General features: G+C 35.3%; 43 protein-coding genes and 1 riboswitch (1 of these 44 running past the window's edge). Of the genes, 26 read left to right on the forward strand and 17 right to left on the reverse strand.

Features of this window, described 5'->3' with window-relative positions; all coding sequences use genetic code 11:
• Positions 1-338: transposase (locus ACFFU9_RS02170; RefSeq protein ID WP_379859724.1), on the forward strand; the 338-nt coding region annotated here is incomplete at its 5' end.
• Positions 339-380: 42 nt separating this feature from the next.
• Here the strand turns inward: ACFFU9_RS02170 and ACFFU9_RS02175 are convergent.
• Positions 381-1,103 (reverse strand): tetratricopeptide repeat protein, encoded by a 723-nt coding sequence (locus ACFFU9_RS02175; protein WP_379859725.1) that lies wholly within the window; start codon positions 1,101-1,103, stop codon positions 381-383.
• Positions 1,104-1,184: 81 nt separating this feature from the next.
• Between ACFFU9_RS02175 and ACFFU9_RS02180 the strand changes: the two genes are divergently transcribed.
• Complete coding sequence (locus tag ACFFU9_RS02180; protein WP_379859726.1) at positions 1,185-1,319, forward strand: 30S ribosomal protein THX; 135 nt, start codon at positions 1,185-1,187, stop codon at positions 1,317-1,319.
• Positions 1,320-1,404: 85 nt separating this feature from the next.
• On the opposite strand, the gene yaaA is transcribed toward ACFFU9_RS02180, so the two are convergent.
• The 8 genes from yaaA to ACFFU9_RS02220 form a co-directional block, all read right to left on the reverse strand.
• Positions 1,405-2,163, reverse strand: coding sequence for a peroxide stress protein YaaA (gene yaaA / locus ACFFU9_RS02185; protein WP_379859727.1), 759 nt, complete (start codon positions 2,161-2,163; stop codon positions 1,405-1,407).
• Between the two features lie 183 nt (positions 2,164-2,346).
• The gene (locus ACFFU9_RS02190; RefSeq protein WP_379859728.1) at positions 2,347-2,892 is read right to left on the reverse strand and encodes an acyl-CoA thioesterase; all 546 of its coding nucleotides are present in this window, start codon (positions 2,890-2,892) and stop codon (positions 2,347-2,349) included.
• Positions 2,893-2,900: 8 nt separating this feature from the next.
• Positions 2,901-3,605: a DUF3307 domain-containing protein gene (locus tag ACFFU9_RS02195; protein WP_379859729.1), complete on the reverse strand. Its 705-nt coding sequence runs from the start codon at positions 3,603-3,605 to the stop codon at positions 2,901-2,903.
• Positions 3,602-4,228 carry a transcriptional regulator gene (locus ACFFU9_RS02200; protein ID WP_379859730.1) on the reverse strand — a complete coding sequence of 209 codons (627 nt, stop codon included), beginning with the start codon at positions 4,226-4,228 and terminating at the stop codon, positions 3,602-3,604. The genes ACFFU9_RS02195 and ACFFU9_RS02200 overlap by 4 nt, the downstream gene beginning before the upstream one ends.
• 88 nt (positions 4,229-4,316) lie before the next feature.
• On the reverse strand, positions 4,317-5,699 hold the full coding sequence (locus ACFFU9_RS02205) for a DNA recombination protein RmuC (RefSeq protein WP_379859731.1): 1,383 nt from the start codon (positions 5,697-5,699) through the stop codon (positions 4,317-4,319).
• Positions 5,700-5,895: 196 nt separating this feature from the next.
• Complete coding sequence (locus ACFFU9_RS02210; RefSeq protein WP_379859732.1) at positions 5,896-6,690, reverse strand: ABC transporter ATP-binding protein; 795 nt, start codon at positions 6,688-6,690, stop codon at positions 5,896-5,898.
• Between the two features lie 24 nt (positions 6,691-6,714).
• The gene (locus ACFFU9_RS02215; protein WP_379859733.1) at positions 6,715-7,743 is read right to left on the reverse strand and encodes a FecCD family ABC transporter permease; all 1,029 of its coding nucleotides are present in this window, start codon (positions 7,741-7,743) and stop codon (positions 6,715-6,717) included.
• A gap of 1 nt (position 7,744) precedes the next feature.
• Complete coding sequence (locus tag ACFFU9_RS02220; RefSeq protein WP_379859734.1) at positions 7,745-8,887, reverse strand: ABC transporter substrate-binding protein; 1,143 nt, start codon at positions 8,885-8,887, stop codon at positions 7,745-7,747.
• 408 nt (positions 8,888-9,295) lie between these two features.
• Positions 9,296-9,562: riboswitch (cobalamin riboswitch) on the forward strand.
• Positions 9,563-9,787: 225 nt separating this feature from the next.
• Between ACFFU9_RS02220 and ACFFU9_RS02225 the strand changes: the two genes are divergently transcribed.
• The 8 genes from ACFFU9_RS02225 to dnaX all read left to right on the forward strand — a co-directional run bounded on the left by ACFFU9_RS02225 (position 9,788) and on the right by dnaX (position 18,451).
• Positions 9,788-10,849, forward strand: coding sequence for a YncE family protein (locus ACFFU9_RS02225; protein WP_379859735.1), 1,062 nt, complete (start codon positions 9,788-9,790; stop codon positions 10,847-10,849).
• Between the two features lie 359 nt (positions 10,850-11,208).
• Positions 11,209-12,123 carry a geranylgeranylglycerol-phosphate geranylgeranyltransferase gene (locus ACFFU9_RS02230; RefSeq protein WP_379859736.1) on the forward strand — a complete coding sequence of 305 codons (915 nt, stop codon included), beginning with the start codon at positions 11,209-11,211 and terminating at the stop codon, positions 12,121-12,123.
• 58 nt (positions 12,124-12,181) lie between these two features.
• Positions 12,182-12,775, forward strand: a complete 594-nt coding sequence (locus ACFFU9_RS02235; RefSeq protein ID WP_379859737.1) for a Maf family nucleotide pyrophosphatase — start codon at positions 12,182-12,184, stop codon at positions 12,773-12,775.
• Between the two features lie 17 nt (positions 12,776-12,792).
• A complete protein-coding gene (locus ACFFU9_RS02240) occupies positions 12,793-13,752 on the forward strand; it encodes a septum formation inhibitor Maf (protein ID WP_379859738.1) in 960 nt (319 codons plus the stop codon).
• A gap of 49 nt (positions 13,753-13,801) precedes the next feature.
• Complete coding sequence (locus ACFFU9_RS02245) at positions 13,802-14,341, forward strand: mechanosensitive ion channel domain-containing protein (RefSeq protein ID WP_379859739.1); 540 nt, start codon at positions 13,802-13,804, stop codon at positions 14,339-14,341.
• Positions 14,342-14,373: 32 nt separating this feature from the next.
• Positions 14,374-15,453, forward strand: coding sequence for a magnesium/cobalt transporter CorA (gene corA / locus ACFFU9_RS02250; protein ID WP_379859740.1), 1,080 nt, complete (start codon positions 14,374-14,376; stop codon positions 15,451-15,453).
• 167 nt (positions 15,454-15,620) lie between these two features.
• Positions 15,621-16,535: a WD40 repeat domain-containing protein gene (locus tag ACFFU9_RS02255; RefSeq protein ID WP_379859741.1), complete on the forward strand. Its 915-nt coding sequence runs from the start codon at positions 15,621-15,623 to the stop codon at positions 16,533-16,535.
• A gap of 185 nt (positions 16,536-16,720) precedes the next feature.
• Positions 16,721-18,451 carry a DNA polymerase III subunit gamma/tau gene (gene dnaX / locus ACFFU9_RS02260; RefSeq protein ID WP_379859742.1) on the forward strand — a complete coding sequence of 577 codons (1,731 nt, stop codon included), beginning with the start codon at positions 16,721-16,723 and terminating at the stop codon, positions 18,449-18,451.
• A 108-nt stretch (positions 18,452-18,559) separates the two neighbouring features.
• Here the strand turns inward: dnaX and ACFFU9_RS02265 are convergent, their stop codons facing one another.
• Positions 18,560-21,481, reverse strand: a complete 2,922-nt coding sequence (locus ACFFU9_RS02265) for an FAD-binding and (Fe-S)-binding domain-containing protein (RefSeq protein WP_379859743.1) — start codon at positions 21,479-21,481, stop codon at positions 18,560-18,562.
• Positions 21,482-21,625: 144 nt separating this feature from the next.
• Between ACFFU9_RS02265 and ACFFU9_RS02270 the strand changes: the two genes are divergently transcribed.
• The 16 genes from ACFFU9_RS02270 (at position 21,626) to ribB (ending at position 38,119) form a co-directional block, all read left to right on the forward strand.
• On the forward strand, positions 21,626-22,117 hold the full coding sequence (locus ACFFU9_RS02270) for a hypothetical protein (RefSeq protein WP_379859744.1): 492 nt from the start codon (positions 21,626-21,628) through the stop codon (positions 22,115-22,117).
• Positions 22,118-22,300: 183 nt separating this feature from the next.
• The gene (locus ACFFU9_RS02275; protein ID WP_379859745.1) at positions 22,301-23,746 is read left to right on the forward strand and encodes a RimK family ATP-grasp domain-containing protein; all 1,446 of its coding nucleotides are present in this window, start codon (positions 22,301-22,303) and stop codon (positions 23,744-23,746) included.
• Between the two features lies 1 nt (position 23,747).
• Positions 23,748-24,974, forward strand: a complete 1,227-nt coding sequence (locus ACFFU9_RS02280) for a glutamate-cysteine ligase family protein (protein WP_379859746.1) — start codon at positions 23,748-23,750, stop codon at positions 24,972-24,974.
• A complete protein-coding gene (locus tag ACFFU9_RS02285) occupies positions 24,971-25,663 on the forward strand; it encodes an N-formylglutamate amidohydrolase (protein ID WP_379859747.1) in 693 nt (230 codons plus the stop codon). Before ACFFU9_RS02280 ends, ACFFU9_RS02285 begins: the two co-directional genes overlap by 4 nt.
• Positions 25,664-25,747: 84 nt before the next feature.
• Entirely contained in the window at positions 25,748-26,566 is an 819-nt protein-coding gene (gene panB, locus ACFFU9_RS02290; RefSeq protein WP_379859748.1) for a 3-methyl-2-oxobutanoate hydroxymethyltransferase, read from the forward strand.
• A 172-nt stretch (positions 26,567-26,738) separates the two neighbouring features.
• Entirely contained in the window at positions 26,739-27,434 is a 696-nt protein-coding gene (locus ACFFU9_RS02295) for an RluA family pseudouridine synthase (protein WP_379859749.1), read from the forward strand.
• Between the two features lie 108 nt (positions 27,435-27,542).
• Positions 27,543-29,027, forward strand: a complete 1,485-nt coding sequence (gene nhaC, locus ACFFU9_RS02300) for a Na+/H+ antiporter NhaC (RefSeq protein ID WP_379859750.1) — start codon at positions 27,543-27,545, stop codon at positions 29,025-29,027.
• Between the two features lie 141 nt (positions 29,028-29,168).
• Complete coding sequence (locus ACFFU9_RS02305) at positions 29,169-29,807, forward strand: peroxiredoxin (protein WP_379859751.1); 639 nt, start codon at positions 29,169-29,171, stop codon at positions 29,805-29,807.
• An 81-nt stretch (positions 29,808-29,888) separates the two neighbouring features.
• Positions 29,889-30,197: a thioredoxin family protein gene (locus ACFFU9_RS02310; protein WP_379859752.1), complete on the forward strand. Its 309-nt coding sequence runs from the start codon at positions 29,889-29,891 to the stop codon at positions 30,195-30,197.
• A gap of 50 nt (positions 30,198-30,247) precedes the next feature.
• The gene (locus ACFFU9_RS02315; RefSeq protein WP_379859753.1) at positions 30,248-30,505 is read left to right on the forward strand and encodes a DUF6952 family protein; all 258 of its coding nucleotides are present in this window, start codon (positions 30,248-30,250) and stop codon (positions 30,503-30,505) included.
• Between the two features lie 357 nt (positions 30,506-30,862).
• Positions 30,863-31,360, forward strand: coding sequence for a thiol peroxidase (gene tpx / locus ACFFU9_RS02320; RefSeq protein ID WP_379859754.1), 498 nt, complete (start codon positions 30,863-30,865; stop codon positions 31,358-31,360).
• A gap of 5 nt (positions 31,361-31,365) precedes the next feature.
• Positions 31,366-31,734 (forward strand): diacylglycerol kinase, encoded by a 369-nt coding sequence (locus ACFFU9_RS02325; RefSeq protein WP_379859755.1) that lies wholly within the window; start codon positions 31,366-31,368, stop codon positions 31,732-31,734.
• Positions 31,735-31,853: 119 nt separating this feature from the next.
• A complete protein-coding gene (locus tag ACFFU9_RS02330; RefSeq protein WP_379859756.1) occupies positions 31,854-34,226 on the forward strand; it encodes an FtsK/SpoIIIE family DNA translocase in 2,373 nt (790 codons plus the stop codon).
• Positions 34,227-34,242: 16 nt separating this feature from the next.
• Positions 34,243-34,881, forward strand: coding sequence for an outer membrane lipoprotein periplasmic chaperone LolA1 (gene lolA1, locus ACFFU9_RS02335; protein WP_379859757.1), 639 nt, complete (start codon positions 34,243-34,245; stop codon positions 34,879-34,881).
• A gap of 97 nt (positions 34,882-34,978) precedes the next feature.
• Positions 34,979-36,943 carry an LptF/LptG family permease gene (locus ACFFU9_RS02340; protein ID WP_379859758.1) on the forward strand — a complete coding sequence of 655 codons (1,965 nt, stop codon included), beginning with the start codon at positions 34,979-34,981 and terminating at the stop codon, positions 36,941-36,943.
• Between the two features lie 15 nt (positions 36,944-36,958).
• Complete coding sequence (gene ribB / locus ACFFU9_RS02345) at positions 36,959-38,119, forward strand: 3,4-dihydroxy-2-butanone-4-phosphate synthase (RefSeq protein ID WP_379859760.1); 1,161 nt, start codon at positions 36,959-36,961, stop codon at positions 38,117-38,119.
• Between the two features lie 115 nt (positions 38,120-38,234).
• On the opposite strand, the gene ACFFU9_RS02350 is transcribed toward ribB, so the two are convergent.
• From ACFFU9_RS02350 to ACFFU9_RS02380, 7 genes are all read right to left on the reverse strand, one after another.
• Positions 38,235-38,624 carry a response regulator gene (locus ACFFU9_RS02350; protein ID WP_379859761.1) on the reverse strand — a complete coding sequence of 130 codons (390 nt, stop codon included), beginning with the start codon at positions 38,622-38,624 and terminating at the stop codon, positions 38,235-38,237.
• A 13-nt stretch (positions 38,625-38,637) separates the two neighbouring features.
• The gene (locus tag ACFFU9_RS02355; protein WP_379859762.1) at positions 38,638-40,710 is read right to left on the reverse strand and encodes a response regulator; all 2,073 of its coding nucleotides are present in this window, start codon (positions 40,708-40,710) and stop codon (positions 38,638-38,640) included.
• A 5-nt stretch (positions 40,711-40,715) separates the two neighbouring features.
• Positions 40,716-41,093, reverse strand: coding sequence for a response regulator (locus tag ACFFU9_RS02360; RefSeq protein ID WP_379859763.1), 378 nt, complete (start codon positions 41,091-41,093; stop codon positions 40,716-40,718).
• Between the two features lie 100 nt (positions 41,094-41,193).
• Positions 41,194-43,707 (reverse strand): sensor histidine kinase, encoded by a 2,514-nt coding sequence (locus tag ACFFU9_RS02365; protein ID WP_379859764.1) that lies wholly within the window; start codon positions 43,705-43,707, stop codon positions 41,194-41,196.
• Between the two features lie 42 nt (positions 43,708-43,749).
• Positions 43,750-46,179, reverse strand: a complete 2,430-nt coding sequence (locus ACFFU9_RS02370; RefSeq protein WP_379859765.1) for a PAS domain S-box protein — start codon at positions 46,177-46,179, stop codon at positions 43,750-43,752.
• A gap of 223 nt (positions 46,180-46,402) precedes the next feature.
• The gene (locus ACFFU9_RS02375) at positions 46,403-47,383 is read right to left on the reverse strand and encodes a PorP/SprF family type IX secretion system membrane protein (protein ID WP_379859766.1); all 981 of its coding nucleotides are present in this window, start codon (positions 47,381-47,383) and stop codon (positions 46,403-46,405) included.
• A 36-nt stretch (positions 47,384-47,419) separates the two neighbouring features.
• Positions 47,420-57,671: the 3' portion of a T9SS type B sorting domain-containing protein gene (locus tag ACFFU9_RS02380; protein ID WP_379859767.1), read on the reverse strand. The gene runs 3,584 nt beyond the window's last position; only the last 10,252 of its 13,836 coding nucleotides appear in the window; its start codon lies beyond the right edge, outside the window — the gene reads right to left on this strand; its stop codon occupies positions 47,420-47,422.

A 57,671-nucleotide genomic window follows, 5' to 3' on the forward strand; every position in this document is an offset into this window, starting at 1 on the left:
CGGCAACACTCGAAAAAGCTAATATAAAAGTGGAAGGCCTATTTCTGAACGCAGATGCAGGGTTTGACTCAAAAGATTTTAGAAACTCTTGTGAGAAAAAGGGTGTCCATGCCAATGTGTGTTTCAACAAGCGCAATGGGAATACCGATAAGAACGAATATTTTGACCAAGAATTATATAAAGAAAGATATGCAATTGAACGGACAAACGCTTGGATGGACAGTTATCGTTCACTACTAAATAGATTTGACACAACCATTGCAAGTTGGTTGGGTTTCAACTATCTATCATTTATGGCAATATTCCTAAAGAAAATAAAAAGCAAAAAGTTTAAATGACTTCAAATAAAACAAGGCATGGAAAAAACAAAAATAAGTATATTAAAACTCCTGCTTGAGCGCTTCCACCTCAGCAATTATAGCACGGTTACGTTTTTTATTTTCTTTGGTCATATATTGCGATTCTATATAAATTTCATCAATAATTTCTTTAGCCTCTTCCTTTTTATCCCTTTTCAATAAAAATTTTGCTAAGATTACACGTTCTTCATAAAAAGAATACCGCTCATCAATTTGTTTTAAGTGCTTTTCTGCCTCGTCCAAATCTCCTAATTTCTCATAAGCCAATCCGCATAAAAACTCTGTTCTTGTTTTTTTAAATTCCGGAAGTGTTTCTATTTTCATAGCATATACAATAAGCTCTTCATAATTTTCAGATTTATAAAGTGCTTCTATAAGCTGTTTGATAACAAAAACATCGTTTTGAATATCATCTTCCAATGCCTTTTTATAATGTACAATAGCTTTTTGATACTCTTTAGCCGCCAAATAGGCATCGGCCAAGTTCACGCGATTTTGGAAGGTTTCAGAAAATTCTAAACGTTTTTCTAAATCCTTAATTTTTTTAGCGGGATGAATTATAGAAACAATATCGTCCTGTAGTTTTTCTGTATTACGTTTACTATATACTTGGGTAATTAAATAAATAGCACATCCTATTGCTGGTATAAATAAAATGATAAAAATCCAATAATATGGGTTTCTGTTTTTAATCAAATGATAAATACAATAGACTTGTAATGCAATGACGATATAATAAAACATACGTTAAATTTATTTTAAATATGCGAATTTACTAAAGAATAGGATAAAGATTTCTTATATTATTCTTAAATTTAATAAACTATGGGAAAAGGTGATAAAAAAACAAAACGAGGAAAAATTAACCGGGGTACTTTTGGCACACGCAGACCTCGAATTAAAAAAAGACGTTCTATTGAAAACAAGATTGCAATCGATAACAAAGCACAACCTAAATAAGATTTAAATTAATCTTACCCTCGTCATTTATTATTCATCATCCCTGTGTTTGTTGTTTTTCAACAAGCATAGGGATGATGCTTTTTTATCTGGTAAACACTAAATCTGTGTCTGTAGACATAGCGTCGCTAAAGCCATATTCTCCATAATTAAAGCCTTTTAAATCGTCAATCGTTTTAGCGTTATGATCTATAATATAACGCGCCATCATGCCACGCGCTTCTTTAGCATAAAATGAAATGATTTTATATTCGCCATTCTTTAAGTCCTTAAAATGAGCTGTTATTACAGGTACTTTTAAGGCTTTTGTATCAATGGCCTTAAAGTATTCGTTACTGGCCAAGTTTAGAAACAGCTCGTCGCTGGCAAGCGATTCATTAAGCGCGTTTGTGATGGTACCTCTCCAAAACTCATACAGATTTTTAGTCTTACCAACTGGCAGTTTTGTTCCCATTTCCAACCGGTAAGCTTGTATTAAATCCAATGGTTTTAAAACCCCATATAAGCCCGACAGAATGCGGACCGTATTTTGTGCGGTTTCGATTTTATCTTGTGGAATGCTATACGCATCTAAGCCCTTATACACCCCCCCATTAAAGGCATACATGGCCTGTCTGGCATTCGCTTTTGTAAATGGTAATACCCAAGAGTGGTTGCGCTCATAATTTAGTTGCCCCAAGGCATCTGACATGTTCATGAGTTTTGACAACTCTTTCGCAGATTTCCCTTTTAGTACACCGTTCAAGGTACTGGAGTTTTTTAAAAACTGAGCTTCAGTAGCTTCATGAGTTGGTAATTTACTTTCAAAATCTAAAGATTTCGCAGGTGATAAAACTAATTTCATAAATGCATTTTTTAAATTTCCACATAACAAAAGAACCCCATAACATAAGATGCTTTTCTTTTACTTCAAAATTACAACTAGTAAATCGTTTTTAAAATCTTAAGCTACAATTATTTGAAATAGGATTATAAATTAAATTGATCATGGTTTTATTGATGGCTCTATTAAAAAGAACCTACTCTTCTATTTTTCAATAAGGCTTATTTTCACATTATGATCCTTCAAGTCATCTAAATGCTCTTCTACTTTAAACTCCGAGGGCTTAAACCTACTTGTTCTGTGTATGGTCTGTTGCAGTCTCGCAACGCTTCTTGCAAACCGACGCACCCCTTGCTCTGTTTCCAATATCAAACCAGGAACAGGTACATTTTTTCCTGTTTCATCTTTAGCGACCATTGTAAAGTATGAAGAATTACAATGTTTTTTCTTTCCGGTCTGGATGTTTTCCGATTCTACACGAACCCCTACCACCATAGACGTTCTTCCTGTAAAATTAATAGATGCTTTAAGCGTTACCAAATCGCCAACATCTATCGGATTTAAAAAATCGACCTTATTTACAGATGCTGTAACACAATAATGCCTAGAATATTTTGAGGCACAAGCAAAAGCTATCTGATCCATCAAGTTCAAAATAAATCCCCCATGGATTTTACCACTAAAATTGGAATGTGATGGCAACATAAGCTGTGTTATGGTTACTTGAGATTCTTTAGCTGATTTAAACATATTATTTTTTAAATTATTGAATTATAAATGATTCCTGTTACGATGGCAATACCAAAACTAATTAATGTGCCTATAAGGATATATTCGGTAAGCTGCCTGTGTTTCGACTCTTTTAAGTCGCCAAACCTAAAAACAGATTTTGCCGTAATTAAAAACCCTACCGCTTCCCAATGCCCCATAATGATAAAAACAAAAACCAATATACGCTCCAAGATGCCTATATATTTCCCTGCATCTTCAAGGGATTCGTTGTTTTTAGTCAGTTCTGAAATATTCCATTTTAAAAAAATGATTTTCATTAGTATGGCTACCGGAATTGTTAAAAACAATAAGCATACCATTAACAACAAGTGCTTCTCTGTAACCAAATTAGCAAAATGAAACGAATGCCCAGAGTATACGACATAACAAATACCAATAACCAATATATGGAGCAGTTGATCTATAAAGAAAAGAGTACGTGTGTTTTTTGGGGTTTGAACCAAAAGCTTTACGGCATCTATTAGAAAATGTGAAACTCCAATAATTATAATAATGGGCCACCGTGTTATATCCCAAAGCAAAATAGCTGTTAATAATATATGAATGAGCACATGACCATACAATGCTACTGAACTCAATTTCCTAGCTTCTTTATCCTTAACCCACTTTTGAGGCTGAAGAAAAAAATCACCTATAATATGCGACAATAAAAGTTTTATCAAAAGAATCATAACAGGCTTATTTTTTGTCTATACAACTGGTCCAACTCTAGTATTTCTTCTAAATGTGCTCGTTTTTGACGCGTGCTTATCGCATTTTGGTTAATACCTATTTTAGCGCCTAACTCACTTTGCAAAGCATTGGGGTTTTCTATAGAGAGTTTAATCATCTCGGCAGAATTAACCGTCCAATGATCCATAAAAACAAGTGCTAGCTTAAAATATAGATTAAGCATTTCATCCAAGGCTTTATTTGTTGTTTTAATACGTAAATTCAATTTTTCTTTTTTTATAGCTTCTAGAGTTTCTCCAGAAAAAACATATGCATCCCCCATAGATTCTGCCACACTATTGGCTCTATATGTTTTAGCTCCAAATCCAATGGCCATACGCACATCTAGTCCTTTAATGGTTCTAATGCACGCTTTTATGTACACAGCAGCTTTAAAACTGTCTTGATACGCTTCCAATTCTATTTGAAAACTATCCCCACGGTAAATGTCCCACTGGGATTTATCGGGCTTTAAAAAAGTTAATGCTTTTTTAAGCACATCGAGCCATACCTCAGGGCTTTCTTGAGATCTAGAGTTTATAATATCGCCTGTTATGACACTTGTTAGCATTGCATTACACATATATCACGCTTTAAAATGATAAACAAATATATCACATATTTAAGTGATAATAAAACATATCATGCTTTTATGTGATAAAAAAACAAAATTAATACCCTTTGGCACGTTTCACAATAGCTTCAGGAAGCGATTTTTTTGCCTTAGCGCCCAATTTTTTTATTTTCTCCACACTTGAAACAAGGTTGCCCTTACCATCAACCAATTTATTCATGGCAGCAGAGTAATCACTTTTTGCGGCATCTATTTTTTTACCTACGCCTGTTAAATCACTTACCAAACCTTCAAATTTATCGTAAAGCGCACCTGCCTGTCTTGCAATTTCTATAGCGTTTTGTTGTTGCTTTTCGTTATTCCACATACTATCTACCGTACGAAGCGTTGCTAACAACGTAGAAGGTGTTACAATAACGATATTTTTTTCAAAAGCTTTATTATAAATACTGTTATCTTCATTTACAACAACAGCAAAAGCAGGCTCGATAGGAATAAACATCAACACAAAATCAGGAGACTCCATATCGTAAAGGTCATGATAGTTTTTTTCCGAAAGTTGATCCACGTGCCTTTTAATAGAATTTACATGCGCTTTTAAAAATCTGGGTCTATCTTCATCCTCCGCATTTATAAAACGCTCATAGTCTGTTAAAGATACCTTACTGTCTATAATCATTTTTTTTCCATCGGGAAGACTAAGAACGACATCGGGCAAAACACGAGAACCATCGCTTCTCGTAAAACCTTGCTGCACGAAATACTCTCTATCTTTCTCTAATCCAGATTTTTCCAACACACGCTCTAAAACCAGTTCGCCCCAATTTCCTTGCATTTTGCTATCTCCTTTTAATGCTCGGGTAAGGTTGGTGGTTTCCTTTGTTATTTGTTGATTAAGGTCTTTTAAGCCCAGCAACTGCTCCTTTAAAGCCGAGTGCATACTAATACTCTCCTTTTGTGTTATATCTACCTTATCTTCAAATGTTTTTATTTTATCTTGTAACGGTATTAAAATGTTTTTAATATTTTCCTTGTTCTGAAGGGTGAATTTTTCAGATTTCTCATCCAATATCTTGGTTGCCAATAATTCAAAATCTTTTCTTAATAGTTCCTGCCGTTCTTCTATTTCGGCATCCCGTTTACGACTAAGGTGTTGTAAGTTTTCATATTCCGTATTTCTTCTTGTTAATTCAGAATTTAAAAAATCTTTTTCACGACGAATGTCTTCGCGATCACTTTCAATTTTAGAAATAGTTTCCCTTAAATCTGTTATTTGAGTATTGAACACTTGATACTGTTTTATGTTTTCAGTTTCATGAAACTGTTTCACATCCATGAGTTGTTGATGTAGATTGGCATGGCGCTCTTCTAACATACTTTTTTCGCTTTTACTTTTAAGCTTGGTAAATAGCATGCCCAAATAAGCTCCAATGGCTGCGGAAATTAAAATAGCAAGAATAAGGATAAGACTGTCGTTCATTTTAAAAAAGGATATGTATCAAATATAATTGTTTTAGAGTAGCGTTTGAAATAGAAAGCATCCATTTTTTGATTAACACTAAAAGCTTCGAAGGCATAAAATAAGGAAACAAGATAAAAAACCGCTAAAACTCTATTTATCTATTAAATCGATTTCTTTTAAAGCATCATAATAAAAGTTACAGGATAACGAAAACCTACTTTCTAATACGAAAACGGCCTGTTTCTTTATCAAAGTCAATTAAATCTTTTGGAAATAAAGTGTCGAACACCCCAGATTCAATAAGGCTACAGGGTTGCCCCGACACAACTTTATCAGGTGTCATTACAATTAAAGTATCGCATAATTGAATGGCTAAATCTATTTCGTGCGATGAAAACAAAATCGTTTTATGGGTGTCTTTCGCTAGATTTTGGAGCAATTTCAAAATATATGCTTTATGATACATATCTAAATGTGTAGTAGGCTCATCCAGGATAATGAGGTCGGTATCTTGAGCTAAGGCACGTGCTATCATGGCTTTTTGCAATTGCCCATCACTTAATTCAAAACATTTTTTATGTTTTAAATGCTCCATATGGGTTTGTTGTAATGCTTTAGCAATAATGGTTAAATCGTTTTCCGATAAGCTTCCTACCCAATTGGTATAAGGTTGGCGCCCCAAGGCCACCAATTCGAAAACAGATAGGTTTTTTGAGGCAATTTGCTCGGTTAACACCAAACTCATCACTTTTGCCAAATCAATATCCGAATATTTAGAAATGCTTTTATTATTAATAGAAACATAACCGCCCAATGGTTTTTGCACATTAGTAAGTGTTCTTAAAAGTGTAGACTTACCAATACCGTTAGCTCCTATCAAGCCCACAAGCTCCCCTTTTTTTAGTTGAATATGGATGTTTAAAGCCACAACAGTTTTTGCTTTTTTTGAAGCATATCCAATGTCAAGCTTTTCTGTTATCAAAATAAAATCTTGGTTTTCTTTTTCCACGTAATTCTATTGTCTTTTCTAAAATTAAAACATCATTTTTCGTTTTCTAACCAACAGCCAAATCACTATAGGGGCACCAACCAAAGATGTTATAGCATTAATGGGCAAGGTATAATCGCTATTTGGAAGTTGCGCAATGCTATCACAGATAAGCATGATGATAGCCCCAAATAAAAACACTGCGGGGAGTAATATTTTATGATTGGATGTATTAAACACCTGCCGGGTAATATGAGGGATTGCTAGTCCTATAAATGCAATTGGACCAGCAAAAGCGGTTATGGTTCCTGCCAATAAACTGGTAGCAGCAATAATAATCAACCGGCTTCTCTTCATGTTAAGTCCGAGGCTTTTCGCATAATTTTCACCAAGCAGAAGGGTATTTAGCATTTTTATAGATGTTAAACTCAATAAAATACCACTTAAAAAAATCACAAATAAAACCCATAATTCATTCCATGAAAGATTCCCTAAGCTACCAAACCCCCAAAACACGTATTGTTGCAGTACTTCTGCCGAACTAAAATAAGAAAGCACACTTACTACAGCAGCTGTTATACTGGCAAACATCAACCCTATAATGAGAATTGCCATAGTATCCCTTACTTTTATTGAAACCATTAAAACAGCTAATAGCACTAAAAAGCTTCCTAAAGTTGCGGCCACTACAAGGCTCCATTTAGAAATTAAAACACCTGCCAATACCCCTCCAAAAAGGGACGCCCCCATAGTGGCCAAAGCGACTCCTAAACTAGCACCAGAAGTAATTCCTAGCACAAAAGGACCTGCAAGAGGGTTTCTAAACAATGTTTGCATCATAAGTCCGGAAACACCCAATCCGGCTCCCACAATAATGGCGGTAAAAGCTTTTGGGAGCCTATAGCCGATAATAATATGGTGCCAAGCCGTATTATCTGAGCTTCCCAAAAGAGCGTTTATCAGTTCGGAATTAGGAATAGAAACAGAACCTAAACTAATGTTTACGAAAAAAAAGACAAGCAAAAGCATGCTTAATATTAGAAAAGAACGGTTATAGGTCGTGTGTCTGTCCAATTTATTTTAGATTCTGAAAAAAATAAGGCGTATAATCCTCTAATAGGCCTGGGTGCGCGATATAGATCATGTCCTTTAAAATAATATCGGGTCTTAAAGGGCCTAATTCATAATAGAGCAGCCCTCCTTTTGGCCCTATCTGTTTGGTGTAACCATATATTTTATTGTTCTTAAAAGCGTCAAAATAAGTATATCCTTTATGGCTATCGCTCATTTGTTCTTTATTTTCAAAAGCACCAGCCCCAATCCAAAATTGTGCATGTTGCGCTTTTTGCAGAACATTTTCAAAATTTAATTGCAAACTTCCCGTCGCTTGGTTGTTTTTCCAAATATATTCTGTGTTGGCATCTTCTAAATATTTCGCCATAAAGCTTTTGCCTCCAGGCACATTCCACACATCTTTAAACATCGATCCAGAGAAAACAACAGGCTTTTCCTTTGCACTTAAAGCGGTTTCTTTTGCGTTTAGGTAATCTGTCTCAATAGTGCTAAATATTTTATTTGCTATTTCACTTTTATCAAAAAATGCCGCAATAAACTTTATCCATTCGGCTCTTCCTAAAGGGTGCTGTTCTGTCCACCCGCCATCTAAAACTACAGGAATTCCAAATTTCTCAATTTGATCAAGCGTTTTATTATTACCATTTACAGAAAACCCAATAACCAGTTCGGGCTGTAGTTCCAAGAGCAATTCCATATTAAGATCCAACTCATGGTTTAAATCTTTTATTTTACCGTTTTCTATATGAGCCCTTGTTTTTTCGGAAGAAATAAAATCGGTATTAGGGAACCCAATCAGTTTCTCATCAAGGTTTAAATATTCTAATGCTGGAATGTTAGTAGTAGACATCACCACGACGCGTTCAACAGGTATTTCAATAACCACATCCTTCTCGTTAAGTACCGGCATCTTTTGCCCCTTTTTTACCAAAAGATATCGAAAGGATTTATTGCTATTGGGCCAAGCCGAATTTACAATAATCTCTTTATGCGTTTCAAATTCATTTACAGAAAAACTCTTAGCATATTTTATGGTTTCAGAATCGTTTTTTTTTTCTATCGGAACACGTACATCCGGGCTCTTTTTATCCTTACATGAAGCAAAGAAAAACAAAATACTACACAACAAAACTAAAATACGCATGAGTCTGAATTAAAAATCAAAGGTCTTTAATTTTTTTGTAATACCGTACACTTAGAATTACTTTTGAGGATTTTTAAAGAATTGATCATTCCATACGCACTTAACAAAGCAATAAGTTTGCTGTTTTGCTCCTTATAAAATAGCGAAATTAGGACATAACAGTCTTATAATATTACACATAAATTGGATAGTCCGCACACATAGCATCCTGAAGCTCTTTATATTTAAAAACTTTAACAGCGCCCCTTTTTAAGGACAAATTCAATAAATACTATAGTAAAAACGGGGTTCTCATAATTATGGTTTTCAAGCTTGATAGTATAACCTTATAAAAGTGACGTTTCAAACAGCCTTGTACTTTTTAAAAATATCTTTAACAAAACAGTTTTAAATCTAAAAATAGATCATACATTTGCATCGAAATTTGGTTCTATTCAGTTTTTTTTTACTGAAAGATTAAAAGGGAATCAAGTGCGTAGCTTTATGTTTTAAATTTTAAATCATCATCAGGCTACAACTCTTGAACTGTTCCCGCAACTGTAAGTTCATGCTGAATTCGTTTTTTCAGCATCTCGTAAAGAGGATGTTATTAACTTCAACACCACTGGCCAAACACCGGGAAGGTAAAATAAACATAGAACAAGTCAGGAGACCTGCCATTTTCATCATCTAATACGGCTTTCGGGAGAAAAGCCATCAAGATTTATGAAAAAAAACAATATTCATCTCGTATTTACAAGCGTTTTCCTAAATGTTGTCACCTATCCAAAGGGCATCAAGTGCCCTATGTTGCTTTAATTTTTAAACCTTAAGGTTGAGGGGCTACAATTTGTATTACGGAAATTTGTTTTAACACTTCAAAAAAAAAATCAAACATAACCCATTATAAAACTTTTAATTATGAAAATGAATAAATTTACCTTATTAGCTTTAACCATAGGATTGGTTTTTACGTCTTGTACTAGTGACGACAATCCTGCAGATGAGATTAAAGGAGATTATGAAAATGGAATACTCATTTCACATGAAGGCAGTTTCAATAAACCAAATGCTTCAGTATCGTTTATATCATATGATTATTCTGTTCTAGAAAATACTATTTTTAATAATGTAAATTCAACATTATTAGGAGATACGGCACAAAGTATAGCGTTTCTAGATAATTTAGCCTATATCGTTGTAAACGGATCACAAAAAATTGAAGTGGTAAACCGTTATTCTTTTAAATCTATTGCAACTATAAACACCGGCCTAACTAACCCTAGATACATGACATTTGCCAATGGAAAAGGATATGTAACAGACTGGGGACATGGAGATGATGCCGATGACGATGTGGTGGCTATTATAAATCTTTCTACAAATACTATAGAAAGCTCCATTACTGTTGGAGAAGGACCAGAACAAATTATAGCTAAAGACGATAAGTTATATGTTTCTCATAAAGGTGGATGGTCCACAAATAATATAATTTCTGTAATTAATACCACATCAAATGAGGTAGATACTATTGAGGTTGATGATATTCCTGATAACATGCTATTTAACGACGCTGGCAACTTAGTCGTTTTATGTCAAGGCTCTAACCAATACTGGTTAAGTCCGGTTATTGAGACGCCTGGTTCCATAATTAAAATTAACACGTCTAACCATTCTATTATTTCAACTTTTAGTTTTGCCGATGGTTTACATCCCGATTTAATGGCTTATAGTAATGGCAAATTATATTACCAAGTATCTAATGCTATATATAGTATGTCGGATAATTCTACTGCCTTGCCTACAGAAAGCATTATCAATGATTCATTTTATGGAATGGCCGTTAAAAATAATACACTTTATGGTTTGAAAACGGATTTTAATGCAGAAACTGGTGAGATATCCATTTACGACTTATCAACAAACACATTAAAAACAACCAAAAACTTAAAGGTAGGAGCTTCTAAAATATATTTCAATTAAGGCATTTCAAAAAAACTTAATTCTATAAAAAAAACCTCTAGATGGAGGTTTTTTTTTATAGAATTAAATCGCAATACCAAACACCATATTGGTTATTTCCGCAAATAGACGCATCTGTTTTGGGTAAGTTATATTCTCGATACACTTTCTTACCAATACTAAACTTAATAACTAGCAAATAAGTTTTTCTTCTTTATATGCTATAAAATCTAGTAATACCAGTCCATAAAAACATATTAGTAAAAGTGTTATTTACAGAATTAACATTTAAAATTTTAATAGATTTATAACTTTGCGTAAAAACCATACTTTTATAAAAAAAACCAAGAGAGCAATCCATAACCTATAATACTTTTTTTTTGTATCTACTAAACCTTATACGCTGGAAAAACCTTTTAATGATTGCTCTTGTGCAGTTATTAATAAAATATGCCTTACTAGAGCCTTATGGCGCACAAACGCGTTTAGATGGCCTAGGAATTTCACTTTTAATTTTAGCTTGCATTTGCATTGCCGCAGCAGGAAATATTATCAACGATATCTATGATGTTGAAACCGATTTTATAAACAAACCTAAAAGATTAATTGTTGGCACATTCATTTCAGAAAAAACAGCTTACAACCTATTTATTGCATTTAATATTATGGGTGTTGGCATTGGTTTTTACGTATCGCATTTAGTGGATAAAAGTGCTTTCTTTTCTATGTTTGTCATCACTTCTGCCTTACTTTATATCTATGCTTCTTATTTAAAACGCATACTTTTAATAGGAAATATTGTAATTTCATTATTAGTGGCCTTAAGTATTGTAATGGTTGGTGTTTTTGAGCTACTTCCCGATATAAACCACCACAACCAAAACACGCAATTGGCTTTTTTTAAAATCATTTTCAATTATGCTCTATTTGCTTTTATGATAAATATGCTTCGCGAAATTGCCAAAGACCTAGAAGATATTAATGGCGATTACAAAGCAGGTATGAACACATTGCCCATTGCTATTGGCAGAAAAAGAACGAACCATGTACTTATTGCACTCATGTTCATTTCTATAATAATCCTTATTTATTATGTAACAGAAGTTTTGTACAAACAGCTTATTCTGGTGGGATATTTTTTAATATTTTGTGTGGGGCCATTACTTTTTATACTCCTAAAAACTTTTAATGCCAAAACTAAAAAAGATTATCATAGTATTAGTAACGGTCTTAAAATAATAATGCTTTTCGGAATGTTATCTTTATCCCTTTATTTGGTTATCTTAAGAGCCTGAAAAGCACGACAAGAAACCGAGGTGCAATAACAAAGAACAGGCAATAAACACTAAGACCATGCTACACGAAAAACTTAAAAACCATCATATTATTTTAGCATCAGCCTCTCCCAGAAGACAGGCTTTTTTTAAAGAATTAGGTCTAGATTTTGAAATTCAGCTAAAACCTGTTAAAGAAGAATACCCTCCACGTCTCACACATTTCGAAATTAGTGATTATTTAGCACAATTAAAGGCACTGCCTTTTAAAGCGGCATTAAAACCGAAAGATATTTTAATAACAAGCGACACCATCGTATGGCACAACCATACCGCTTTAGGCAAACCGAGAGATGCCAATGAAGCTTTTCAAATTTTAAAATCTTTGAGCAATACTACGCACGACGTGATTACTTCTGTTTGCTTTACCAGCCTCAATTATGAAAAGACCTTACATAATATTACAACTGTTACCTTTAAAGCACTTACAGATAACGAAATCCACTATTATATAAATACCGCTAAGCCTTTTGATAAAGCGGGTGCTTATGGCATACAGGAATGGATTGGGCAAATTGGAGTTACCAAAATAGAAGGCTCGTATTTTAATGTAATGGGACTGCCCACACATCTTGTTTACAAAACGTTAAATGATATGGCAAATGTTTTATAAAATTGTAACTTTAGGCTATGGATATCCTCTACACTTTTAAAAAAAACATCAAAACAAAGCTTATGCTTTGGGCCATTCTTGGGTTTTCGTTCTTTATAGTGTCTTGTAATAACGATGTCAAACCAAAAGAAGTAGCCCCTAATTCCCAAATGCATAATACTACCAAAAACATTGATCTGCAGCAGCTTTCGCAAGCCTTTAAAACATATTGGTACGCCGGCGAGGCCGAAATATCATCTTACACTTTAGAGCAAGCCCGTTATGGTGAAATAAGAAACGGTAAAGCTGTTTTAATTTATGTTACCGAAGATTTTCTTCCCGATGCCCAAGTTAAAGCTGATACTAAAAAAGCCCATACGGTGTCTGTTTTAAAACTGAATGCGACTAAAAACTTCAATACGGGCATTTATCCCTATAGCATTATGCAGAGTACCTTTTTCCCTGTATCAAACCAGCAACACGCTATAAAAGTATCCAGTTCTATTCAAGAATGGTGTGGCCATGTGTATGTTCAACTTAACAATAAAGAAGATTTTGAAATCACCTCACACTCCTACTTTGAAGGGGAAGGCGACGAGAATTTTAAACTCGATAAAGCTATTTTAGAAAACGAATTATGGACCCAATTGCGCATAGATCCCAAAACATTGCCAACAGGTCTAATAGAACTTGTTCCGGCTTTAGAATACACACGCTTGCATCATGTCCCTATAAAAGCATTTAAAGCACACGCAACATTAAAAAATGGTGTTTATTCTATCTCGTATCCAGAATTAGACAGAACACTTAGCATTCATTTTAACCCTAAATTCCCTTACCATATTTTAAGTTGGGAAGAAAGCTTTAAAAGCGGTTTTGGTAAAGATACAAAAATACTCACCACAAAAGCTACAAGGCTAAACACCATAAAATCTGCCTATTGGGGTAAAAAAAGCAACAAGGACGAAACATTAAGAGAATCGCTTGAATTAAATTAAAAGCATGTCATTTTGTAACGTATCTTTGCAGGATATTAAATTTCAGTTTATGTTATTCCAATTTTTCAAATCCTTCGAAAGTGAATTTATAGCCACTGCTATTTTAATAGTTTCGATGCTTATTATACGATTTGTCACCAATTTTACCATCACGAAAGTAGCTAGGCAACGAGATATTAATGAAGCCAGAACCCGTCTTATCCGAAGATATGTTACGGTTACCTTATTTATAATTGCCCTGCTTATTGAAGCCTTTGTTTTTGGTGCAGAAATGAAAGAAGTGGCCGTTTTATTCTCCTCTATTTTTGCCATTATCGGTATTGGTCTTTTTGCTATCTGGTCCATTTTAAGCAATATCACTTCGGGTATCATTATGTTTTTTAATTTCCCTTATAAAGTAGGCGACAAAATTGAAATTCATGATAAAGATTTCCCTATCCGTGGTATAATTGAAGATATTAGGGCCTTTCAGCTTCATTTACGTTTAGATAATGGCGATTTGGTTACCTACCCCAATAATTTAATGTTACAGAAAGCCGTAACGCTTGTGGAAAAAGACGCTATTGAATATGAAGCCGATTATGAATAAAACCCTATATTTATAACAAGTAAGTTATAAGCATGGCCAAGAGCAAGAAAAAAACCAGAACCACCAAATACAAGAAAAAACTAGGTGCAGCACCAGGATCTATAATTTATACGGGCGATAAGCAATCCCAAAAATTGTTTATAGAGTCTTTCGATTATAACACGGTGTCTTTTGAAGAAAAACAATTTCAAAACATTCAAGATACCTTTCAGTATAAATCCACAGACTCAATAACGTGGATTAATGTTAATGGCCTTAACCATGTAGAGGCTATTGAGACTATAGGTACCCATTACAACCTCCATCCACTAACCCTTGAAGACATTGTAAACACCTCTCAACGAGCAAAACTTGAGGAGTATGACGATTATATATTTGTAGTTCTAAAAATGCTCTATTACGATGCAGACGAAACCATTATATCCGAACAAGTAAGTTTTGTGGTGGGCGAAAATTACGTTATCACTTTTCAAGAATCCGATGGCGATGTTTTCGACGGTGTAAGAGAACGGATTCGCCATGGCAAAGGACGCATAAGAACCATGGGCGCCGACTATTTACTTTACGCTCTTATAGATGCTGTTACCGATAATTATTTTATAATTATTGAAACCATGGGCAATAAAATTGAAGATCTGGAAGACAACCTCTTTAATGGCATTTCCAAAGATCAAATCAGTATCGAAATCCAAAACCTTAAACGGGAAGTTTTAAAAGTAAGACGCAATATTTTCCCCTTAAGAGAGATTATCAATAAAATTGAGAAAAATGACACCCCGCTAATAAAAGAAAAAACACTTCACTATTTTAGGGATATTTACGACCATACCGTACAAATTTCTGAAAATTTGGAAATATACCGTGAAATGATTTGGGGCCTTATGGATATGTACATGACCTCCATTAGCAATAAAATGAACGAGATCATGAAAGTACTCACCATCATGTCCACCATATTTATACCCTTAACGTTTATTGCCGGTATTTACGGTATGAATTTCGATAACATGCCCGAACTCCATTATAAATATTCTTATTTTATACTTTGGGGCCTAATGATTTTGCTTTTTATAGGCATGCTTATTTACTTTAAACGAAAAAAGTGGCTTTAATACAGGTATTGGGGCGTTACCCCTGCCCTTCGGCTTCGCCAAGGTCATGCGTCGGGCTTTCACTACTCGCTTCCTCCTAACGTCGGCGAGCTCAAACACACCGTTCAATCCCTAACGCAGATTGAGAATTCTGGACAAATTTCCATAAAACAAAACCTTCGATACACATGACACTTCATATAAAAAAAATCGCAAAACTCACAGGCCATAGCGGCGCCATATACGCTTTAGATACCAGCACTGCTAATCATCTTATTTTATCTGGTAGTGGCGATAAGACAATAGCAAAATGGAATTTAAAAACACTACAACCCGAAAAACTTGTCGCTAGTTTTCCTGCCGTTTTATATGCTATTTGCCATATTCCAGAAAAACAATTATTACTGGCAGGAACTTCAACTGGTCAAGTTCACATCTTCGATTTAGAAAAAAACGAAAATATAGAAATTCTAAAAAACCATACTTCCGAAATTTTTGATATTAAATATTCTATTGAAACCAATTGCATTTATACGGCAGGTGGAGACGGTTATTTCGCTGTTTATTCACTTGACACCTTAGCTTTAATTACGATGAAGAAACTATGTGACGAAAAAGTGCGCCATATGGATTTTAATGATACGACCTCTGAAATTGCTGTTGCTTCAGGAGATGGCTACATCCGTATTTTTGATCTAAAAACATTCTTGGAAAAAAGGATTTTCATCGCACATGAACTCTCGGCAAACGTGGCCCGTTACAGTCCTGATGGCAAATCCCTTTTAACAGGAGGCCGAGATGGCCATTTGAACATATGGAGGGTTGGAGATTACGACATGATAACATCCATTTCTGCTCACGAATGGGCAATTTATGATATTGTATTTAACCCAAGTGCCCATTTATTTGCAACGGCCAGTCGAGATAAAACGATAAAACTATGGGATTCGAGAACATTTGAGCTATTAGAAATCATTAATAAAGAAAAATATGATGGCCATCTAAATTCGGTAAATAAATTAATTTGGAGTTCCTATAATGATTATTTGATTTCTGCAGGAGATGACAGAACCATTATAGTATGGGAGATTAAGTCGCTCTAAATCTTTAACAAATTACGGGTCACAGCATAGGGAATAAAATCTACGGCATTTCACAAAAACAACTAGAAACGGAACATTAAGCTCTATTCCTATTTGTTAATAACTAATACTAAATTATACGTTCTAAATTCTATATTCATAATGTAATTTTTAACTTTGTTACTTATTCAATAATTAGGTAGAATTTGGAGCATTTTGTAGTATCGGCGAGAAAGTACAGACCGCAAACGTTTAATGATGTTGTGGGCCAAAAGGCTATTACCAATACTTTGCTGAACGCTATTGAGCGTAACCACTTAGCCCAAGCCTTATTGTTTACAGGCCCTAGAGGTGTTGGCAAAACTACTTGCGCGCGTATTTTAGCCAAAATGATCAATAGCGACGGTACAGAAACTGGCGATGAAGATTTTGCTTTCAATATCTTCGAGCTCGATGCAGCTTCCAATAACTCGGTAGATGACATTAGAAATCTAACCGATCAAGTACGTATTCCTCCCCAAATAGGAAAATACAAGGTATATATTATCGATGAGGTCCATATGCTATCTCAAGCGGCGTTTAATGCTTTTTTAAAAACTCTGGAAGAGCCTCCAAAACACTGTGTATTTATTTTGGCAACCACGGAAAAGCATAAAATTATACCTACTATTTTATCGCGTTGTCAAATTTTCGATTTTAAACGCATAACCGTTAAAGATGCTAAAGCATACTTAAAATACATTGCTGAAGAACAAGGTATTAATGCCGATGATGATGCTTTGCATATTATCGCTCAAAAAGCAGATGGCGCCATGCGTGATGCGCTTTCCATATTTGATCGTGTGGTAAGTTTTTCGGGCAAGGAGTTAACACGTCAAGCGGTTACCGAAAACTTAAATGTACTAGATTACGAAACGTATTTTACAAGTACAGATTTAATTCTGGAAAACAATATCCCAGATTTATTAATTCAGTTTAACAACACCTTATCTAAAGGTTTTGATGGCTATCATTATATTGCAGGTTTAGCAGCGCATTTTAGGGATTTATTAGTTAGCAAAACACCGCAAACCATAGAATTGTTGGAGGTTGGAGAAGATACCAAAAAGAAATATCTGGAACAATCCCAAAAAACTTCTCAAGCCTTTTTGCTTCAGGCCATCCAAATGGCAAATGATGCAGACCTCAAATATAAATCCAGTAAAAACCAACGACTCCTCATCGAGTTATGTCTCATGCAGCTTGCCTCTATCACTTTTGATGGAGAAAAAAAAAATAGCAAACATTACATAATTCCACCTTCATATTTTAAAAACAAGGGCATAACCCCCATTTCTGTTAGTATCCCTAAAAAGGAAGAACAAAAGGAGGCCTCTACAGACATAAAAACAAAAGAACAAGAGAAAACACCAACATCTAACAAAGCACAAGCAAGCCCTGTAAATGAGCCGCCTAAGATTATTTTAAAAAGGGACTCAAAACGCCCCTCAGGCCTTTCTCTAAAGAGTATTCAAGCCAAAAAGGAACATCAAATTAAACAAATGGATGTGGTGGTAGATGAAGAAGATCTTCCTAAAGACCCCTTTACAGAACAAGCACTTATCGAAACTTGGAATGCTTTTATAAGCCTTCTGGAAAAGGAAGGAAAACGAAACTTTGCTTCTATCCTGTCTATCGATACTCCAAAGCTTAAGGGTACGACCATACATTTAGAGTTTCCAACGGAAACCAATAAAATAGAAGTAGAACGCCAACAATATCATTTAATGTCATTTTTAAGAAAAACATTAAATAATTACGATATTGACTTATCTATCACTGTAAATGAAGTGATGGAAAAGAAATATGCGTATTCTACTAAAGAAAAATTTGAAAAGCTAAAAGAAAAAAATCCTAGCATTGAGACTTTAAGAAGAATGTTTGATTTAGAAATTTAAATAAAAAACCACTCGTACTACCAGCCCATAGCACACCTATACAACTAACTACAAGTTTTTTAAAAGTCCCTTCTTATCTTTTATTTTGTTTAAAACAGTAAAACTTTACTAAAGCAAAGCTGCTCTTAATATAGAAATGGGATGCTGGGCATCACGCCCGGTACCATCTTTTATTTGATGTCTACAACTCGTACCATTAGCTGAAATAACAGTTGTTTCAGGAGCATGCCTAACCGCAGGGAACAAGGTCTGCTCTCCTATCTGCATGCTTAGGGCATAATGTTCCTTTTCGTATCCAAAACTTCCTGCCATACCACAGCATCCACTTGGAATAATGCTAACCTTATAGTTTTTAGGAAGGTTCAGAATCTTAAAACTAGAAAGCTGATTGCTTAATGCTTTTTGATGGCAATGCCCATGGAATTTAATGGTTTTAGCTTCTAAAGTAAAATGATCTGCTGTAATGTGACCCTGTTCGATTTCTTGAGCAATAAATTCTTCTATTAAAAAAGTATTTTTTGATAACGCTTCTGCAGAAACTTTATCATCAGCTAAACGCAAATATTCATCTTTAAAAGTTAAGATCGCCGAAGGTTCAATACCAATAAGCGGCGTGTCTTTTGAAATTAAATCCTTAAAAACGGCCACATTCTTGTTGGCTAAATCTTTAGCCTGTTGCAATAATCCTTTTGATATAAATGCCCGTCCAGATTCCTTATGTGCTATGATTTTCACTTCATAATGCAAAGACTTTAAGAGTTCGAGCGCATCTACCCCTATTTCGGTATCCAAATGATTGGTAAATTCATCATTAAACAAATAAACGGTCTTTATATGCAAACTTGCAACACTTTCCTTTTTAAAGGACTGAAACCTAACACTCAAACTCTTATTTGAGATTAAGGGCAAACGTCTTGCTTTGGCAATCCCAAATGCCTTTTTTAATATTGAAGCGGTAATTTTATTGGAAAACATAAAATTCGGAAGCTTATAAAACCGACTCCCAAATGCATTTAAACCATTATTATAAGCGAATAACTTTGTACGTAAAGATACCCCGTTTACTTTTTGATATTGATAAAGAAACTCGGCTTTTAAGCTCGCTACATCCACGCTGCTCGGGCATTCGCTAGCACAGGCTTTACAGCTTAAACACAAGTCGAAAACATCCTTTAATTCGGTATGGTTAAACCTATTTACTTGATTAGAGTGGGTTAAAAACTCACGTAAAGCATTGGCTCTTGCTCGCGTGGTATCTTTTTCATTTCTTGTCGCTCTAAAACTGGGGCACATGGTACCACCAAATTCGGGTAGCTTCCTACAGTCTCCAGATCCGTTACACTTTTCTGCTTCCCGAAGAATGCCCATAGAAGGCGAGAAATCCATCAAGGTTTCTATTTCTGGTTCTTCTCTATCGGGTTCGTATCGTAACGCTTTATCCATAGGGAAAGCATCGACAATTTTACCAGGATTGAATATTGTATCCCCATCAAAAACTGTTTTGATGCGTTTTAAAATGTTATAATTTCGAGTACCAATAAGCATTTCTATAAATTCGGCACGTACGATCCCATCACCATGTTCACCGCTCATGGCACCGCGATATTTCTTCACTAAAAACGCGACATCTGTGGTTATTTTTCTAAATAAAGCGACATCGTCACGCCTTTTTAAGTTTAAAATAGGCCTTAAGTGCAATTCTCCAGCTCCGGCATGCGCATAGTAAATGGCTTCTTGCCCATGACGTTTCATCAGCTGTGTAAATTCCTGGATATAATTTGCGAGATCTGGAAGCGCTACCGCAGTATCTTCTATACAAGCTGCCGATTTTTTATCACCTATAATATTCCCTAAAAGTCCTAAGCCCGCCCTGCGCAACTCCATAGCTTTATCAATATCGTCTTCAATAAGTATGGGTGTGGCATAACTCAAGCCCGAGGCCTCAATGCTATTAAACAATTTTTGAGCAAGGGTTTTTACCTCATGTATGGTATCTGCACGCACTTCACACATTAAAATGGCTTTGGGATTGCCCACAATACAGGCCCTATTTTCTTGTTGGGTCTTATTGTGTTTGGTGCAATCTAAAATGGTTTTATCCATCATTTCACAGGTGTACAAGTCGTGTTCCATTACCAGTTCTACAGCCATTAAACACCCCTCTATACTTTCAAAATGAGGCATCACCATAACACGTTCTTGCGGTGGTAATTTATCGAGTTTTAATGTTATTTGTGTGGTAAAAGCGAGTGTTCCTTCGCTTCCGGAAAGTAGCTTACACATATTAAATGGCTCTGAACCGTTTGAAAAAACTTCCGATTTTATAAGCGCATCAATAGCATATCCTGTATTTCTTCTATGTATTTCTGGTTTTGGAAATTCGGTTTTTATATCATTTTGAACAGTTTCTGGACTCAATGCCTCATACACGGTTTTATAAATACGGCCTTCTAAGGTGTTTTCTTTTGTTTTTGCATGAAATACTTCTGCAGACAATTCCCCAAAAACCACCTCGCTACCATCACTTAAAATGGTATGAAGTTCCAAAACCTTATCGCGAGTTACCCCGTATTTTATAGAGGTTGTTCCCGATGAATTGTTCCCAACCATTCCACCGATCATACAGCGGTTTGATGTAGAAGTATTAGGTCCATAAAATAAACCATAAGGTTTTAAAAAAAGATTTAAAGCATCCCGAACGACTCCCGGCTGCACAGTAACGGTCTGGTTATCTTCATCAATCGCTAAAATAGCGGTAAAATATTTAGATACATCAACAACAATTCCTTTCCCTACGCATTGGCCTGCTAAAGAGGTGCCAGCTGTTCTCGGTATCAATGCTGTTTTATGCCGTTTTGCAAAAGCAATTAAATGCTTGATATCTGTATTGTTTTTAGGATAAGCCACCGCCAATGGCAGCATTCTATACACAGAAGCATCGGTTGCATATAAGGATTTTATTAAATCATCATAAAAAACCTCTCCTGAAAGCACTGATTTTAAAGTAGCTAAATGTTTTTCTAGGGACATGAATGCTATTTTTTTTGTAAAACTAAAAAGAAGTTAAAGGTATGTAGATTTTTGTGTTTATTTTTGTAAAAAAATCAGGATTACTTTAAAAGACTTTTTAAGATGTATTCCGAAAAATAACTATTGAAAAAAAACTAAAAAATTATGAAAAATTTACTTTTATTGGCAATCGCTTTAATAGGCTTTTCGTTTGCTTCCAACGCACAAGACATTTCTGAAAATGCCCTTGGTTTACGATTAGGAGATAGTGATGGTTTTGGGGCAGAAATTTCTTATCAACGCGCTTTGGGTAGCAACAATCGTCTTGAAGTCGATTTGGGCTGGAGAGATGGTAGTAATTATGATGGCTTTAAATTGGCTGGATTATACCAATGGGTATGGAATATTGAAGGAGGTTTTAATTGGTATGCTGGCGCAGGTGGAGGACTTGGTTCCTTTAGTTTTAATAATCCTGGCGGTAAAGATTACTCTGATACATTTGTTTTTATAGCTGGAGATATAGGAATTGAATATAATTTTGATATTCCATTACTTTTATCTTTAGATTTTAGACCAGAAATTGGTTTTGGAGATAATCGTTATGATAACAATGATTTGGATTTTGATATCGCTTTAGGGATTCGCTATCAATTCTAAATTGTAGAAATTCACATAATTTAAAAAGCGTCTCATTAGACGCTTTTTTTGTACCTTAAAAGTATAAAGCTCACTATTTTCAATGCCTTCAAAATATAATTTAGAAAACAGGGCTTCTATGTAAAAGCAACGAAAAAATAATATATTTTTGTTTAAAACATTTATGGCTTTCATGATACACCAATGAACAAATATATAGTTGTTAATCAGCCAGATGAATGGCGTTTCTCTACCGAGAACCTCACGGTTATTTCATCGCAAGAGTACCTTACCAATCCTCAATATTCATTACTAAAAAAGGCCCGTATATTTAACCTTTGTAAAGATTATTCGTATCAAAGCAAAGGCTATTATGTGTCTCTTTTAGCAGAAGCTAGGGGGCATATAGCTGCTCCAACTGTACAGAATATTGTAGATTTAAAAGACTTAAAACTTGTTAAGATTGTTTCAGAAGAATTTGATGACATCATTCAACAAAGTTTAAAAAACATCAAATCACAAGATTTTGTTTTAAGTATTTATTTCGGTCAGAACGTGGCCCAGAAGTATAAAAGTTTAAGCGCGATATTTTATAAGCATTTCCAAGTGCCATTTTTACGTGTTAAATTCAACCATACTACCAAATGGAACATCCAAAGTATTAAAGCGATTTCAGAATCTGAAGTCCCTTTAGACCATATTAGTAGTGTACACGAATTCGCAAATCAATATTTTTCAAAAAAACGTTATGACACTCCAAAACTAATCACTTCAGATTTTGATCTGGCTATTTTGGTAAATCCCAATGACCCTGCGCCTCCAAGCAATCCAAAAGCACTTAAAAAATTTATTGAGGTTGCAGAAAAGATGAATATTTATGCCGAAATCGTTGAACCCAAAGATTTGTCCAGGTTATCTTCATTTGATGCGCTTTTGATAAGACAAAGCACCGAGGTTAATAACGAAGCTTATACCTTTGCTAGAAAAGCCCAGCAAGAAGGCTTAGCCATTGTAGACTACCCCAATGCCATTTTAAAATGTTGCAATAAAGTGTATATGGCCGAAGCACTTGAAAATGCCCATATTGCTACACCAAAAACCATCATCATCCATAAAGATAACAGAGATAAAGCGCTTGAATTTACAGGATTGCCCTGTGTTTTAAAAGCTCCAGATTCCACATTCTCTTTTGGTGTAAAAAAAGCAAATTCTAAAGAAGAGTATCATACTTTGGTTTCTAAAATGTTAAAGGAATCGGATTTAATTATTGGTCAAGAGTACTGTCCGTCTGATTTTGATTGGCGTATTGGTATTATAGACGACAAACCATTTTTCGCTTGTAAATACTATATGGCAAAAGGCCATTGGCAAATTTACAATTGGAGTGCCCATAAAAAAGACGATCAAGATGGCAATGCCGATTGTTTGCCTATAAATGAGGTGCCCAAAAAGGTTTTAGACATGGCCATAAAATCGGCTAAACTTATGGGAAAAGGGTTGTACGGCATCGATATCAAAGAAGTGAACAAAAAACTTATGGTTATAGAAATTAATGACAATCCCAATATTGACTTTGGGGTTGAAGACCGGTTCTATGGCGATTTGGTATATCAAGAAATCCTATTGGCCCTAAAAAAACGATTGGAATAACATGAAAAAAAAATATCATTTATTTGAGGTATACGGTATCGAACTCGAATACATGCTCGTTTATAAAAAAAGCTTAAAAACAGCAGCAATAGTAGATGCGTTATTAACGGCAAAAAATGGGGCATTAACATCAGATATTGAAAATGGCCCTATAGCATGGAGCAATGAGCTTGTAGGCCATGTTGTGGAACTAAAAACCAATGGCCCAACAAAGAATTTAAATTCGCTATCGGATCTGTTTCATCAAAACATTATTGAAATCAACACCCTTTTAAAAAACTTTAATGCACAGCTGCTACCTACGGCATCTCACCCTTTAATGAACCCGCTTACCGACACAATGCTCTGGAAACACAACTATAGCGAAGTGTATGAGTTGTACAACAGATTGTTTAATTGCAAAGGCCATGGGTGGAGCAATGTGCAGAGTACACATATTAACTTACCGTTTTTTAACGATAACGAATTTAAACAGCTGCATGCCGCCATTAGGATATTACTGCCCCTAATACCAGGGTTGTGCGCCAGTTCTCCTATACATCAAGGCCAAGATACAGGATTTAAAGATACGCGATTGGAATATTATAAAACCAATCAAAAAGAAATCCCCCAGCTTACAGGCGTAGTAATACCAGAGGCCGTATATACAACACGAGATTATTACACCACTATTTTTGAACCTATAAAAAAGGCAATTAAACCTTATGACACCGCCCATATTTTAGAGCATCATTTTTTAAATTCTCGAGGAGCAATCGCCCGTTTTGATAGACATGCTATTGAAATCCGGTTGGTGGATATTCAAGAGTGCCCAAAGGCAGATATTGCCATTTGCATTCTTATTATTGAAGTTATAAAATTACTAGTAAGTGAAAAACTTAGTTCTTTAAATTTACAAGAAACATGGCATGAGCAGGTGCTTTTCGATATTTTAAACCCTATTATAAAAGATGCCGAAAATTACCATATCCCCCATGTAGAATATCTCAATCTGTTTGGAATAAATGAGTCTATCGATGTAAAAGCCCTCTGGAGCCATTTATATACTCTAGTAAAACCTGCAATAGATACCTCGCACCACGAGGCAATCGAAACCATTCTAAATCACGGCACTTTAGCGACCCGTATTTTAAAGGCCATTCAAAATGATTTTTCTGAAAACCAGATTATAAAAACCTATCAAAATTTAGCAGATTGTTTACATAACAACACCATGTTTGTACCGTGAAACTGATACTCACTTGTGAACATGGCGGGAACCATATCCCTAAAGAATATGAATCCTATTTCAAAAACAAAAAAAACGTTTTAAATTCCCATCTGGGCTATGATTTGGGGGCTTTGGATATTTTTAAAACTTTAGCTCCGCTTGCTAATTACGCACATTATAGCGAAACAAGTCGCTTATTGATTGAGTTAAATCGATCGTTACATCACCCCAACTTGTTCTCGACAATAACAAAACCCCTAGCTAAAGACTTAAAAGCAGAAATTATAAGCACCTTTTACCATCCTTATAGAATTGCGGTGGCATCTAAAATAAGAGACTATATAAAATATAATGAATGGGTGGTTCATCTATCCATACATTCCTTCACACCTGTTTTTAAAAACACGGAAAGAAACTGTGATATGGGATTGTTATACGACCCAAAGAGGAAGCTAGAAAAACAATTCTGTAAACAATTAAAAAGCAGCCTAAACGCTAAAGATGTTAATTTAAATATCCGCTACAACTACCCCTACTTAGGCAAATCTGATGGTTTTACAACTTATTTACGAAAAACATTTCCCAAACACTACATGGGCATAGAATTAGAAGTGAATCAGAAGTTCTCAGATACCAATATTATTAGTTCCCATATAAAAGAAGTCTTATACCAGAGTTTAAGAGAACAATTTAAAAGCTGCTTTTAAAACATGGGCTGCTTTTATAAATAGCATATCGCATTTATAGCTCCAATATATTTATTACTTTTACGGCTTTAAAATATAAGATATATGTCGACAGCTAAAAAAGAATATAAACGCGTTACCGTAAAAACATTGGTGGATATGAAAGCGCATGGAGAAAAAATATCCATGTTAACAGCTTACGATTATTCCATGGCCAAAATTGTGGACGGTGCAGGCGTCGATGTTATTTTGGTGGGCGACTCTGCAAGTAATGTTATGGCAGGACATGAAACCACCTTACCCATTACTTTAGACCAAATGATTTACCACGCTTCCTCCGTGGTGCGTGCCATTACTCGTGCTTTAATAGTAGTAGACCTTCCTTTTGGGAGCTATCAAAGTGATCCTAAAGAAGCATTGCGTTCTGCCATCAGGATTATGAAAGAAAGCGGTGCACATTCTGTAAAATTGGAAGGTGGTAAAGAGGTTAAAGAATCTATAAAACGTATTTTACATGCTGGAATTCCCGTTATGGGCCATTTAGGCTTAACACCACAGTCCATATACAAATTCGGCACTTATACAGTAAGAGCTAAAGAAGAACAGGAAGCAGTAAACTTAATAGAAGACGCCAAAATGCTAGAACGTATTGGTTGTTTTGCTATTGTTCTTGAAAAAATCCCTTCCGATTTAGCCAAAAAAGTTGCAGAAAGCGTTAGCATTCCCATTATCGGGATTGGTGCTGGACACGATGTAGATGGTCAAGTATTAGTATTGCACGATATGCTGGGCATGACCCACGAATTTAATCCACGATTTTTACGTCGCTATTTGAACTTATATGACGACATGACCAATGCTATCTCACAATATGTAAGTGATGTAAAACGTGTAGATTTCCCTAGTGATGAAGAGCAATATTGATTGCAACGAACACCATTTTTTTATACTTTCAAATATGACGATAGGTAACCAAATACATTAGGTGAACACCGAATTAAAAATCATCATAAAAATAATAGCAAAATTTAAACTAACTATTTAATTTACACTATAGTCCCTCTCCCTAAGAAGTCCAATAACCCAATGCTTTAGAATGTCTAAAATATTATCCAATAAAACAAACCTTCAGGTACTATACGAAGACAATCATATTATCATTGTAAATAAGCGTGCCGGTGATATTGTGCAAGGTGATAAAACAGGAGATAAACCCCTAAGCGATGTCGTTAAAGAATACATTTCAGACAAATACAACAAACCAGGAAACGTATATTTAGGCGTTGTTCATAGATTGGATCGGCCCACTACAGGAATCGTTATTTTTGCGCGAACCAGTAAAGTGCTTCCTCGTTTAAATGCACTTTTTGCATCTAAGGACATACATAAAACCTATTGGGCGATTGTAAAAAACGAACCTCCAAAAACAGAAGACACCCTAATAAATTGGCTGAAAAAGAATCCTAAAAATAATAAGTCTACTGCATATCCCAAAGAAGTAAAAGATAGCAAAAAAGCCATTCTTCATTATAAATTAATACGAAAACTAGACCATTATTATCTAGTAGAAGTAAATTTGGAAACGGGCAGGCATCATCAAATCCGTTCTCAGTTGTCAACGATAGGATGTACCATTAAAGGCGATTTAAAATATGGGTTCGATAGGAGCAATCCAGACGCCAGCATCCATCTTCATGCGCGAAGCATTTCATTTGAACATCCCGTAAAAAAAGAGCTTTTATATATTTCTGCACCACCTCCAAAAGACGCTATTTGGGATGCTTGTTTGTAAACACATAGATATTGTTATAAAAAAATTATGGATGAAAGATGATTTTCTAGTATTTGCAGATTATAAATCAAAATCGTAACATTACCCCTATAACGTTAAACCCCATCTATGGATAGCCAAGACATTAAGCCAAGTGACCCCCAAGACGAATCGGTACTAGAAAATAAAGAACTAAGCCTGTGGGAAGCTTTAATACCTGTTTTTGCGTTAATCTTAATGTTATTTTATAATGTTTTTTTTGTTTTTGGAGATGATGCACTTAGCGGAAGCAATCAGTTTATATTATTACTTGGTGCTTCTATAGCGGCAATCGTTGGCTTTTTCAATAAGGTTTCTTATAAACAGATGTTAGAAGAGGTCGCACAAAATATAAAATCGACCACAGGCCCACTGCTTATATTGCTTATGGTAGGCGCACTTGCAGGCACATGGCTAATAAGCGGTATTATCCCTTCTATGATTTATTATGGATTACAAATTTTAAATCCTACTATATTCTTAGCAGCCTGCGTAATAATCTGTTCTATAATTTCGGTAGCCACAGGCAGCTCCTGGACCACTTCCGCCACGGTAGGCATAGCGCTAATTGGTATAGGTGAGACTTTAGGGATTTCTTTAGGCATGACAGCTGGAGCAGTACTATCTGGCGCTTATTTTGGTGATAAAATGTCACCTTTAAGCGATACCACAAATCTAGCAGCAGCTATGGCAGGGGCTGATCTTTTTGATCACATAAAATACATGGCGATAACCACCATTCCTACTATTGCCATTACACTGCTCATTTTTATCATTATAGGACTAAACATCGATACCACAGGAACGCCAGACGTTACCGATAAACTGACCGCCATAGATCACGCTTTCCATATTTCACCTTGGCTATTTTCTGTACCTATACTTGTAATAACCATGATTGTAAAAAAAACATCTCCTCTTATAGCACTTTTAGTGGGGACTCTTTTAGGAGGTCTAGCGGCCATTATAGCACAACCAGATATCATAATGGTTATTGCCGAAAGCAACACTTTAAACTTTCACACGGCATATAAAGGTATCATGAAAGCCATAACGGTAGATATATCTGTAGCCACTAACAGTACAGAACTTAACGATTTATTTAGCTCTGGGGGCATGAGTGGTATGTTAGGTACCATATGGTTAATTCTTTGTGCCATGGTTTTTGGAGGGGTCATGGATGCTATTGGAGCTTTATCAAAAATAAGTGATGCTTTGCTAAAACTCGCCACTACCACTTTCGGTTTGTTTGCCAGTACAGTAGCCAGCTGCTTAACTATTAATTTAACGGCATCCGATCAATATCTAGCTTTGGTGGTTCCTGGAAAAATGTTTAAAAAAGCTTATCAAGACAAAGGCCTGGCTCCTGAAAACCTATCTCGAACTTTAGAAGATTCTGGAACCGTAACCTCTGTACTTATTCCTTGGAACACTTGCGGTGCTTATCACTCCGGTGTGCTAGGTGTTCCTGTTGCCGATTATTTTTTCTTTGCCATCTTCAATTGGCTAAGCCCTTTTATAACCCTCCTGTTTGCTGCGTTTTCCATTAAAATTAAACAGATCACATCTAAATAGCTTATCCTTATGCGGATTTAAACACGTAATAGGTTTACTCTATCTAAATATAAGGAATTAAGATTTTATTCGCTTTCTAAATAGGCTTTTCAAGCTTATCTTTGCCATAAGAAAAATCAGTAACACATAAATTACAATAATATGGCATTAGTAGGAAAAAAATTCCCAAATTTAAACGTTGACGCAATGAATGATATGGGCGATACTTTTAAAGTAAACGTTCTAGAAGAAGCAGTCAAAAACAAGAAAAAAGTTCTTTTATTTTGGTATCCAAAAGACTTCACTTTTGTTTGTCCAACAGAATTACATGCGTTTCAAGCGGCATTAGGTGAGTTTGAAAAGCGTAATACAATCGTTATCGGAGCGTCTTGTGACACCCCAGAAGTTCATTTTGCTTGGTTAAACACATCTAAAGATAATGGTGGTATTGAAGGTGTAACTTACCCAATATTAGCAGATAGTAATAGAAATTTATCCAATATTTTAGGGATTCTTGACATTACCAACGAAACCTATGATGATGAAACGGGTATCGTACAGTTAGAAGGAGATAACGTTTCTTACCGAGCAACATACCTAATCGATGAAGATGGTTTAGTACAACATGAAAGCATTAACAATATGCCATTAGGCAGAAATGTAAACGAATACCTACGTTTAATTGATGCTTTAACACACGTTCAAGAAAAAGGTGAAGTTTGTCCTGCAAACTGGGAAGAAGGTAAAGATGCGATGAGCGCTAACAGAAGTGGTGTTGCAGATTATTTAGCTGCACACTAAACAAAAACATGTAAAACCCCAAATTCTAAAATTTCTAACACAGTTGGAATTTGGGGTTTAAATTTTAAAAACTTATAAATTATGGTACAAGAAATAGAGCAAGATAATCTTAATGACATTGTTTCAAGTAACGACACAGTAATTGTTCAATATTCGGCAACTTGGTGTGGAAACTGTAGAATCATGAAGCCCAAGTTTAAAAAACTGGCTACAGAAACCGATGGTGTCTCTTTTGTAATCGTAGATGCAGAAAAATTTCCTGAATCGCGTAAAATGGCCACAGTAGACAACTTACCTACCTTTGCTACTTTTAAAGCTGGTAAATTTGTAAATCAAGTTCAAACTAACAAATTCGAAGTTTTAAAGGAACTTGTTAACGAAGTTTTATAAGGAAACAAATAAGATTTTCACTTTCTTTCGGAAATATAAAACAAGATAACATGAAATTACCAATAATAAAACACCTTACCCAATTTATCGAGGAAAATGATGAAGATTTCGTTCTAGAAACTATCGAAACCTTAGAAGCTTTAACAGAAGTGCCTTCTTTAAAAGATGAAGAGTTAGATGTTATAGGAGAACTTATCTCCAACATGTATGGAGCCATAGAGGTAAACAAAATGATAAAAGATGGCACCGCCAAAAAAGAAGCGCTAAACAGCTTCATGAAACGTGTTATGGGGTCTATTGACACTTAATATTGTAAAATTATAATAAAATTTCATTTGGGTTTAAAAATTAAAGATGATATGGCATATAAAAGCCTCCTATGTTAAAAACGTAGGAGGCTTTTATATAAAAAAACACCTTAGCAAATTAAATATACAAGACATATTTGATTATAAAATAATTTTATTGTACGTGCTCTCTTTTATAGCGCGATTTAAAGCACTCTATATAAAAAATTCAAGAAAAAAGAACATAACATACAGCGTATTTAATGTATAAAAGCATGTAACGCACACCGTTAGCAAAAGGCATAAAAATCTACTAATCTAATTCAGTCTAATTCTTATTTAATTAGTATTTTTATTGAAAATTTAAAAAAACAAAAAATGGCAACAGTAACTTTAAAAGGAAATAACATTGAAACATCTGGACAATTACCTAAAGTAGGTAGTGCAGCACCAGATTTTAAATTAACATCAACCGATTTATCTACAAAACGTCTAAGTGACTTTAAAGGCAGTAAAGTGGTACTAAATATTTTTCCAAGTGTAGATACTGGCACATGTGCACAATCTGTTAGAGAATTCAATACAAAAGCCAGTGAAATGGAAAACACAAAAGTATTATGCATTTCACACGATTTACCATTTGCCCAAGCCCGTTTTTGTGGTGCAGAAGGTCTCGAAAATGTTATTAGCTTATCCGATTATAAAGATGGTAGCTTTGGAAAATCTTATGGTTTAGATTTTGTTACAGGCCCTCTTGAAGCTTTACACTCTAGATGTGTTGTTGTTTTAGATGAAAATGGAACTGTAAAATATACAGAACAAGTAAGTGAAACTACTAACGAACCTAATTACAAAGCGGCACTTGAAGCTTTATAAGCGTAATGGAAACAAAAGATTCGTTTCTTGTTAATAGAATAAAAAGTGTTGGCTTTGCGTTTAAAGGTGCTGTATTGCTCCTTAAAACCGAAGCCAGCATTAAAATACAATTCACCATTGGGCTTTTAATGACCGTGGCAGGATTTTATTATCAAATCTCAAATGCAGAGTGGATGATCCAGCTACTTGCTATCGGACTGGTTATGAGCATTGAAGGCTTGAACACTGCAATTGAGGAAGTTGCAAATTTTATACATCCTGAACAACATGTAAAAATTGGACTTATAAAAGATTTGGCTGCTGGAGCCGTGTTTATCGCTTCCATATTTGCCATGGTTATCGGGGGTATCATCTACCTTCCCAAGATTTTTTAAAAACGCCCCTACCCTACATTACTATTTTTTAAAATGGCGTTTTGTTACCATTAGTAATTTGTATTTTTGTGGCATCATAACTCTATTTTAAGACCCCAATTTGAAACCCTAATCCATTAATGGCGAAAAAAAAAACAAATACTAAAACGACAAGAAAAAAACTCAAATTTCCAAGTCTCAAATTATCAAGCCAACAAAATCTTGTGCTCGGTAGTTTTTTGGTGATTTTTGGAATGGTATTATTTATTGCATTTGTTTCCTTTCTTTTTACAGGGGATGCAGACCAAAGCACCTTGTCTAATTTTGCTTCACGTGATGTCAAAACAGAAAACTGGCTAAGTAAATCTGGGGCATGGTTAAGCCATTTCTTTATAAATCAAGGATTTGGAATTTCCTCATTCATCATTTCTGGTCTCTTGTTTCTTTCTGGTATTTATGTATTATTAAGTCGTGAAAAATCGAAATTAAGAAAGCATTGGTTCTGGGGGTTACTTATCATGGTTTGGTTCGCTGTTTTTTTTGGTTTCTTCGGAAATGAAATAGGGATTCTTGGAGGCGTTGTAGGTTATGAGATTAACAGCTATCTTCAAGATTTTATTGGAAAAATAGGAACCTCTTTCCTCCTTCTCTTAGGCCTGATCACTTATTTGGCTATTCGTTTTAAGTTAACTGCAGAAAGTTTTATACAATTATTTAAATCTGCGCAAAGCAAAATAAAAAACGATTTTTCTGAAACAGACGATGAGTTTGTTGTACCTATTGACAATAACTTATCTGAGGAAGCTGCTACCATAAAAAAAGCATTTGATATTCCATTAAAAACCAAAACCCCCGACCCTATTCCTATAAATAAACCCACTCCTTTAAAAGTTGAGCCACAACCGCCGGTAGAAGAGCAAAATGAATTGGAAATCAATATTGAAGAAATAGAAGAAGAGCTTTCGGAAACTGATAATCTTGCCAATAAATTGGTAGAAGATTTCGGTCAGTTCGATCCTACTTTAGAGTTGAGCCACTATAAGTTTCCGCCATTAGATTTACTCAAGAAGTACGATTCAGAAGGCATAACCATCAACCAAGAAGAACTTGAAGAAAATAAAAACAAAATTGTTGATACGCTAAAGAACTATAACATTGGTATTGCAAGCATAAAAGCGACTATTGGTCCCACGGTTACACTTTACGAAATTGTGCCAGACGCTGGTATCCGCATTTCCAAAATAAAAAACCTTGAAGATGATATTGCACTCTCGTTATCGGCCTTAGGCATACGTATCATTGCTCCTATTCCTGGAAAAGGCACTATAGGTATTGAAGTGCCCAATAAAAGCTCCACTATTGTGTCCATGCGCTCGGTGATTGCTTCAAAAAAATTCCAAACCTCCGACATGCAACTTCCTATTGCACTTGGAAAAACGATTAGCAATGAAACTTTTGTGGTAGATTTAGCTAAAATGCCGCATTTACTAATGGCAGGAGCTACCGGACAGGGTAAGTCTGTAGGACTAAATGCTGTATTAACCTCTTTATTGTATAAAAAACATCCTGCAGAAGTTAAATTTATTTTGGTCGACCCTAAGAAGGTTGAATTAACGCTTTTCAATAAAATTGAACGTCATTATTTAGCCAAATTACCAGACAGCGAAGAAGCTATTATCACAGACAATACTAAGGTTATCAATACGCTTAATTCCTTATGTATTGAAATGGATAACCGTTATGAATTGTTAAAAAATGCGCTGTGTAGAAATATTGCAGAATACAATGCCAAGTTTAAGGCACGGAAATTAAATCCCAACGAGGGGCATCAATTTCTACCATACATTGTTTTAGTTGTAGACGAGTTTGCAGATTTAATCATGACTGCTGGTAAAGAAGTAGAAACCCCTATTGCACGTTTAGCACAGTTGGCCAGGGCAATTGGTATTCACTTAATCATTGCAACACAACGGCCTTCTGTAAATGTTATTACAGGAATTATTAAAGCTAACTTCCCGGCACGTATTGCTTTTAGGGTGACCTCAAAAATAGATTCACGCACTATTTTAGATGGCTCTGGTGCCGATCAATTAATTGGTCGTGGAGACATGCTTTTTACACAAGGTAACGACATGATTCGGGTACAATGCGCGTTTGTAGATACGCCTGAAGTTGAAAAAATAACAGAATATATTGGGTCTCAGAAAGCTTATCCAGATGCTTATTTACTGCCAGAATATGTGGGAGAAGATAATGGCACAAGTCTTGATATAGATATTTCGGATAGAGATAAATTATTTAAAGAGGCTGCCATCGTGCTGGTAACGGCACAGCAAGGTTCGGCCTCTTTATTACAAAGAAAATTAAAATTAGGGTACAATAGAGCCGGTAGGTTAATAGACCAATTAGAAGCTGCAGGCATTGTAGGCCCGTTTGAAGGCAGCAAGGCCAGACAAGTGTTAATACAAGACCTAACCTCTTTAGACACCCATTTAGAAAATGAAAATATTTAATATATATACTACTAAAATGAAAAAAATTATTATCATTCTTATTGTGCTTCTTAATTTCAATGCCATGGCCCAAAATAACAAAGGGAAACAATTGCTAAAAGAAGTTTCGGCTATTGTTAAGGGGTATGAAAACATCTCTATAGATTTTAAATACGCTTTAGAAAATACTTCTGAAAATATAAAACAAGAAACCAAAGGGGATGTCGTGCTTCAAGGTGATAAATACAAATTAAATATTCTTGGAATAACACGTATTTTTGATGGAAAAATGCTCTATAATATTAGTCCAGAAGATGAAGAAGTAACCATTTCAAAATCTAAGGATGATGATGAAAGTAATATTACACCAAGTAAAATGTTGTCGTTTTACGAAGACGGCTACACCTATGCCATGGATATAGTGCAAAATATAAAAGGCAGAAAAATTCAATATGTAAAATTAATTCCAATTGATTCTAATTCCGAAATAAACCACATCCTTTTAGGTATAGATTCACAAACCAAACATATCTATAACTTAATTACGCTTGGCAAAAATGGTTCAAAAACAACTTTAACGGTTAATTCTTTTAAAACAAATGAGCCTTTGTCGAAAACCTTATTTACCTTTGACGCCAGTAAATACAAAAATTATTACATCAATAAACTAGACTAAACGGGATCTAGTACCGAAAAAAGACACAAAGCAATTGAATAAAGTGCGGTGTTCTACTTTACGGTATACATCTTTATATTAAATTGGTAGAACTTGCGTGAAAATACTAGACAGATACATACTAACCACTTATTTACGGACTTTTATAAGTGTGTTTTTAATACTCATGCTTATTTTTATTTTACAGTCCGTTTGGTTATACATTAAAGAATTAGCGGGTAAAGACTTAGCTATAGGTGTTATTTTAAAATTTTTAACCTACGTTACACCCACGTTAATGCCTTTAATAGTACCACTTACCATACTTTTAACTTCTATAATGGTATTTGGTAGTTTTGCAGAAAACTATGAGTTTGCTGCTATGAAGTCTACAGGAACATCTTTGCAAAGGGCCATGTCTGGACTAAGTGTTTTTATTGTAGCACTTGCAATCTTAATGTTTTTTATAGCCAATACTGTCATTCCTTGGGCTAATTTTAATTTTTATAATTTACGAAAAAACATAGCAAAAGTCCAACCTGCAATGGCAATTGCCCAAGGCCAATTTAATGAAATTGAAACCTATAACATTAAGGTTGAAGAAAAATCAGGAGATAAAGGGCAGTTCTTGAAAGATGTTATTATTCATATCAAGCAGGATAATACGGTTATAAAGGCTAAAACAGGCGAATTATTAAGTGAAGAAAAATCAGATGTTTTAAAATTAAACCTGTACGACGGCAATTATTATAAAGATTTCATTCCTAAAAGAAGAGAGGATCGAGAAAAGTATCCCTTTTCAAAAAGTAAGTTTGATAAATATACGATTAACATCGATTTAACCCAGTTAAACGAAGAAGTCGATATTGATGACAAAACCTACACTAACAGATATAACATGTTAAACATAAGTGACTTAGATTATACTATTGATTCACTTTCAAAAAGAGAAAAACTAGAATTACAACAATTCTCAAAAAAATTGCACATGCGTACCGGTATTTCTTCCTTACGTAGAAATTACCAAAAACCTGTTATAGACACCGTTTATACCGGTAATATTTTAGATTTATATGATACCTCTGAAAAATTGGCTTTAATTGAAATAGCATCAAATTCTGTAAGAGCTACGCCATCCATATTAACAACGCAAAAAGCGACTGCAAAGGTATCTACCATTGTTTTAAATCGTCATATAATTTCATTACATGAAAAACTATCTCTTGGATTTGCATGTATCATTTTATTTTTTGTTGGGGCACCATTAGGCGCTTTAATACGAAAAGGAGGGCTTGGGCTACCCATGGTTATCGCCATATTGCTATTTTTAACGTATCATTTTATAGGTATTTTTGCAACCAATAGTGCTAAAGATGGCACTTTAAACCCTGTATTTGCTACTTGGTTTTCTACTTTGGTTATGATGCCGCTTGGTGTTTTTCTAACGCGACGGGCCACTGCCGATAAAGGGCTGTTTGAGCTAGGGAATATTATTGAACCCATCAAAAAACTATTCGGAATTAAAACTAATGATGAAGATGATGAAACAAGCGATTATTCAGACTTCCATAGGTTTAAATTTGAGAAGCTAATCGATATTATAAAAAACCATGAGGCTTATGGTTATAAGGAAACTAGCCGATACGAAGCGATTAGAGTACTAAATGGTAGAAACAAAACCCACGACGATTTACTAAAAGAGGGTGTCGTGTTTAAAAAAGATTACAAAAAAGCACAAACCATAGCAACAGATTATTTTAAACATTCTAACTTCTCAATAGCATTATACGGTATAGGTGCTGTGCTTTTAGGCTTGTTTTTTGTCTTTAAAAGCAATGAAATGTTTTCTTTGGCATCGGCATCCATTCAGCTTAGTTTCGTATCTTTTGCTTTATATTTTATCTATTATATTAAGACCTTTATCAATTTATCAAATTTTTATAAACACATAAGGGAGCACGCTAAATTTCCAAATATTATAATTTTTATTGCTGGGATTCCCCTATATATGGTTACGTATATTTTTCTAAACTCAAAAGTTAAAGAAGATTTAAAACTATATTGTTTGGAATCATTAAAATAACAACACCTTTTTATTATGACTGCATTTATTGAAACCTCGAAAAAGAAATCGGCTTTTAAACTCAACACCATTCATGAAGCCATTGATGATATAAGAAACGGAAAAGTCATTATTGTGGTAGATGATGAGAATCGTGAAAATGAAGGTGATTTCGTGGCTGCTGCCGATATGGCAACACCTGAAATGATAAACTTTATGGCGACCCATGGAAAAGGGCTTATTTGCGCACCTCTAACAGAAACCAGATGTAAAGAATTAGATTTAGGTATGATGGTACGCCATAATACCGATCCCATGGAAACGGCATTTACTGTGTCTGTAGATTTAAGAGGTCACGGGGTAACCACTGGTATTTCTGCTGGAGACCGATCAAAAACAGTAAAAGCCCTTATCGATCCAAGCACAAAACCTTTTGATTTAGCCAGACCAGGGCATATATTCCCTTTGGTGGCCAAAGAAGGAGGGGTTTTAAGACGAACAGGACATACCGAAGCAGCAATCGATTTTGCTCGTTTAGCAGGTCTAAGCCCTGCAGGCGTTATTGTAGAGATTATGAATGAAGATGGTACCATGGCACGTTTACCAGAACTGATTAAAGTCGCTAAAAAATTAGATCTTAAAATTGTTTCTATTGAAGACTTGGTCGCTTATAGAATGCAGCACGACTCATTAATTGAGAAAAAAGAAGATTTTGAAATTGAAACGCGCTTTGGCAGTTTTAGATTAAGAGCTTATAAACAAACCACTAATAATCAAATCCATATTGCTTTAACAAAAGGCCAATGGAAGGACGATGAGTCGGTTTTAACCAGAATTAACTCTACGATGCTTAATAATGACATATTAGGCACTATTACCAAGAATGTAGACAAACAGCTGGTAGCGATGTTTAAAGTTATTAATATTGAAGAGAAAGGGGCTATTATCTTTATAAATCAAGAAGCCCAGTCCATGAATATTTTAAAAAGGTTACAGGTTTTAAAAGAGAACCAATCCCCTAATACTATTTTTAAAGCGCCCAAAATAGATATGGATACTAGAGACTTTGGTATTGGTGCGCAAATACTACACGATTTAAACATCCATAAACTTCGCTTAATTTCTAATACAGAGCAAACCAAACGGGTAGGCTTAATTGGATATGGTTTAGAAATTGTAGAATATGTAAAGTATTAAACAAACACATAAAAAAGAATAAAAAAAGAGCGATAAAGTTATATTATCGCTCTTTCTTGTTTTTATTATTAACTGCTTTTATCAAAGTCTGTTCTGTTAAAAAAATAAATATTCATTAAAAAAACTCTTTCAACAGCTCGCCTAATTTATTCGTATCTAAAGGTTTAATTAAATATTTTTTAACATAGGGATTGTTATTTGATTTTTCAATATCAGCAACATTATGCGATGACGTAAGCATAATGATATGAGTGTTTATCTTTTTTTCTTCCATAAATTTTCCAAATATCTCTAAAAAACCAAATCCATCCATTTCTGGCATTTTTATATCTAAAAAAATAAGTTCTGGATACTGATCTTCTTTATTCTTTAAATATTCCAAAGCTTCAATAGGAGAGCTTTTAATAGTAATCGTTTTAGCCACATTTGCTTTTTCAACAATATATTGGTTAATATAATTGTCTATACTATTATCATCAATCAATAAAACTTCTTTTAAATTCATGGCAGATAGTAGTTTATTTTAAGTTTGGCAGAGATACCGTAAATGTAGACCCCTTACTTAGTTCTGATGCGACTTTAATGGTTCCTTTTAACTTATCTATAGTTTCTTTTACAATATACATGCCCATTCCAGACCCTGTAGAATGTTTTGTCGCTCTATAAAACATATCGAATATATTGTCTAAATATTTTTCTTCAATACCAATGCCATTATCTTCCACTATAATAGTAGCGCTTTCAGAATCTACATGAACCGATGTTTTTACAATATGCTCTTTTTTATCCACATCATAGTACTTAAGAGAATTGGAAAAAATGCTATTAAAAATAATTTCTATTCTTTTTTTATCGGAAAAAAAATCTGTTTGTTGGTTAACAAAAGTAATTATTTTCTCATTTTTCTTTTGATATTTTAATTTATCCCAACATGTATCTATCAATTCATTAAAATCAATTTTTTCTGTTTCAACTTGAGTTCTTGAGTTTGTAGAATAATCTAATATATCATTAATAAAAGCATCCATTTTATCAATGGTTTTAGACATCATTTGCATTTGAAGTTTTTGCTCCTCTTGATCGGGGTTTAAGCTTGATTCTGTAATATTTATCAGGCCTCTTAATGAGGTTAACGGCGCTCTTAAATCATGTGAAGCACTGTATACAAACCTATCCAGTTCTTCATTGCTTTTGGTTAATGCTAAATTTTTTTCTTTTAATATTATTTCTGTTCTTTTACGTTCTGTAACATCTCTTGCTATGCCTAGAAATCTACCATCTTTCTGTAATTTTGTAGATATTTCGACATCAATTCGGGTTTTATTTTTATGGATTAATTGTTTATTAAACAGTACCGTTTCGCCATTTTGAACTTTTTTATATTTCTCTGGATCTTCAATAAACGCTCCTTCAATTAAATCTGAAAGCCTCAACTCTTTAAACTCATCATTGGAATACCCAAGCATACTTGACGTATACGTATTGAAACTATAGATTGTTCCATCAAAAGAATAAGCAATAATAGCATCGGTTGCTTGTTCAATTAATGATTTATAAGACTCTTCAACTTTTTTTATTTCAGAAATGGAGTTGTTTTTTTGTATGGCGATAATCACTAAACCTACGGAATGATTTAAATCCTTTATATCCTCCAGAGAAGGTATTTTAGATTTATGGCTGTACATGGCAAACGTGCCCAAAACCATGCCCTCTTTATCAATAATAGGAATAGACCAACAGGACTTTAGTTTGAATTTTGAAGCAATGTCTTTAAAATCGGCCCATAAAGCATCTTTACTTATATTTGAAACTATAACCGCTTTTTTTAAGAAAGCAGCCGTACCACATGACCCTTTATTTTCTCCAATAGGAATGTTGCCTATAGCTACAATAAAATCTTTAGGCAGATTTGGAGCCGAGACTGTTTCTAAATAATGGCCATCTGGATGTAATAAATTAACGGAACCAAAATAGCTCGGGTGGCTGGATTCAAAATTTAATATAATATGCTCTAATACCTTATTTAATGGTGTGTTTTGCGTTATTAAATCCATAACTTGATTTTTATGGATTAAAACTTGTTCTATTTTATTACGCTCTAATATTTCGTTGTTAAGCTCTAAGGTTTTATCTTCTAACTTATTGATAAGGCGCTCGCTATAGATCTTTAAAACCTCTTCATCATTAATTCTCACCCGTTTAACATAGGCCCTTTGAGACTTAACTTTATCTAAAACATCTTCTACAATAGCTAATAAGTCTTCATGATCAATAGGTTTTTTAATAAACGTTGCAGCACCTAATTTTAAAGCAAATTCTTCATCTGGTTGTTCTGTATAAGTTGATGTATAAAAGATAAAGGGTATTTTTTTAAAAATTCGCTCCTTTTTACAAGCTTGGCAAAATATATACCCATCCATTATGGGCATTAAAATATCCGATATAATTAAGTCTACTTTACTGTGGTGCAGTTTATCTAAACCCTCTTGTCCGTGTTTAGCTTCAATAACAAGGTACCCCTTATTTTCGAGAATAACTCTAAGAAGGTATAAGTTTTCAGGCTTATCATCTACTATTAAAATAGTTTTCATTTAAATTAATTATTTTTAGCTTTATAAATGTTTTCCATTTGTGTTACAAAAGTATCTGGATCGATAGGTTTCTCAATATAGCCATCTGCACCTGCTTCTATAGACTTTTCCTTATCTCCACCCATGGCGTACGATGTCACGGTTATAAAAACTGTCTTTTTAGAAAGGCCGTTATGCGATAATTTGTTGCATATTTCATAACCATCCATATCTGGTAATTGAATATCTGTTAAAATGATGTCTGGTTTGTTGTCGTGTGCTAGTTTTAATCCATCTTTACCATTATAGGCAGTACTCACTTTGTAATTATGTTTTTCTAAAAGATATGATAACATATACATGTTTTGCTCATTATCTTCTATTATTAATACCGATAGTTTCATCTTTTGAAGGGATAAAGTTAAACCATAAAGGCCATATGTGAGTAAATATAATAAATTTGGTATTGTAATGGGATTATTATTAATGCGCTTTTGAAACAAATCAATTTATGGGCAAGGCTATGGTGAACGTACTTCCTTTACCTAGCTCACTTTTTACTTGAATGGTTCCTCCTAATTTATCCATTAAGTTTTTAGAAATAGCCAACCCAAGCCCGCTGCCCTCATGGCTTCTGCTTAATCCTCCCTCTAATTGAATAAAAGGTACAAATAACTTATTTAAGTTTGCCTTACTAATCCCTATGCCTTGATCTATAACTTGTGTTGTTAGCATATTATCTTTAACATCCACCTTAACACGAATAACCCCATCATATGAAAACTTAATGGCATTGGATATTAAATTTAATAGTACTTGCTCCACCCTTCTTTCATCGCTTGTTAAGGTAACATCTGTTTTATAGCGTTCATACTCAATAATCAACCCTTTTTTTAATGCTTGCGGCAATAAAAAGTCGATTGTTTTTTGTAACGAAACTCCAAAGTTAAAAGGGTAACTCGATACTTTCAATTCACCAGCTTCTATCTTAGAAATATCCAATATGTCATTTATTAACCCCAGTAAATGCTGTCCGCTTTTTTTAACCATCCCTATTTGCTTGGCCTGTTCTTCATTCAATGGTCCTGCAAATCCTTTAAGCAATATGCTTGTAAAACCAATAATAGAGTTCATGGGGGTTCTTAATTCATGAGACATGGTGGCTAAAAAGGAAGATTTCATTAAATCTGCAGATTGTGCTTTTATTTTTTCCTTTTCTAGTTCTATAGACTGTTCATTTAAGTCTTCTAAAAGGTTTAATAAAGCTTCTTTACTATCATTTAGCTCTTCCGTTCTCTGGTTTACTAACTCCTCTAGATTGTTTTTATAAACCAATAATTCTTTTTCATTTTTAATTCTATCTGTAATGTCTGACGCAATCCCTATATGCCCCACCATTTCATTATTCGCATCCAACAGTTTGGTCGCTTTTGCAGAAAGGTTTCTTATTTCTCCTTTTTTATCTTGAATTCTAAATTCCGATTTAAATTCGCTGTTTGTTAAGAAAGCTTCTTGCCATTCACTCAAAACTCTGTCTTTATCTAATGGGTGTAGGGCATTTTGCCAGCCAAGCCCCATAGATTCTGCATAGGTCATACCAGAATATCTTATCCACTCTTCATTTAAATAAGTACATTTCCCGGATTTATCTATATTAAAAATTACAACTGGAGCATAAGAGGTGAGACTACGATACATCAATTCACTGTTTTTTAATACCGTTTCTATTTTTTTTCTATCCGTAATATCTTGCACAGTACCAAAGGCTTTTTCAGGAACTTGGTTTTCATCATAAGAGGTTTCGCATTGTTCTTCTACATATTTTATACGCTCCTTATCAATATCTAATCGGTATATTATTTGATACGATTTATTGTTCTTTACTGCATCTGTAAATATTTTGAATACCATATCTTTATCCTCGGGATGCACAATATCGTAAAATGCCGCCTGGCTGGCCTCAAATTTTTTAGGGTCTTTTTCGAATATTCGATACATTTCTTTTGACCATGACAGTTCATTCTTTTTCAAATCCAATTCCCAACTTCCAAGTTTCGCCACTTTCTGTGCTTTGTTTAAGTTAGATTCGCTTTTTTTTATTTTGCTTTCAGTAGTTTTATATATTAATCTCAACTGAGTCTCCTGTTCTACAAGTTTAGCATTATAAAATTTTTCTAATCGTTCCGATTGGCCAAAAAAGAAATACACGATCCAACTTCCACCAATTGCAATGGTAAAACCATATATGGCAAACCATATTCCTGTATTAAATTTTTGTTTCGTTGATACAACATATAGTTTCCATTTACCCTCAAACATTTCTATGTTTACAGCAAACGGCTTAAAAGACGCCATATCATGTTCTAAAAAAAACTCTTCCCTACCTGTTTCAGGATTTAACCTTGATAATTGATAAATAAAACGTTGTGTATGGGAAGCGGTTATATTTAAGTCGTTAAAAAAGTCAGAAAGCTTAGTAACAACAGCCGAAAATCCTGAGAATTTTTTATCGATAAAAATAGGCTGTCTACTCACTATCCCAACACCTCCTTGTTTTAGATTAACTGGGCCATCAATAAAAAAATCTTTCTTTTTTATAGGAGTATATGCCCCCTTACCAGCCAATGTGTTTTCTAAAATATTATAACCAACCACTTGATTGTCTATTGAAGGATAAACATGGGTTATAAAACCATTTTCATCCACCAATTCTAAAACATTAAAGTATTTATTCCGGCCTAATAACTCAATGGCTATAGTATCAAAATCTGCGGGAACACCACTTCGTTCTACAATATATGCTAACGATTTTGTAGCCGAGTAACTAAACATAACTAAGCTTTGTAACTTTTCTTTAATTAAGTTTACATGATTGTCTATTTCTTTTTTCTGTTCATTTTCATTTATTAAATATTTTTGGTACGCCATATATTGGGAAACAAAAAGGAGTATTATAAAGGTTAAAAAACCCGCCACCCAAGGTTTTTTTAGAAAAAGATACAAAGGACTACTCTTCATAATAAAACAAAATTAAATGCATTTCTTATTTTAACGATCGTTTTAATTATCATGTTTTTGTTTCAATTCTTTAATTATATTCTTTAACTCTTTCATTTTTAATTCCCTACCCACAAACAGTTTGTTTATACGCTGCAATTCGGCATTTTTTAAATTAATCTCTTCGGTCCGTATTTTAACTAATTCTTCAAGATTATATTTGTGTTTTTTTAATTCTGTTTCTATAGTTTTTCTTTTGGTAACATCTCTTATAGTCCCAATGAGGAATTTATTGCCTGCATCGTCAACAAATCTCGTTTTTTTGGTTGATATTATTCGTTTAGCTTCACCTTGAACTGTTAGCGTCTCTTCATTAATATTTGCTATACCCGTAGAGAGTACTTGATTATCATTATGAAAATAAATTTCTTTTTCATCTGGAGATACGTTTTCTGCTAAAGTTTTTCCTATAATAGCTTCTTTAGAAAGGTTTAACATGGAGCAAAACGCTTCATTTACCAAAATCAAACGGTTTTGATCATCTTTTACAAATACAGGGTCTCCAATATTGTTTATAATACTCTCAAGATACCTTTCGTTTTTTATTATTTCTTCCTCTGCTCTTTTGCGTTCTGTAATATCCAATAATATCCCTAAACAGCCATAAAGCTTATTTTGCGTATCATATAGCCCAACGGTTTTCACAGATAACCAAGTTACCTTACCCGTTTTATCTTGAACTCTAAAGTCTGAAATAAATTCTTTTTCAAACAATGATGCCTCTTGCCACTCTAGGGATACGCGTGCTCTATCTTCTGGATGAATAGCATTTTTCCAACCAAATCCCATCGATTCATTAAATGACATGCCTGTATATTTTAACCATTCTTCATTAACATAATTACAAAACCCTTTGATATTGGACTGAAATATGGCGACAGGTGCATTGGAGGTTAAACTTCGGAATAACTTTTCGCTATTAATTATCTTTTTCTCAATCTGTTTTCTCTTAGTGATATTTTTAGCTACATTCCCTAATGCGATGGGTTGGTTTGTAATCTTATCCCGAATTAAAAACCTCGACATTTCCATTGGAATTTTAGCTCCTGTCTTAAAATGTTGAAATTCTGTTTCCCCATTCCAACTCGTGTTTCTTATGATACCTGGTTCGTTTTCCGCTATTAAAAATGCAGGAGAAGTTTCTGGAAAAAATGCCGAAATGCTATTGGGCAATGCTTCTTGAGCCTCTAGTCCTACTAGTGCTCTGCCGGGGGTGTTAACATAAAAAGGTTTACCGTCTAGCGTTGCTAGACCGATAAAATCATCACTGGTTTCTATTAATGACAATAAAATTTGATTTTTTTCATCTGCTTTTTTCCGATCTGTAATATCCGAGAAGTATATACTTAACCCTTCGGTAGCGGGATAAACCCTAACTTCAAACCATTTATCGAATAGCTCGTGGTACTCTTCAAAATAATGTGTTTCTTGAGTTTTTACAGCCCTTTTATAAACATCATCAAAAGAAAGCTTAACGGTATGAGGAAATTCTACCCAAATATTCTTACCTATTAAATCACTTGGAATTCTACCTAAAAGTTCGCCTGCTTTTTCATTTACATACGTATAACACCATTGGGTATCTAAAGAAACGAAGCCATCGGAGATTTTATTTAGCGTGGTCTCTATTTGAGAAACCAACTTTTCTTCAATTTCTTTTTTTTCTGTTTCTAAATTCTTAATTTTTTTTTGATAATATAGAATTGAAAAAATATCTCTTTTTTGACTTGTAATAAACGTTGCATATCTGGTTTCTTTTATTACAAATTTTAAGTAAATATAGAGAATCAGGGAAAAGATGATAGCAGCAACTGTTTTGCCGACAAGATGGCTAATTAATGCAGATTTTAAACCCGTTGCATCATAAAATAATAAAGCGTTAAAGAGTAACGAATCGAACATTAACACCAAGAACAGTGATAAAAACAGGGTGAAAAAGAAATATGTTTTTCTAATTTTTGAAATTAAAAATTGGTATAAGACCGTCAGTAAGAAAAAATCTAAAACTAAAATGAATGTTCCTAAAATAAAAAACCTTTGGTTTGTTTTAAATATGGAAACGGGGTTGAGATCAAGCCCTTGAGATTTTTCATTTATAAGCAGTTGTGCATGAGTGATTTCAAACAATCCTACCATAATAAAATTGGATATAATAATACCCATAATAAGAGTTCTGGCACTTGCTACGCCCTCTTTAATGTATATTAGTAAAACGGCGAATAGAACGGCACTAAATAAAATTACGGATCCTGGGTAAATGGCATAAGAATCAAAAAAAACAAAACTTACTTCCGCCCCTAAATTAGCTTGTAAATATTGTATCGATCCCAATAAAATATAAAGAGGCGCCAAACCCAACTCAGATCGAAACCTAAATAATAAAAGAATAGAGATGGAGATTAATATAAACTCTAAAATTATCGTGGCATACATAGGCAATAAGGGGCTGATTAATCTTTAATGCAAAAATAAGAAGAACATACTCAACATATCCTTTTCAGCACGTTAAACCTACCTTAAAACAACTCGTTTTTCATGGTCTGAATAAATAGTGAAGGAAATACTATCTTCTAAAAGTATTAAAATTATCAATCATTACAAAATGATCTAAGAGCGCTGTGTACCAGAACGTAAAACGTATACCAAAAAAATTAAATTAATGAACCGGACTCTGTGTACATGGGCAATTACTGATACCTTGTAAAAAATTCAAGCCAATAGTGACCATGTGTGTACCCGAATTAAAGCCAGACAAATCGTTCATGGTAACTTGATACGCATAGCCAAAATAAAAAATAGACTTTTGAAACCCGACCATAGGGCCAATATTTAGAGGTTTAAAAAACTGATCGTTTAAATAGCGATAGGAAATGCCTGCCCAATAATAATCTTCTTTTCTATCGTATTTACGAACCTTAAAATTGAGGTCGGTACTAGAACGCTTATCGCTACTAAACATCTGATAAAATATAGAAGGCTCAAACTCCAGGCCACTACTTTTAGCTCCCCTAAAAGTGTATCCAGAATAAATCTGATAGTTTAATAATAACCCCGGTTCTAATTTTCTAATGGCTTCATCTATATTTTTATCCAGTAAGTTGTTGACATTAAAACTTAAAAAATAACCTCTATTTCTATACAACACCCCAGCATCAAAATTATGGTTTGTAGTACGTCTATCATCTGTTACATAAGGGTCTATAGAAGGGTTTTCGTAAGTGGTATTAAAGTTATCTATATTAATTCTGAAACTATTTAAATTATAAGAGATACCAAAAGACAAATATTGTTTGGTGTAATAGTCTAAAATAAGGTGATGCGCAAAAGAAACTTTAGCTCCCGACTGAAGTGTATTTCCATTCTTATCATTGTAGAACGACAATCCCACTCCCGAGCGATCGGCAATCCTAACATCTCCGTAAATAGATTGGTTGTCTGGGGCGCCTTTTATCCCTACCCATTGGGTAAGCGCATTAGCCCTAATTTTTAAATTATCCCCTATACCCGCGTATGTAGGGGATACCACAAAATTATTATCCGACAAATATTGTGTAAATACAGGTAAATTAAGCTCTTGGCCAAAGCTATTTGCCATGACCAAGAGTACTAGATATACGATTGCTTTTTTAATTTTCATAATGCTCCATTAAGAGGTTTCTATCACTAATAATCATTATCTGTAAAGTGTAAAGTGCCCTACAAATTCACGATCGTAATTTTTGTCATTAAGTTTTACCACATACCAATAATCACCGGTAGGAAGTTCTTTCCCGTTATACGTACCATCCCACTTATCGCCTAAGCGTAATGTTGCTATTTTACGGCCATACCTATCGAAGATATCGAAAGTCATGTTTTTGTACTGCGACGTACAACCTGGTCCCCAACCTCCATTTTCTGGAACGAAATAATTAGGGATACACACATCAATAAATTCAAAATATTTGGTAACTGTTGCGGTACATCCATTACTATCGGTTACAGTAACTGTATAGTCACCAGATTTATAAATGATGAATGTACTAGTGTCCCCATAACTCACGCCATTTAAGCTGTACTCAAAAGGTGCTGCACCGCCCGTGGTAACTGTTACAATCTCATTTAATCCACCATCTTCTAGCACAAGTTCTAAAGGATCGTATTGATCGACATCAAAAAGTGCCGTTCTTACAATACAGCCATTAGTGTGCCTTACATCTATATAGTGGTTTAAACCTGATGCCACATCCAAAAATATATTACTGGTTTGATAAGGCGCTCCATTTAATGAGTAATCCAATTCAGACGGATCAATCCCGTTATCTACAACTGTAACAGTAACACTATTAGACAGTAGGTTGTCGGTACAATCAAACGCGACCTCAACTTCTGGAACAATTAAAACAGATTCTGGAAATTCAATGTCCCATTCGGTTTCACAATCAAGTGCATCACGAACAAAAACAGTATGATTACCGCCGGCCAAACCTGTAAAATCAAATTGGGTTTGAGTTGGCGCTCCTGGGATGTATGGCCCATCAACGTTATCTAAACTCACGCTATAAGGCAGTGTACCACCAGAGATTTCAACACTAAATTCTCCATCTAAATCTCCTTCACATATTTCTGGAAGCTCGGAACCAGGAATAAGTGTAAGGATGACTGGAATCGGTTCGGTTATTACAAAATCATGCACTATATAACAGCCCAATTCATCTTGCGCGATCGCTTGGTAGGTGCCTGGAGCAAGATTTTCGAATTTAGATGTTTCAAAGAACTGGTTTAACTGTGGCGAAATGGCGTATTTGATTGTGCCTGTTCCGCCTGTAGCGATTATATCCAACTCCCCATCAGTTTCACCAAAGCATACAACATTTGTTGTATTAAAGGTTGCATCAAAAGGCAGGGCTGGCTCTGTAATTGTAATTTGAGCACTTGTTGCATCACAATCTCCACTTTCAACAAAAACCGTATAAGTACCTGCTGGAAGATCTACAAACACACCTGGTCTTGTTTGAACTGGTGTTGGTGAAATATCGTTGCCACTAGCATCTTGCAAAGTATAAACATAGTTACCCAAACCGCCTTGAGCCGTCGCAATAAAACTACCGTTTGTATCACCGTAACAGTTAATGTGGCTTGTAATAGCTGTTAAATTAACCGTTAAAGGTATAAACGGGTCTATCTTTATTTGATTAGAGACATAAGCCGAACAGCCATTGGTATCTCTAACATAATACTGGTAGATTCCAGAAACGCCTTGCGGAATTGAGATGGTTGTAGACGATGTAAATGGCGCTGATACTGTTGTAAAGTTAGCATCTGCACTATACTCATATGTTCCTGTACCTCCTGTGGCACTTAAGGTTAACTCCGTATCTGTTAAACAGGTTTGAGAAATCGACTTGATCAAATTAGCTTCTACTTTTGCTGGTTCGGTTATAACAACCTCGGCAGAGGTTTCTGTACAATTATAGCCGTCGGTTACCGTAATGCTATACGTTCCAGCTCCTAAACCTGTAAAAGTAGAAGACGTTTGAGGGCCAGATGTTGTTGGTGTACCCGTTACCCTATTAAGGGTATACAAATAATTACTGCCTTGGCCTCCTGAGGCACTAGCTGTAAGCGTTGCATTCGTATCTCCAAAACATAACAATAACGATGGTGTTGCCGATACAGATATTGTTATTGGTGGAGGAACTACCAAACTTACAGGCGCAAAAGCTTCACATCCTCTGCTATCTTTAACTCTTACATTATAATCTCCTGCAGTTAAATTCGTGAAAATAGCATTTGTGCTAAATGGTACTTGAATACCTCCTGAAACTAATTCCAATTGATATTCGTAACCCCCTGGCCAACCTCCTGTGGCTTTTGCAGAAATGGTACCGTCGTTATTACCAGTTACACAGGTTATTTCTGAATGGGTAGTAGTCACATTTAAAGCTGCCGTTGGTGCCGTAATGGTAAAGTTTTTACTTACTGTACAAAACGGTGTATTTATTAAAGTTGCATTTACGGTATACGTTCCTGCTGCCAGATTAGGAATAGTAACCGGGCCTGCATTTGTAGTTGTTCCCGTATGTACAGCAGTTACTAAATCGTTAACATTAAAAACCTCATAACTAAAAGGTCCTGCTTTACTCGTTGGATTTGCTAAGCGGTCTATAAAAGTCACCTCCGCACTTCCATCTGAATCACTAAAACACGTGACATCTACAACGCTATCAATCGTTAAATCGAATGTGTTCGGTGCATTTACATAATGTACGGTTTTTTCAAGACATCCGGTATCCATATTCATTACCGTAATGATATAGTTTCCAACAGTAAGTCCTGTAAAAGTACCTGTAGTATTGGTTTGATTATAAACACCTCCAGTAATACTACCATCTTTATCCTGTACTGTATATTGTAAATTGGTAGGCAAGACACCTCCTCGGTTTACCACAACTTGGATACTTTCATCATTGGTACACGTAATGGCATCCACAATATCAATTTCCAAGGTTTCTAAAATCACAATAGGTGCAATGGTAGTCGTTGTGCTTGCTGAACATCCTTTATCATCATATACATGGATCACATAATCACCACCAGCTAAATCGGTTTCTGTGTATGTGTTTTTATTACCCGATTGCACAATAATCCCGCCTCTAATAAACTCATAGAAGGTATAGTTGCCTGAACCTCCCGTGACGCTCGTTACCGTAATAGTCGCGTAGTTGGTAGTATTGGTATCGGTGATACAAGAATATGGTTTCACATCTAAACCTGTTATCACAACAAGGTCAGGTTCTATAACCTCAACCAGCTCTGTTGCCACACAGTTTCTTCCCGATCGTACTTCTACGGTATAAAATCCTGCTGGCAAGCCTGTAAAGATATTGGAATCCTGAGCTGCTTTTGTTTCTGGTCCTACTGTTATTTCATAGCTGTAAATAGGGTTGTCGTTACCGGGCTCTAAAGTGACGGTTATTTCACCATCACTACCACCGTTACAACTTACATCTGTTGCACTTGCAGTAAACGTTACAGGCGTTGGGGCTTCTAAAGTCGTCTCAACATTTGCTGTACAACCGGTTACATCATCTGTAACGGTTATGGTATATAATGTACTATAGGCTAATCCCGTAAATACACCACCCGTTTGTGTTATAAACCCAGAAGTTGGACTTATAGCATAACTATAGGTACTATCTGAACCTCCCGAACCTTTTACTTCAATTTCACCATCATTATCATCACAACTTGCCAGTTTTGTAATGGAAACAGATGGGTTTAGGGCTGGGTAAATTTCTATAGACGCAGGCACGGCACTTGTACAACCGTTTCCATCTTTAACAGTAACCGTGTAAATTCCTGGTGTTGCAACTGTAAAGGTTGGGTTTGATGTAAACCCATGGCCTATAGAGTACGTAAATGGTGCAATACCAACCGGATCTGTAACCGTAAATTCAAATCCTGAAGTAACGTTACAATGATCTGTGGCAAATGCGGGAACCGTTACACTAGGTAAGGGATCGGTAGCAATAACCACATCAATGGTATCTGTACACCCGTTAGCATCTATTACCCAAACATCCCAATTGGCACTAATTGCAGGGTTTAAAACTGCCGTTGCACTCTCTGTGTAATCGGTTACTAGTGGCGCCGAGCCATCTAGTACAAAAGCATATTGATAAGGTGCTGTTCCGCCTGAGGCTTCTACCGAAACTTGTGCTCCAAAATTACAATGTGCGTTAATGTTTATTGTTTCTACAAGTGCTACTGGAGTAGGTTCGCTAACAGGTACCGTAAAAGTTTCAGTACAACCCGTTACCTCATCGGTTACTTCAATGGTTTGGTTGCCTACTGCTAAACCTGTTACAGAAATTATTTTATCTGTATCTGTTTGACCAGATATTACTGATCCACCATTAACCTGATAACTAAAAGTACCAGAGAAATTAGCCGCTTCAAATCTTACAGCACCATCATTTCCACCAGAACAACTTACATCGTTAACCAATGATCCCGATACCGTAATATTAGTTACTGGATCTATCGTATAAGATTCTGTATAATAACAGCCATTGGCATCGGTAACTTTAAACACATAAGTATCTGGTGTTAAACCTGTAAATACATCTGAAGTTTGGGGCGCCACAACACTAGGTGAAATAATCTCGTAATTTAATGTTCCTATGCCGTCTGTTGCTGTTAATGTTACTGTAGAGGTTGTTGCTAAACACGTAACAGGTGTTGCTACAAAATCTAAATCGGTTGGCACACTTAAGGCGTCTATTACAATTTGTATGGGAGCATCTATAGCACATCCATTAGCATCTTTTACATGAGCCGTTACCGTTCCAGCCTCAAATGTTTTATAGGTGTTTGTTGTGGTATAGTTTATACCATCAAAACTATAGGTATATGGCGCCGTACCACCACTTCCTGTTACCGTAACAGTTGCAGCTTGTGTTGCGTTTTCTATACCACAGGTTAAGCTATGCGTTAGGTCTAAATTACCCCCTACAAGAGTTGGCTCTGTAATGGTTATTACAACAGCAGCCGAGTCACATTTTTTACTATCCTGAACCACAATACTATACGTACCGGCGGTTAAGCCTTTAAATACATTTGAGGTTTGGAAAGGCAAACCATCTATACTATATGTATATGGTGCAATACCATTGGCAGCAGTTACCATAATACTTCCATTTGCTCCCCCATTACAACTTACATTAGTTTGGGTAGTTGTAAATGTTGGCGTGGTGTTTGGCGTAACAACAACGTCGTTAGAAACCGCTTGACATCCTTGATCATCAGTAACCCTAAACCTATAAACACCATCGGTATTTGTATTGAACGTTGGCCCTGGAATAAGCGTATACGTTGCTCCACCATCGCTACTAACCTCGTAGGTATTGTAGGTTCCAGTGCCGCCAGTAGGGTTTAAGATAATTCTTGCGTCTACATCACACGTTAAATCTAAATCTAAATCCGCATCTAATAATAATGGAGGCGCTACAACAAACGTTTCTGTTGCAATACAACCATTCTCGTCTTTAATACTTACGGTATAGCTGCCAGCTGCCGAAATTGTAAAATCTGGACTGGTTTGATATTGGCCGCCTATACTATAAGTCATGTTTCCATTAAACGTTGTTCCTGATAACGTGATTGTAAATGGCGTACCGTCAAAACAGTGAGGAGATACTGGATCTATTGTAGGTTCAGCATCTTTAATTATAGATTTAGAAACAAATTTTTCACAACCATACGCATCTCTTACATAAACATCGTAAGTACCTTCGGCTAATTCAAAGGTGTTTTTAGTATCCCAAGCTGTAAGATCTGGTGTACCACCTGTAGCCACAACTTGATATTGATACGGTGCTGTTCCGTTACTTGCTGTTGCAGACAGTACGCCTAATGCATTACAGTTTTCGTTTTTAGAAACGGTAGCATCAATGCTTAAATCGAAAGCCGATTCTGTGATATTAAAAGGCACGGTAACCACACCACATCCCACATGTGGTCCAGAAGTTTCGCTAATTAGAACATAGTAGTTTCCAAAAGGTAATGGCCCTAGATCTTCTACATCTAACGATCCATTTGCAGGAACAGTTCCTGTTCCCGTAACCCCAGTTGATACTAAAGATTGAGAATCAAATATTTCATAACTCACATCCGTATCACTTGTGTAGATACTATTAATTGTAAAAGACACGTCGCCATCTGCACTTCCAACACATGTAATATTATCTGCGGTAACGGCATCTGCTGTTAAAGTGGAATTAGTAGCAATAGGACTTGCAGCTGTTTCGTAATAGTAACATTTTGTATCATCATCATATACAATAAAGGTATAAATAACACCTGGGGTTAGATTTGTGAAAGATGTTCCAGCAGGCGTACCTGTTCCCAACTGCCAAGTAGGAGACCCACCAGATATACCGTCCCATATCATACCTGCACCATCGTATACGGCGAAATAGAATGGACCTGTACCTGTAGTAGTACTCGATGCTCCTATACTCACATCTGCTGCACCACCAGTTATACAATCTACTGTCGTAACAATGTCAATATCCAAATCCTCTGGAGGAGATGCAACTAATATGTCTTGTTGTAAAAACATACATCCGTTAGCATCTGTAATAATAACTTCATATAAGCCAAAATCTACAACTTCAAAAAATTGAACTGACCCTGTTTGGTTTGTGCGTTGCTCATCGTAGCCATTAACCCCTTTTACATGATAGGTATAGTTAGGCGTCCCACCAGTCACAGAGTTAATAATTATTCTTCCAAGTGATATTCCTCCTACACCACATGTTATTGGCTCAACATCAAAATCCAGAACAATAGGATCCGGCTCAAGAATCGATACTGGAGCAGTATCTGTACATCCTTTTGCATCGGTAACCGTAATAATATAATCACCCGCAGCCAAACCAGAGGTTTGCGTACCATAATCTGTCCCTGTAGTCGTGTTGAGAACATTTATTACAAAAGGTGCTAAACCTTTAGAAGTATCGATCGTGATATTTAAAGCCCCTGTTTCTTCACCATTACAAGAAATGTTTTGTCCTATTGCTACCGCTGTAATTTCTGGATCAACTTTAGGAGTAACGATTACCTCTGGCGTTACCTTTTCACAACCATTAGCATCGGTTACTTTAAACTGATAAGTACCTGATGTGTTGGTGGTGTATGGTGATCCTGGAATCGCGCTATACGTTATACCTCCATCTGAACTCACCTCATAGGTATAAGGTGCGTTGCCTCCAGATACTGTAATATCTATTGAGGCCTCTGGCGTTACAAAACAGCTAATATCTTGAGTTAAACTGGCACTAACCGTTATGGGAGCAAACACTTCCGTTGCTGTAGGACTGGTTGCCGTACAGCCATTTCCATCTTTAACGGTAATGGTATAACTTCCTGCTGCATTAACTGTAAAAGTGCCATGGTCTTGATAGGATGCTCCGCCATTTATACTATAGGAAAGCGGTGCAATCCCTGTTCCTGTTGCAGTAAAGGTGAATCCTGAGCTTACATTACATTGATTGTCTACTGCAGGTGCTGTAACTGTTGGCAATCCTTCTTCTCCAATCGTTACCGCTGTAAATATGGAACAATCGTTTAAATCTTTTACGTAAACATCCCAAACTAAATCAGCTCCGGTGTTTGTGTTCACCGTAATAATAGGATTTGCATCATAATCAGAATCTGCTGGTGCTGGGCTTCCCGCTACAACAGCTGCATACTTATAATTAGGTGTACCGCCTGTAATGGTAGTAGTAATTTGCGATTCATAATTATTACAATGTATGTTAGTTGCCGTTGCTGTAATTCCTAATGGAGCAGTAGGCTCTTCAATGGTAATAGTTTCTATAGCAGTACACCCCGTATCGGTATCGGTAACTTCTAAGGTATAAGTACCCGCCACTAAATCTGTTAAAGTAACAATGTCTATAGCTTGGCTTAACGTACCCGTTCCAGACGTTAACACACTGGTATAAGAAGTTGCGTAACCAGACACCTTAAATTCTATCACTCCTGTATTATCGCCATAACAAAGCACATCGCTTAATTTTAATCCTGTTACAGCAATATTCGTCACTGGACTAATAGTTACCGATTCTGTGTAATAACAGCCGTTTGCATCGGTCACTCTAAACACATACGTACCTGGGGTTAACCCTGCAAATGTATTTGAAGTTTGCTTAGCAAATACGATTGGCGATGTCGCTAAGGTTTCATATTCTAAAGGTGCAACCCCATTTGTGGACGTTAGCGTTACTGTAGATGTTGTAGCATCACAGGTAATGGTTGAAGCTGTAAAATCTAAATCTGTTGGTGCATTTAAGGGGTCGATAATAACTGAATCTCCAGCAATACATCCGTGGGCATCTCTTACCGAATACGTAATCGTTTGGCTTGAGCCATTATCATTTACACTGTACGTATTTGTTGCCGTGTATCCTGAACCATTAAAACTATAGGTGTAAGGCGCCGTTCCTGTGGTTGGAACCGCAATAGTTACTTCTGCAGATTGCGGTGTATTATCCGTTGCACAAGAAAACAATGTTGTGGCACTTGCAGAAACGACTAAATCTGTAGGCTCGTTTATTGTAACAGAACCATCAAAAATACAGGATTTAGCATCTCGCACTTGGTATGCATAGGTTCCTGCCAAAAGTCCAGAATATAAAGAGGTGGTTGTAAATGTACCACCGTCAAAACTAAACATATACGGCCCAACACCTCCCGAAGGAATAATTTGTACCGAACCATTATTATTCCCATTACAAGTAGCATCTACAGTAATGGTAGTCGCGCTAGGGGTCTCTACAGCATCTACAGTCACAACTTCTGAGGTTGCCGTACAACCTTCTGCGTCTGTAACTCTAAACTGATAAGTTCCAGCAGTAGTGGCTGCGTATGGAAAAGGGTTTCCTGCTTCAGTGGTATAGGCTGCGCCATTGATTGCAACTTCATAAGTATTCGCTCCATAACCGCCAGAAACCGTTCCAGTGATTATTGCCATAGAAGATGGAGTACAATCTAACTCACTTGTAATTTCAGCATTTAAAATCAATTGTGTGGCAACCGTTTGAGTTGGTAAATTCACCTCACAACCATTAGCATCTCTAAGTATTATATGATAATCGCCTGGCGTTAAATTGTTAAAAATATAATCTGCTCCAAAGGCGCTTCCATTTATGCTATACTGGTATGGTGGCAAACCTCCTGCAGCCGTTACTTCTATACTGGTATTTGTTCCAGATACATAACAGGCATTCGTTATTTCTAATGTAGCGGTGGGGGTACCCACAGCGTCTATTGTAAATACATCCGATGTGGTAGAACACCCATTAGCATCGGTTACATTAATTCTATAATCGCCTGCAGCAATATCAGTTAAGGTTCCATTTGAAAAAAGTGCCGTGGTCGTATCTGGATACACCAATTCAAAAGTATAGGGTGCTGTACCGCCAGTAGCTTTCACTTTTACTGTAGAATTATCCAAACAGGTAACAGGTGTGGTGTCGATATCCAATATTAAATCCTCTGGGATTTCTAAGGTTTGTTGTAAGGTAACTTCACAGAGATCCGTATTGTCGTAGCGCATCATTATAGTATAATCACCCGCATCCAGATTAGAAATTGTAAATGGCGATGTGGTTTCTGTAGTCCAGTTAACACCATTATCTATAGAGTATTGAAACCCTGTAGCGGTATTGTAATTTGCTACTGCAATTTGAATACTGCCATTTCCAACACCACTACAAGAGGCATCACTTGCGTTAACAATATGCGCCCCAAATTCTTTGCCTTCATTTATAATAATGGGGAACGATTTTTCATCAATACACGTTTTAGGCAATTGGTAAACCCTGATATCGTCTATAGCTACGTCGTTACCATTCGTTTGTCTAACATTAGATCTTACAATAAATTTCAAGCTCGTGTTAGCACCTGGATTTAAAGTGATAGGTGTTTTAGGATATTTTTCCCATTTTTCACTTTTTGGAATATCTCCTGTTGAAAATGAAGAGATTTCTGTTCCTGAAGCATCTACCAAGGCTATTAATAAATTAGGATCATAGATATTACTGAATGATCTTACTAAGTTTATGGCGAAAAATTCGAAATCAATAGGCTGATTAGGAATAATGTCATGTATTTCCTTTTCGTATAAAACAGCAGATGTTGGAATGGTTGCTCCTATATTAACGGCCAAATACCTTCCTTTTGGAGTTGCTGGAGTTGTTGCAGGTGTATGATCAACAGGATTTAACCATGTGCTAAAGGGCTTTACTATTCTTGAAGTAACCGAATAATCGCCATCATTGATGCTTATACTACCATGACACTCTGTTCCCGCAGTTTGTCTTTCAAAACAATAATACGTGGTGTTTATACCTGGCGAAGTGATGTCGTTTCCATAA

Source organism: Mariniflexile ostreae, assembly GCF_042427585.1.
GTDB classification, from domain to species: Bacteria; Bacteroidota; Bacteroidia; order Flavobacteriales; family Flavobacteriaceae; genus Pseudalgibacter; species Pseudalgibacter ostreae.

Coding starts and splice junctions, on each gene's coding strand:
- ACFFU9_RS02175 (WP_379859725.1), bottom strand. CDS start 1,103: ATGTTTTATTATATCGTCATTGCATTACAAGTCTATTGTATTTATCAT.
- ACFFU9_RS02180 (WP_379859726.1), top strand. CDS start 1,185: ATGGGAAAAGGTGATAAAAAAACAAAACGAGGAAAAATTAACCGGGGT.
- yaaA (WP_379859727.1), bottom strand. CDS start 2,163: ATGAAATTAGTTTTATCACCTGCGAAATCTTTAGATTTTGAAAGTAAA.
- ACFFU9_RS02190 (WP_379859728.1), bottom strand. CDS start 2,892: ATGTTTAAATCAGCTAAAGAATCTCAAGTAACCATAACACAGCTTATG.
- ACFFU9_RS02195 (WP_379859729.1), bottom strand. CDS start 3,605: ATGATTCTTTTGATAAAACTTTTATTGTCGCATATTATAGGTGATTTT.
- ACFFU9_RS02200 (WP_379859730.1), bottom strand. CDS start 4,228: ATGTGTAATGCAATGCTAACAAGTGTCATAACAGGCGATATTATAAAC.
- ACFFU9_RS02205 (WP_379859731.1), bottom strand. CDS start 5,699: ATGAACGACAGTCTTATCCTTATTCTTGCTATTTTAATTTCCGCAGCC.
- ACFFU9_RS02220 (WP_379859734.1), bottom strand. CDS start 8,887: ATGCGTATTTTAGTTTTGTTGTGTAGTATTTTGTTTTTCTTTGCTTCA.
- ACFFU9_RS02225 (WP_379859735.1), top strand. CDS start 9,788: ATGAAAATGAATAAATTTACCTTATTAGCTTTAACCATAGGATTGGTT.
- ACFFU9_RS02235 (WP_379859737.1), top strand. CDS start 12,182: ATGCTACACGAAAAACTTAAAAACCATCATATTATTTTAGCATCAGCC.
- ACFFU9_RS02240 (WP_379859738.1), top strand. CDS start 12,793: ATGGATATCCTCTACACTTTTAAAAAAAACATCAAAACAAAGCTTATG.
- ACFFU9_RS02245 (WP_379859739.1), top strand. CDS start 13,802: ATGTTATTCCAATTTTTCAAATCCTTCGAAAGTGAATTTATAGCCACT.
- corA (WP_379859740.1), top strand. CDS start 14,374: ATGGCCAAGAGCAAGAAAAAAACCAGAACCACCAAATACAAGAAAAAA.
- ACFFU9_RS02255 (WP_379859741.1), top strand. CDS start 15,621: ATGACACTTCATATAAAAAAAATCGCAAAACTCACAGGCCATAGCGGC.
- ACFFU9_RS02265 (WP_379859743.1), bottom strand. CDS start 21,481: ATGTCCCTAGAAAAACATTTAGCTACTTTAAAATCAGTGCTTTCAGGA.
- ACFFU9_RS02270 (WP_379859744.1), top strand. CDS start 21,626: ATGAAAAATTTACTTTTATTGGCAATCGCTTTAATAGGCTTTTCGTTT.
- ACFFU9_RS02275 (WP_379859745.1), top strand. CDS start 22,301: ATGAACAAATATATAGTTGTTAATCAGCCAGATGAATGGCGTTTCTCT.
- ACFFU9_RS02280 (WP_379859746.1), top strand. CDS start 23,748: ATGAAAAAAAAATATCATTTATTTGAGGTATACGGTATCGAACTCGAA.
- panB (WP_379859748.1), top strand. CDS start 25,748: ATGTCGACAGCTAAAAAAGAATATAAACGCGTTACCGTAAAAACATTG.
- ACFFU9_RS02295 (WP_379859749.1), top strand. CDS start 26,739: ATGTCTAAAATATTATCCAATAAAACAAACCTTCAGGTACTATACGAA.
- nhaC (WP_379859750.1), top strand. CDS start 27,543: ATGGATAGCCAAGACATTAAGCCAAGTGACCCCCAAGACGAATCGGTA.
- ACFFU9_RS02305 (WP_379859751.1), top strand. CDS start 29,169: ATGGCATTAGTAGGAAAAAAATTCCCAAATTTAAACGTTGACGCAATG.
- ACFFU9_RS02310 (WP_379859752.1), top strand. CDS start 29,889: ATGGTACAAGAAATAGAGCAAGATAATCTTAATGACATTGTTTCAAGT.
- ACFFU9_RS02315 (WP_379859753.1), top strand. CDS start 30,248: ATGAAATTACCAATAATAAAACACCTTACCCAATTTATCGAGGAAAAT.
- tpx (WP_379859754.1), top strand. CDS start 30,863: ATGGCAACAGTAACTTTAAAAGGAAATAACATTGAAACATCTGGACAA.
- ACFFU9_RS02325 (WP_379859755.1), top strand. CDS start 31,366: ATGGAAACAAAAGATTCGTTTCTTGTTAATAGAATAAAAAGTGTTGGC.
- ACFFU9_RS02330 (WP_379859756.1), top strand. CDS start 31,854: ATGGCGAAAAAAAAAACAAATACTAAAACGACAAGAAAAAAACTCAAA.
- lolA1 (WP_379859757.1), top strand. CDS start 34,243: ATGAAAAAAATTATTATCATTCTTATTGTGCTTCTTAATTTCAATGCC.
- ribB (WP_379859760.1), top strand. CDS start 36,959: ATGACTGCATTTATTGAAACCTCGAAAAAGAAATCGGCTTTTAAACTC.
- ACFFU9_RS02350 (WP_379859761.1), bottom strand. CDS start 38,624: ATGAATTTAAAAGAAGTTTTATTGATTGATGATAATAGTATAGACAAT.
- ACFFU9_RS02355 (WP_379859762.1), bottom strand. CDS start 40,710: ATGAAAACTATTTTAATAGTAGATGATAAGCCTGAAAACTTATACCTT.
- ACFFU9_RS02360 (WP_379859763.1), bottom strand. CDS start 41,093: ATGAAACTATCGGTATTAATAATAGAAGATAATGAGCAAAACATGTAT.
- ACFFU9_RS02365 (WP_379859764.1), bottom strand. CDS start 43,707: ATGAAGAGTAGTCCTTTGTATCTTTTTCTAAAAAAACCTTGGGTGGCG.
- ACFFU9_RS02370 (WP_379859765.1), bottom strand. CDS start 46,179: ATGTATGCCACGATAATTTTAGAGTTTATATTAATCTCCATCTCTATT.
- ACFFU9_RS02375 (WP_379859766.1), bottom strand. CDS start 47,383: ATGAAAATTAAAAAAGCAATCGTATATCTAGTACTCTTGGTCATGGCA.